Origin of the sequence: Candidatus Magnetaquiglobus chichijimensis, from assembly GCF_045865675.1 — a bacterium.
Lineage (GTDB): Bacteria > Pseudomonadota > Magnetococcia > Magnetococcales > Magnetaquicoccaceae > Magnetaquiglobus > Magnetaquiglobus chichijimensis.
Map to the genome: position 1 here is coordinate 403,701 of NZ_BAAFGK010000002.1, position 57,671 is coordinate 461,371.

45 protein-coding genes and 1 riboswitch (2 of these 46 cut by a window edge) are annotated in these 57,671 nt (G+C 61.9%); of the genes, 18 read left to right on the forward strand and 27 right to left on the reverse strand.

The annotated features are described in order from the left end of the window. Window positions 1-2,093: the end of a DEAD/DEAH box helicase gene (locus tag ACOY6C_RS03695; protein ID WP_420904124.1), read on the forward strand. Its footprint begins 2,173 nt before the window's first position; only the last 2,093 of its 4,266 coding nucleotides appear in the window; the start codon falls outside the window, past its left edge; it ends in the stop codon at window positions 2,091-2,093. A 24-nt stretch (window positions 2,094-2,117) separates the two neighbouring features. On the opposite strand, the gene ACOY6C_RS03700 is transcribed toward ACOY6C_RS03695, so the two are convergent. The 3 genes from ACOY6C_RS03700 to ACOY6C_RS03710 are packed head-to-tail and all read right to left on the reverse strand — an operon-like array spanning window position 2,118 to window position 7,962. Beyond that, window positions 2,118-5,792: an AAA family ATPase gene (locus tag ACOY6C_RS03700; protein ID WP_420904125.1), complete on the reverse strand. Its 3,675-nt coding sequence runs from the start codon at window positions 5,790-5,792 to the stop codon at window positions 2,118-2,120. 7 nt (window positions 5,793-5,799) lie between these two features. Further along, entirely contained in the window at window positions 5,800-7,038 is a 1,239-nt protein-coding gene (locus tag ACOY6C_RS03705; protein WP_420904126.1) for an exonuclease SbcCD subunit D C-terminal domain-containing protein, read from the reverse strand. Between the two features lie 18 nt (window positions 7,039-7,056). Continuing rightward, complete coding sequence (locus tag ACOY6C_RS03710; RefSeq protein WP_420904127.1) at window positions 7,057-7,962, reverse strand: 5'-nucleotidase; 906 nt, start codon at window positions 7,960-7,962, stop codon at window positions 7,057-7,059. A gap of 343 nt (window positions 7,963-8,305) precedes the next feature. Between ACOY6C_RS03710 and ACOY6C_RS03715 the strand changes: the two genes are divergently transcribed. Further along, window positions 8,306-9,010: a glutamine amidotransferase gene (locus ACOY6C_RS03715; RefSeq protein ID WP_420904128.1), complete on the forward strand. Its 705-nt coding sequence runs from the start codon at window positions 8,306-8,308 to the stop codon at window positions 9,008-9,010. A gap of 649 nt (window positions 9,011-9,659) precedes the next feature. Continuing rightward, entirely contained in the window at window positions 9,660-10,298 is a 639-nt protein-coding gene (locus ACOY6C_RS03720; protein WP_420904129.1) for a response regulator, read from the forward strand. Between the two features lie 105 nt (window positions 10,299-10,403). On the opposite strand, the gene ACOY6C_RS03725 is transcribed toward ACOY6C_RS03720, so the two are convergent. The 6 genes from ACOY6C_RS03725 to ACOY6C_RS03750 all read right to left on the reverse strand — a co-directional run bounded on the left by ACOY6C_RS03725 (window position 10,404) and on the right by ACOY6C_RS03750 (window position 16,096). Further along, window positions 10,404-12,134: a sensor domain-containing protein gene (locus tag ACOY6C_RS03725; RefSeq protein WP_420904130.1), complete on the reverse strand. Its 1,731-nt coding sequence runs from the start codon at window positions 12,132-12,134 to the stop codon at window positions 10,404-10,406. 244 nt (window positions 12,135-12,378) lie between these two features. Further along, window positions 12,379-12,858, reverse strand: coding sequence for a hypothetical protein (locus tag ACOY6C_RS03730; protein ID WP_420904131.1), 480 nt, complete (start codon window positions 12,856-12,858; stop codon window positions 12,379-12,381). A 34-nt stretch (window positions 12,859-12,892) separates the two neighbouring features. Continuing rightward, entirely contained in the window at window positions 12,893-13,543 is a 651-nt protein-coding gene (locus tag ACOY6C_RS03735) for an NUDIX hydrolase (protein ID WP_420904132.1), read from the reverse strand. Then, a complete protein-coding gene (locus ACOY6C_RS03740) occupies window positions 13,540-14,049 on the reverse strand; it encodes a DUF4381 domain-containing protein (protein WP_420904133.1) in 510 nt (169 codons plus the stop codon). Before ACOY6C_RS03740 ends, ACOY6C_RS03735 begins: the two co-directional genes overlap by 4 nt. Next, window positions 14,046-15,056 (reverse strand): DUF58 domain-containing protein, encoded by a 1,011-nt coding sequence (locus ACOY6C_RS03745; protein ID WP_420904134.1) that lies wholly within the window; start codon window positions 15,054-15,056, stop codon window positions 14,046-14,048. The genes ACOY6C_RS03740 and ACOY6C_RS03745 overlap by 4 nt, the downstream gene beginning before the upstream one ends. Continuing rightward, a complete protein-coding gene (locus ACOY6C_RS03750; RefSeq protein WP_420904135.1) occupies window positions 15,053-16,096 on the reverse strand; it encodes an AAA family ATPase in 1,044 nt (347 codons plus the stop codon). Before ACOY6C_RS03750 ends, ACOY6C_RS03745 begins: the two co-directional genes overlap by 4 nt. Before the next feature lie 204 nt (window positions 16,097-16,300). On the opposite strand from ACOY6C_RS03750, the gene ACOY6C_RS03755 reads away from it, so the two are divergent. Beyond that, window positions 16,301-17,137 (forward strand): hypothetical protein, encoded by an 837-nt coding sequence (locus ACOY6C_RS03755; RefSeq protein WP_420904136.1) that lies wholly within the window; start codon window positions 16,301-16,303, stop codon window positions 17,135-17,137. Window positions 17,138-17,281: 144 nt separating this feature from the next. On the opposite strand, the gene ACOY6C_RS03760 is transcribed toward ACOY6C_RS03755, so the two are convergent. From ACOY6C_RS03760 to ACOY6C_RS03770, 3 genes are all read right to left on the reverse strand, one after another. Next, window positions 17,282-18,916: a dipeptidyl-peptidase 3 family protein gene (locus ACOY6C_RS03760; RefSeq protein WP_420904137.1), complete on the reverse strand. Its 1,635-nt coding sequence runs from the start codon at window positions 18,914-18,916 to the stop codon at window positions 17,282-17,284. Between the two features lie 38 nt (window positions 18,917-18,954). After that, on the reverse strand, window positions 18,955-19,683 hold the full coding sequence (locus ACOY6C_RS03765) for an adenosylcobinamide-GDP ribazoletransferase (protein ID WP_420904138.1): 729 nt from the start codon (window positions 19,681-19,683) through the stop codon (window positions 18,955-18,957). 71 nt (window positions 19,684-19,754) lie between these two features. Further along, window positions 19,755-20,975 (reverse strand): aldo/keto reductase, encoded by a 1,221-nt coding sequence (locus ACOY6C_RS03770; protein WP_420904139.1) that lies wholly within the window; start codon window positions 20,973-20,975, stop codon window positions 19,755-19,757. A gap of 201 nt (window positions 20,976-21,176) precedes the next feature. Between ACOY6C_RS03770 and ACOY6C_RS03775 the strand changes: the two genes are divergently transcribed. Together ACOY6C_RS03775 and ACOY6C_RS03780 are read left to right on the forward strand one after the other, a co-directional pair. Further along, complete coding sequence (locus ACOY6C_RS03775; protein WP_420904140.1) at window positions 21,177-22,103, forward strand: response regulator; 927 nt, start codon at window positions 21,177-21,179, stop codon at window positions 22,101-22,103. A gap of 233 nt (window positions 22,104-22,336) precedes the next feature. Beyond that, window positions 22,337-22,843, forward strand: coding sequence for a hypothetical protein (locus ACOY6C_RS03780; protein WP_420904141.1), 507 nt, complete (start codon window positions 22,337-22,339; stop codon window positions 22,841-22,843). Window positions 22,844-23,197: 354 nt separating this feature from the next. Here the strand turns inward: ACOY6C_RS03780 and mtaB are convergent, their stop codons facing one another. Next, on the reverse strand, window positions 23,198-24,559 hold the full coding sequence (mtaB, locus tag ACOY6C_RS03785) for a tRNA (N(6)-L-threonylcarbamoyladenosine(37)-C(2))-methylthiotransferase MtaB (protein ID WP_420904142.1): 1,362 nt from the start codon (window positions 24,557-24,559) through the stop codon (window positions 23,198-23,200). A 73-nt stretch (window positions 24,560-24,632) separates the two neighbouring features. On the opposite strand from mtaB, the gene ACOY6C_RS03790 reads away from it, so the two are divergent. Next, entirely contained in the window at window positions 24,633-26,000 is a 1,368-nt protein-coding gene (locus ACOY6C_RS03790) for a tRNA nucleotidyltransferase/poly(A) polymerase family protein (RefSeq protein ID WP_420904143.1), read from the forward strand. Here the strand turns inward: ACOY6C_RS03790 and dcd are convergent. The 5 genes from dcd to cobU all read right to left on the reverse strand — a co-directional run bounded on the left by dcd (window position 25,997) and on the right by cobU (window position 29,871). Continuing rightward, window positions 25,997-26,578, reverse strand: a complete 582-nt coding sequence (gene dcd / locus ACOY6C_RS03795; RefSeq protein ID WP_420904144.1) for a dCTP deaminase — start codon at window positions 26,576-26,578, stop codon at window positions 25,997-25,999. The two genes, ACOY6C_RS03790 and dcd, sit on opposite strands and share 4 nt — an antisense overlap. A gap of 33 nt (window positions 26,579-26,611) precedes the next feature. Beyond that, window positions 26,612-27,256 carry a hypothetical protein gene (locus ACOY6C_RS03800; protein ID WP_420904145.1) on the reverse strand — a complete coding sequence of 215 codons (645 nt, stop codon included), beginning with the start codon at window positions 27,254-27,256 and terminating at the stop codon, window positions 26,612-26,614. A gap of 47 nt (window positions 27,257-27,303) precedes the next feature. Further along, the gene (locus tag ACOY6C_RS03805; protein ID WP_420904146.1) at window positions 27,304-27,981 is read right to left on the reverse strand and encodes an HAD family hydrolase; all 678 of its coding nucleotides are present in this window, start codon (window positions 27,979-27,981) and stop codon (window positions 27,304-27,306) included. A gap of 322 nt (window positions 27,982-28,303) precedes the next feature. Continuing rightward, window positions 28,304-29,356 carry a nicotinate-nucleotide--dimethylbenzimidazole phosphoribosyltransferase gene (cobT, locus tag ACOY6C_RS03810; RefSeq protein WP_420904147.1) on the reverse strand — a complete coding sequence of 351 codons (1,053 nt, stop codon included), beginning with the start codon at window positions 29,354-29,356 and terminating at the stop codon, window positions 28,304-28,306. Next, entirely contained in the window at window positions 29,353-29,871 is a 519-nt protein-coding gene (gene cobU / locus ACOY6C_RS03815; RefSeq protein WP_420904148.1) for a bifunctional adenosylcobinamide kinase/adenosylcobinamide-phosphate guanylyltransferase, read from the reverse strand. The genes cobT and cobU overlap by 4 nt, the downstream gene beginning before the upstream one ends. Window positions 29,872-30,104: 233 nt before the next feature. Here cobU and ACOY6C_RS03820 point away from each other — a divergent pair, with 233 nt between their 5' ends. After that, window positions 30,105-32,261 carry an ATP-binding protein gene (locus ACOY6C_RS03820; protein ID WP_420904149.1) on the forward strand — a complete coding sequence of 719 codons (2,157 nt, stop codon included), beginning with the start codon at window positions 30,105-30,107 and terminating at the stop codon, window positions 32,259-32,261. Beyond that, entirely contained in the window at window positions 32,248-33,120 is an 873-nt protein-coding gene (locus tag ACOY6C_RS03825) for a cobalamin-binding protein (protein ID WP_420904150.1), read from the forward strand. The genes ACOY6C_RS03820 and ACOY6C_RS03825 overlap by 14 nt, the downstream gene beginning before the upstream one ends. Before the next feature lie 4 nt (window positions 33,121-33,124). Here ACOY6C_RS03825 and ACOY6C_RS03830 read toward each other — a convergent pair whose 3' ends face one another. From ACOY6C_RS03830 to ACOY6C_RS03845, 4 genes are all read right to left on the reverse strand, one after another. Next, window positions 33,125-35,041 (reverse strand): TonB-dependent receptor, encoded by a 1,917-nt coding sequence (locus ACOY6C_RS03830; protein WP_420904151.1) that lies wholly within the window; start codon window positions 35,039-35,041, stop codon window positions 33,125-33,127. Between the two features lie 178 nt (window positions 35,042-35,219). Beyond that, a riboswitch (cobalamin riboswitch) is annotated at window positions 35,220-35,449 on the reverse strand. A gap of 247 nt (window positions 35,450-35,696) precedes the next feature. Then, entirely contained in the window at window positions 35,697-37,313 is a 1,617-nt protein-coding gene (locus ACOY6C_RS03835; protein WP_420904152.1) for an AMP-binding protein, read from the reverse strand. Between the two features lie 105 nt (window positions 37,314-37,418). Further along, a complete protein-coding gene (locus tag ACOY6C_RS03840; RefSeq protein ID WP_420904153.1) occupies window positions 37,419-38,741 on the reverse strand; it encodes a hypothetical protein in 1,323 nt (440 codons plus the stop codon). A 113-nt stretch (window positions 38,742-38,854) separates the two neighbouring features. Further along, window positions 38,855-39,109, reverse strand: a complete 255-nt coding sequence (locus tag ACOY6C_RS03845) for an acyl carrier protein (RefSeq protein WP_420904154.1) — start codon at window positions 39,107-39,109, stop codon at window positions 38,855-38,857. 233 nt (window positions 39,110-39,342) lie between these two features. On the opposite strand from ACOY6C_RS03845, the gene ACOY6C_RS03850 reads away from it, so the two are divergent. Then, complete coding sequence (locus ACOY6C_RS03850) at window positions 39,343-39,693, forward strand: hypothetical protein (protein ID WP_420904155.1); 351 nt, start codon at window positions 39,343-39,345, stop codon at window positions 39,691-39,693. On the opposite strand, the gene ACOY6C_RS03855 is transcribed toward ACOY6C_RS03850, so the two are convergent. Then, the gene (locus ACOY6C_RS03855; protein WP_420904156.1) at window positions 39,654-40,244 is read right to left on the reverse strand and encodes an arylesterase; all 591 of its coding nucleotides are present in this window, start codon (window positions 40,242-40,244) and stop codon (window positions 39,654-39,656) included. The two genes, ACOY6C_RS03850 and ACOY6C_RS03855, sit on opposite strands and share 40 nt — an antisense overlap. Before the next feature lie 52 nt (window positions 40,245-40,296). On the opposite strand from ACOY6C_RS03855, the gene ACOY6C_RS03860 reads away from it, so the two are divergent. Both ACOY6C_RS03860 and ACOY6C_RS03865 read left to right on the forward strand, forming a co-directional pair. Further along, a complete protein-coding gene (locus ACOY6C_RS03860) occupies window positions 40,297-40,977 on the forward strand; it encodes an ABC transporter ATP-binding protein (RefSeq protein ID WP_420904157.1) in 681 nt (226 codons plus the stop codon). 165 nt (window positions 40,978-41,142) lie between these two features. Continuing rightward, the gene (locus ACOY6C_RS03865; protein WP_420904158.1) at window positions 41,143-42,708 is read left to right on the forward strand and encodes a methyl-accepting chemotaxis protein; all 1,566 of its coding nucleotides are present in this window, start codon (window positions 41,143-41,145) and stop codon (window positions 42,706-42,708) included. A 116-nt stretch (window positions 42,709-42,824) separates the two neighbouring features. On the opposite strand, the gene ACOY6C_RS03870 is transcribed toward ACOY6C_RS03865, so the two are convergent. Then, complete coding sequence (locus ACOY6C_RS03870) at window positions 42,825-45,632, reverse strand: bacteriohemerythrin (protein ID WP_420904159.1); 2,808 nt, start codon at window positions 45,630-45,632, stop codon at window positions 42,825-42,827. Window positions 45,633-45,670: 38 nt separating this feature from the next. Here ACOY6C_RS03870 and ACOY6C_RS03875 point away from each other — a divergent pair, with 38 nt between their 5' ends. The 5 genes from ACOY6C_RS03875 to ACOY6C_RS03895 all read left to right on the forward strand — a co-directional run bounded on the left by ACOY6C_RS03875 (window position 45,671) and on the right by ACOY6C_RS03895 (window position 51,199). Then, window positions 45,671-45,871, forward strand: a complete 201-nt coding sequence (locus tag ACOY6C_RS03875; RefSeq protein WP_420904160.1) for a hypothetical protein — start codon at window positions 45,671-45,673, stop codon at window positions 45,869-45,871. 11 nt (window positions 45,872-45,882) lie between these two features. Continuing rightward, window positions 45,883-47,358, forward strand: coding sequence for a DUF4346 domain-containing protein (locus tag ACOY6C_RS03880; protein ID WP_420904161.1), 1,476 nt, complete (start codon window positions 45,883-45,885; stop codon window positions 47,356-47,358). Window positions 47,359-47,644: 286 nt separating this feature from the next. After that, complete coding sequence (locus ACOY6C_RS03885; RefSeq protein ID WP_420904162.1) at window positions 47,645-48,658, forward strand: DUF6599 family protein; 1,014 nt, start codon at window positions 47,645-47,647, stop codon at window positions 48,656-48,658. Window position 48,659: 1 nt separating this feature from the next. Further along, on the forward strand, window positions 48,660-49,673 hold the full coding sequence (locus ACOY6C_RS03890; RefSeq protein WP_420904163.1) for a DUF362 domain-containing protein: 1,014 nt from the start codon (window positions 48,660-48,662) through the stop codon (window positions 49,671-49,673). Between the two features lie 11 nt (window positions 49,674-49,684). After that, entirely contained in the window at window positions 49,685-51,199 is a 1,515-nt protein-coding gene (locus ACOY6C_RS03895; protein WP_420904164.1) for a 4Fe-4S binding protein, read from the forward strand. A gap of 108 nt (window positions 51,200-51,307) precedes the next feature. Here the strand turns inward: ACOY6C_RS03895 and ACOY6C_RS03900 are convergent, their stop codons facing one another. Next, window positions 51,308-51,715 (reverse strand): hypothetical protein, encoded by a 408-nt coding sequence (locus ACOY6C_RS03900; protein ID WP_420904165.1) that lies wholly within the window; start codon window positions 51,713-51,715, stop codon window positions 51,308-51,310. A 231-nt stretch (window positions 51,716-51,946) separates the two neighbouring features. On the opposite strand from ACOY6C_RS03900, the gene htpG reads away from it, so the two are divergent. Then, window positions 51,947-53,872, forward strand: a complete 1,926-nt coding sequence (htpG, locus tag ACOY6C_RS03905; RefSeq protein WP_420904166.1) for a molecular chaperone HtpG — start codon at window positions 51,947-51,949, stop codon at window positions 53,870-53,872. A 344-nt stretch (window positions 53,873-54,216) separates the two neighbouring features. Here htpG and ACOY6C_RS03910 read toward each other — a convergent pair whose 3' ends face one another. Together ACOY6C_RS03910 and ACOY6C_RS03915 are read right to left on the reverse strand one after the other, a co-directional pair. Continuing rightward, the gene (locus ACOY6C_RS03910; protein ID WP_420904167.1) at window positions 54,217-55,440 is read right to left on the reverse strand and encodes a hypothetical protein; all 1,224 of its coding nucleotides are present in this window, start codon (window positions 55,438-55,440) and stop codon (window positions 54,217-54,219) included. A gap of 522 nt (window positions 55,441-55,962) precedes the next feature. Beyond that, on the reverse strand, window positions 55,963-57,671 hold the 3' end of the coding sequence (locus ACOY6C_RS03915; protein ID WP_420904168.1) for an SDR family NAD(P)-dependent oxidoreductase. Its footprint extends 4,846 nt past the window's final position; 1,709 of the gene's 6,555 nt are visible here — the last part of the coding sequence; the start codon falls outside the window, past its right edge; it ends in the stop codon at window positions 55,963-55,965.

Sequence of the window (57,671 nt, forward strand, 5' to 3'; positions counted from 1 at the left end):
TGCCCTATAATCAAGGGTTGCGGATCAAGATCATGACCCGTCCGTTTGGCGATGACGGCCCGTGGTTGCCGCCCGGAGAGGGGGCGTCCACCCTGATCGCCGAGGTGGGGGGACGTCGTGCCCAGACCCATCGGGATCTCAAGGAGGAACGCAAGCGCGCCGAACGGGTGCTCAAGACCTCGCCGATCCTGAATGCCAGTCGCAATCGGGAATGGGAGTGGAGTTTCGACGAGCCGGAGTCCTGCTTGCAGTTGTTGTCCGAGCTGCACGATCTGGAGGACGGCGTGGAGCCGGAGTGGCCCGAGGGCGAACGGTTGCGGGTGAGTCGTCCGTTGTCGTTCGGGGCGATGCGCCTCTCCTTCGAGCGGCAGAAGGATTGGTTCGCGGTGGATGGGGGGTTGCGGGTCGATGAGACGCGGGTCATCGGTCTGCAAGAGTTGTTGAAACTCATGGAGGGGAACGAGGGTCGTTTCGTGCCGTTGGGCGAGGGACGCTATCTGGCTCTGACCGAGGAGTTCCGCAAGCGGCTGGCCCAGCTCGAGGCCTTTTCCCAGAGCGCGGGGGCCAAACGCCAGGTCCATCCGTTGGCCATCGCCGCCTTGGAGCCGATGATGCGCGAGGCCGGGGAAGGGTGGATCGATCCGGCCTGGGCCGAACAGATCGAACGGTTGCGGCGGGTCAACGACTGGGTGCCGGAGATCCCCTCCACCTTCACCGCCGAGCTGCGCGAATACCAGAAGGAGGGGGTGCGATGGTTGCTGCGGCTGGCCTCCTGGGGAGCCGGGGCCTGTCTGGCCGACGACATGGGATTGGGCAAGACCTTGCAGGCGCTGGCGCTCCTGGTGGCGCGGGCGCCGGGCGGTCCGGCGCTGGTGGTGGCGCCGACCTCGGTGTGCATGAACTGGCTGGATGAGTCCCGACGCTGGGCACCCACCCTGAACCTGCGGATGTTCGGAGGCTCGGACCGGCAGGAGCAGTTGGAGGGGTTGGGACCGTTCGACGTTCTGGTGTGCAGCTATGGCCTGATGCAGAACGAGTCGGAGCGGTTCGCGGCCATCCAATGGAACTCCCTGGTGCTCGACGAGGCCCAGGCGATCAAGAACCGCATGACCAAACGCTCCAAGGCGGTGATGGAGTTGACCGCCGCCTTCCGCATGGTGACCACCGGCACGCCGGTGGAGAACCATCTGGGCGAGCTGTGGAACATTTTTCGTTTCCTCAATCCCGGCCTGTTGGGCTCCCTGGAGCGCTTCAACAAGCGTTTCGCCGGGCCGATCGAGCGGGATGGCAACGACGAGGCGCGTCTGCGTTTGAAGAGCCTGATCCGTCCGTTCGTGCTGCGGCGTTTGAAGAGTCAGGTGCTCGAGGAGTTGCCGCCACGCACCGAGATCACCCTGCGGGTGGAGCTGGACGATCAGGAGCGGGCCTTTTACGAGGCGTTGCGCCGCAACGCGGTGGAGCGTTTGAGCGCCATCCAGGGGCCGGAGGAGGATCGGCGCTTCCAGATCCTCGCCGAGATCACCCGGTTGCGGCGCGCCTGTTGTCATCCGGCGCTGGTGGCGCCCGAGTGCGGTCTGCCGGGCGCCAAGGTGGCGTTGTTCGCGGAGGTGCTCGAGGAGTTGTTGGCCAATGGTCACAAGGTGCTGGTGTTCAGTCAGTTCACCAGCTATCTGGCCATCATCCGGGAGTTGCTGGATCGGGAGAAGCTGGTCTATCAGTATCTCGATGGCGCCACCCCGCCCGCCGCGCGGCGCGAGGCGGTGGAGGCGTTCCAGTCCGGGGTGGGGGATCTGTTTCTGATCAGCCTGAAGGCGGGCGGATTGGGATTGAACCTGACCGCCGCGGACTACGTGATCCACATGGATCCCTGGTGGAATCCGGCGGTGGAGGATCAGGCCTCGGACCGTGCCCACCGTTTCGGGCAACAGCGTCCGGTGACGGTCTATCGCCTGGTGATCCGCGACTCCATCGAGGAGAAGATCGTCGATCTGCACCGCCACAAGCGCGATCTGGCCGACGGGTTGCTCGGTGGCGGACAGACCGCGTCCAGCATCTCCCCCGAGGAGTTGATGCGGTTGTTGGCCGAGGGGTAGGGGGTATGCGCGCGCTCCACGCGCTCACCCTTCCAGCCGGGTGCATCCCGGCCCCTCGATCACGCTCCGCCCCCCCGCGCGCGGCACCACCCGGATGCGGGCGCGGATCCGCTCTTGCAATGCCGGAACGTGGGAGATCACCCCGATTACCTTGCCCTCGCGCCGCAACCCGGCCAAGGTCTCCAGGGCGATCCCCAACGACTCCTCGTCCAAGGTGCCGAACCCCTCGTCCAGAAACAACGAATCCACCCGCGCGTTCTGACTGGAGAGACTCGACAATCCGAGCGCCAGAGCCAGACTGACCAGAAAACTCTCGCCACCCGACAGATTGCGCGCCGACCGGATCTCGCCGGCCTGATAGAGATCCTGAATGCGCATCGCCAACGGTTGTTCCAGATCCTGAATCAACGCATACCGGTCGCTCATGCCGCGCAACTGCCGGTTGGCGCTCGTCAACACCCGCTCCAGGGTCAACCCCTGCACGAAATCCCGATAGCGTTTGCCATCCTCCGAGCCGATCAAGCCGTGCAACAGCTCCCAACGTCGCGACAGCCCCTCTTGACGTGTCAGCGCCTGTCGCCGCCTCTCCAGCTCCTCCTTTTTGGCGGCATTTTCGAGCCAGATCCGCTCCAGACCGCCCAACGCACCCCGGATCAGCCGTCGCCGCTCTTCTTGCCGCTGTCTGGCTGTCTGGAGTTGGAGGGCGGAAAGATCGGTGACCCGAAGCGCCCGTTCGACCTCGAGACGCCGCCGTTTCTCGGCGGTCAACGACTCGATCTCGGCCTGGAGCCGTTGCAGCGTCTCGAACCGCTCCCGCCATGCCGCCCGCTCCGCCTCGGAAGCCGAGGCGCGCCGGAACTCTCCCTCATCCGCGAAACCCAGACGCTCCAGTTCGGCGAGAAAGGCGGCCTCCTCGCCGGCAAGCGTCGTCGCCCGTTCGCCCAGCGATTCCACCAGGGCGGCCTGGCGTTGCAGCCGTTCGGTCAGCTGGCTCCGTGCCTGTTCCAGCGTGCCGTCATGGGCACGCAGATCCGCCTCGGCCTCCTCGACGGACGCGGCCAGGGAACGCGCCTCCTCGTCCGGGTTCCGCTCCCCCAGAAGCTCCCGACGGGTGACGCGCAACCCCTCCAGGGTCGTCTGCAAGTCCTGGCGCCGCCTCTCCCGTTCGAGGATGGCCAGCCGTGACCGTTCGATCTCCAGAACATGCCGTTCGCGGGCGCCGATCAGCTCCAGGCGTTGGGTCTCGTTGGCCTCGCGTCGCGCCACGCATCCCAGCCAGGCCGCCTTGCGGTCGCTCAACGCGCGCCGCAGCGCCACGGGATCCCTGTCGTCGGGTACCACGATTCCCAATCCGGCCAAGGTGCGCGCCAGCTCCTCGCGCGCCGCGCCGACCGTGGCCGCGAGCGCGGCCAACTCCGCCTGGCACCGCTCCAGGGACTCCCGCGCGCCGGTGTGATCGGTGCTCGCCCGCCACTGCTCCCGCTCGCGCCCGGCAACCCTCTCCCGTGCCGTCTCCAGTTCGGCCCGCAGCCCGTGCAACACCCCCTCGAGGGTGTCGAGGGCTTCGAGCCGTGCGTTCAGCCGCTTCAGTCGGTTCCGGGTCTCCTCCAGCAGCCGACGCCCATCGTGGGCCGATAAGGGCGCGGAGGGATCCCACTCCAGCATCCCCGCCAGACGCCGAACGTCGGATTCGAGATCCTCGAGCCCCCTGGCGTCGATCGCCAGCCGCGTTTCCAGCTCCTCCAGGGCGCTCTCTTCGCGCAGCAGGGCGCGCTGGCTCTCCAGAATTTCGCCCTGCAACGTCCGCAGGGTGGCGCGAAGCGTGGATGAATCGTGCGTGGGCCCCCCTTCCGGGTGGGGTGCGTGGGTGAAGGGGTGTTCCGTGGCTCCGCACAGCGGACAGGGGTGACCGGCGATCAACTGCTTCCGCGCTTCGACGAAGCTGAGCATCGCCTGCCTGGCGAGCCGCTCGGCCTCCAGACGGTCGCGCTCGGCTTCCAGATCCCGCAAACGGGTTTGCTGATCGACCAGTCGCGTCGCGAGGAGGGGTTTGTTGCGCTGCATCGACGCCCGACGTTCCAGCTGGGTCTGGTGATCGGCGCGGGAGGTCTCCAGATTGCGCAGCGTGGTGACGAGCGTTTCAAGATGGAAAAGATGCTCGCGACAGCGGATCTGCTCTTCGCGCCAGAGCGGGATGGCGCGTCCTTCCAGCAGATCGTCGCGATGGATCTGCCGTTCGTTCTGACGGGCCGCGAGCGCCTCGAGATGCGCGCGGGCCTCACCCAGGGCCGCATCCGCCTGGTTGGTGGCCGCGCTGGCGATTTCCAGCCGCTCTCGCGCCTCTTCGCAGGCCTTGAGCCACGTCCGGTGCTGATGTTGTCGTCCCTCCCACAGCTCGATCCGCGTCAGGATTCCGCTCAGATGTTCCACCAGGTTGCCATCGGCGCGGTTGGCATCCGATTCGGCGCGCAGGGTGGCCGCGTCCCGTTCCACCTGCTCCAGCGCGGTTTGGGATTGCCGCAGTGCGGCGTTCTCCCGCGCTTGATCCGTGGCGAGACGGGCCAGTTCGTCGTCGAGCGCGCGGATCGGTCCGGCCTGCTCGGTCAGGCGGATGTCGAGCGACCGAACTTCATGGAGCCGTGGGAGTGCCTCCTTTTGCGCCGTCCGCCGCGCCTCCAGACGGGAAAGCGCCCGTGCGCGGCCTGCTTCGGCCTCGGCAAGCGTCGTCTGCATGATGGGAAGCTCCAGGCGCAGTTCCTGCAGAGCGGTCTGCTCGTGGGTTTGGGCCGCGCGCAGCAGTTCGAGCCGGGCATGGGCGGGGGCGAGGTTGAGCGCCCGTTCGGCGGCATGCAGGCGCGCCAGGTCGGGCGCGAATTGCCGCCAGGCCTCTTCCCGGTCGGCATGGCGTTGCGCCAGTTCCGACAGCGACCCTTCGAGCGCCACCAGCCCGGCCCGCCAGCCGATGGCGCGATCGATCTCCGTCAGCCGGTTGCCGAGCGCCTCTTCGGCGAGCAATCCGACCGCCCGTTCGAGGGCCAGCCCCGCCTCCTCCTCCTCCGAGAGCATGGGCAACGCCTCGACCTCGCGCGCCAGCCGCTCCCGTTCGCGACGCTCCTCGGCGCGCCGTTCGTGAACCCGTCGGGAGATGTCGCTGTAGATCGCGGTGCCGGTGATCTGTTCGAGAATCTCCGCCCGGTCGCTCTGCTCGGCCTGCAGGAAGGCCGCGAATCGACCCTGGGCCAGCAGCATGGCGCGGGTGAAGCGGTCGAAATCCAGGCCGGTCAGCTCTTCCACCCGTTTGGGGACCGTGGTGCGTTTTTCGGCCAGGATCTTCCCGGTGTCGGCCTCGACGAGTTCATGAGCCGGGGGCTGCAACGCGCCGTCGGGTTTGCCGCGCGCGCGGCGCTGGCGCCAGTGGCAACGGTAGACGCCGCCCCGAGCCGCGAAGGTCACTTCGGCGAAACACTCCCCGCGCCGCCGGCTGAGAATTTCGTTGTCCGAGTCGGTGATCCGTCCCAACCGGGGGGTGGCGCCGTAGAGGGCCAGACAGATGGCGTCGAACAGGGTGCTTTTGCCCGCTCCGGTCGGACCGGTGACCACGAAGAGGCCATCTTGCGTGAAGGCCGGATGGGTGAGATCGATGCGCCAGGCGTCGGTCAGGGAGTTGAGATTCTTCAGACGGATCTCGAGAATGCGCATGGCCACCTCAACCCCGGGAGGATGGATCGTCGTGGAGGAGCGCGGCCAGGATCTCGTCGTGGGCCGCGATCAGGGAAGGCCGCTCCTCATCCGGGATGCGGCGCAGCTCCAGACAGCGCAGGAACACTTCGTCGGGTGTCAACGCCTCCAGATGGGTTCCTTCCTCGTCGGCGCCCAGGGCCAGGGAAGCGGTGAGGCGTGCGTCGCGCAGGGCCAGGATCACCGCCTGGGAACGCTCCGCCCGCTGGTTGAGCTGGTCGCGCAGATCGCCGATCGGCTCGGATCCGGTGTACAGGAGTTCGATCCAGATGCTTTCGTTCGTGGAGATGTGTGCCTGGAGTTGATCCAGGAGCGATGTGCGATCCCCCTGGAGGCGCGCCATCTTCTGGAAGGTCGGCACGGGCACGAGCTGGACGCGCGGGCGCTGACCGGGTGCGAGATCGACCAGACAGAGGCTTTTGGTCACCCCGGCCTCGCTGAAGCCCAACGGCAGCGGCGCGCCGCTGTAGCGGCGGCTCTCCGACGGGCCGACCTTTTGCGCCTGATGCAGATGGCCCAGGGCCACGTAGTCCACATCTTCGGGAAAGAGATCCACCGGAACCCGCGCCAGCGACCCCACGTAAAGCTCCCGCACTCCGTCGCCCTCGCGGACCCGTCCGCCGGCCACGAACAGATGGCCCATCGCCACCACGGGCGTCGTTCCGCCCAGGTCGTCACGCCGCGCGCGCGCCAGATCGATCACCGCCGCGTAATGGGCGAAGATCCCTTCGAGCCACTTGCGATCCTTGTCCGCACCGCTCTCCCCGGCCTCGGCGAGGCGGATGTCCCGATCTCTCAGATAGGGCACGGCGCAGACGATCATCTCGGGGCGGCCAGTCGGATCCTTCAGCACCACCACCTCATCCGCCGGGTCGTCGCCGCTGGCGCCGATCACCCGCACGTTCAGCGCCGCCAGCAGGGTTTTCGGCGCTTCGAGCAGGGATGGGGAGTCGTGGTTGCCGCCGATCGCCACCACATGGCGACAGCCGGTGCCGGAGACCTGGGCCAGAAACCGGTAATAAAGCTCCTGGGCGCGATGGGATGGGGTGGTGCCATCGAAGAGATCGCCGGCGATCAGCAGCGCCTCGACCCGTTCCTGGCGCAGCGTGGCGATCAGCCAGTCGAGAAAGGCGGCGAACTCGGCATCGCGTTTCTGCCCGCGCAGCAGGTGGCCCAGGTGCCAGTCCGAGGTGTGGCAGATGCGCATGGACACTCCCCTGTCTGGTCAACCCTTGGCGCGCGGCACATGGCCGGCGGGCACGAAGCGGCGCGCCGATTCGCAATGGCCGGTGTGGTCGTCGAAGAAGATGTCGGCCCCGAAGGCCACCAGGAACTCCGCCTTGTCCAGTCCGCCCAGAAAGAGCAGTTCATCCACGCGGATGTTCCAGGCGCGCAGGGTGCGGATCACCCGTTCGTGGGCCGGGGCTCCGCGCGAGGTGACCAGCGCGGTGCGGATCGGGCAGAGATCCGGCGCATGGCGCTGCTGGATCCGTTGCAGAGCCTCGAGCAGCGGGCGGAACGGGCCATCCGGGAGCGGTTCGTGGGCGCTCAAGCTTTCGTGTTCGTGGAAGGCGGCCAGGCCGCGCTCTTCGTAGATCCGCTCCGAGGCGTCGGAGAAGAGCACCGCGTCGCCGTCGAAGGCCAGTCGCAGCGGACCGCGAGCCGTCTCCGGCGACGGTGTGGTGTCGCCGGGCGGCAGGATCACCGCGGCGGCCAGTCCGGCTTGCAGGGCCAGGCGGGCATCCTCGGGGTCGAGCGAGAGGAACAGATGGGCCTGGAACGCCGCCGCGTAGGGCCACAGGTTCCCCCCGGAGGTGAAGACCGCGCGGCTGATGTCGAGTCCGTGGTGGCGAATGGCGTTGAAGACCCGCAATCCGGTATCCGCGCTGTTGCGCGACAACAGGATCACCTCCACCGTGGGCGCGGAGGGATCGGCCTGGTTCAAGGCGAGCAGTTTTTTCACCAGGGGGAAGGCCGGACCGGCTTGCAACGGTTGATCCTCGCGGGCGATCTGCCAGAGGGCATAGGCCTCGACCCCCTGTTGTTCGAAGACGGCGTGGCTCTCTTCGAGATCGAACAGGGCGCGGGAAGAGATTGCCACGATCAGCGGAGAGACGGAAAGGTGGGGCATGTGCGGGTATCCGTTTTCCGGCAAGGGTTGTCGGTTCGGTATGCGCGGTTGTACCGGGCGTTGATGTGGGTCAGGGACTCTCCCGGTCTTCTTGCGGATCCAAGTTTACACGTTGCGCGTGGTGACGCCAGTGTTTCATGGCGTCGGGGGTGAATCCTCTCTTCATTGCAGAGCCGAATTGACACGTTGCGCGTGGTGACGCCAGTGTTTCATGGTGTCGGGGGTGAATCCCCGGAGGGATGATGCGGACGATTGCCGAGCGGGTTGGGTGCTGATAAGATGAAGCGTTCATTGACATGACTTTGCATGGTGTCGGCAAACCGGCGGACAAGGGAGCGGGTGCATGAAAACATTGTTGGCCATTCGGCATGTGGCATTCGAGGATCTGGGGAGCCTGGAGTCCCTGGCGCTGGAGCGGGGATTCGCGATTCGCTATCTGGAGGCGGGCGTGGACGATCTGACCGGGGTCGCTCCCCTGGACGATGATCTGCTGGTGGTGTTGGGCGGACCGATCAGCGTCTACGAGGCGGATGTTTATCCGTTCATCGACGACGAATTGGCTTTGCTGCGGGTGCGTCTGGCGGCGGACCGGCCCACCCTGGGGATCTGTCTGGGAGCGCAGATGATGGCCTCCGCCCTGGGGGCGCGGGTCTATTCGGGCGGCAAGAAGGAGATCGGCTGGACCCCCTTGACCCTCACCGGGGCGGGGGAGCGTTCGCCGTTGCGGCATCTGGTCGGGGAGGGGCGTTCCATGCTGCACTGGCACGGGGACACCTTCGAGCTTCCCGATGGCGCGGAGTTGCTCGCCTCCACCCCGCTCTATCCCCATCAGGCGTTTCGCTGGGGGGCGCGGGGATTGGCTTTTCAGTGTCACCCCGAGGTGCGCGCCGGGCGCATCGAGACATGGCTGATCGGCCATGCCGCCGAATTGGGGCAGAGCCGCATCTCTGTGCCCGCCTTGCGCGAAGCGTCGCGTCGGCTCGGTCCGGCCATGGAAGATGCCGGACGGGCTTGTTTGGCCGAGTGGCTGGATGGGGTGGTGGGGTGAATTGCACAAGATCCACCATGGCAGGGGACGGGGGACCGAAGCTCCCCGGCGGATAACGCCATTCTACCGAACCGAGGTGGTGGTTACCCGTCCCAAAATTTACCGTGGAACTCCCGAAGGGAGGTCCACGGTAAGGGGGGTGAGGGGGTTCTCCCCCCATCAGGCAAGTTCCCGTGGAATTCCCGAAGGGAGGTCCACGGTAAGGGGGGTGAGGGGGTTCTCCCCCCATCAGGCAAGTTCCCGTGGAATTCCCGAAGGGAGGTCCACGGTAAGGGGGGTGAGGGGGTTCTCCCCCCATCAGGCAAGTTCCCGTGGAATTCCCGAAGGGAGGTCCACGGTAAGGGGGGTGAGGGGGTTCTCCCCCCATCAGGCAAGTTCCCGCATTTACGGACTCAATCGAGTTCGACGGTAAAGCCGGAAGTGAATGTGTAAAACAGGAATATCAATCCAAACATCCTATTTTTGTTTGGTTTCTATTGGGAATTTCGGCTCTGCTTCAAGAGTTTTGGGGTTGTTGAGGGTGTTATTGTCTGTTTGTCTGGTAAGGGATTGCAAAATTTTCATATTTGTAGTTTGAAATTCCGTGCACGATCAGACTTGATATGTTATCATTCCTTTGCGTTTGGAATAGAATGGGGGAATGGTTTCTATGATCAGAATAATCATTATCGATGACCATGGGTTGTTCCGGGATGGCCTCAGCTCTCTGATCGCGAAGAATGGCGATCTGTCTATCACCGGTGAGGCTGGCAATGCCGTCGATGCCCTCACCCTCATGGCGGGGGATGGTTGGGATCTGGCGTTGCTGGATGTCAGACTGCCGGACATGAGCGGTTTGGAGGTGTTGCGTCGGGTCCGCGCCAGCGGGTGCCTGCGACCGGTGCTGGTCGTCACCCAGATCCAGGATTTCCATCTGGCCCGTCGGCTGTTGCAGAGCGGGGCCAACGGCTTCATCGACAAGACCTGTCTGGGCGATGAGTTGTTGCGGGCGATCCGGCTTGTCTCCCAGGGGGGGCTCTATTTGACCGACGAACTGCGGGATCGCCTGGCGACAAACACCGGCCAACCCGAGGTCAAGGAGCATCCGCACGATCGGCTCTCTGCCCAGGAGTATACCATTCTGATCCGGATCGCCCGTGGCATGACCGTCTCGCGCATCGCCGATGATCTGCGGGTGAGTCCCAGCACGGTCACCACCTACCGCCGGCGCATCAAGGACAAACTCGGCATCCAGGGTTCCACCGCGGATCTGGTGCGCTATGCCATGGAGCACGCCCTGCTGATGTAGTCGCGGGTGGTGGCGTGGTGGTCATGGGGTGGCGTGGACGAAAAAATATTTATAGATGGCGGGCGGCTGGCAAGGCGGATCAGGGCGTGAACCGTCGATGAAGGGTCAGTTCAACGGATAAACCGTGCCGAGCAGGGCGGTGAAGATCTCTGCCGGGACCGGCTTGTGGAACAGATATCCCTGCCCCATGTCACAGCCGCGCGAGCGCAGGAAGTCGGCCTGTTGGAGCGATTCGATCCCTTCGCCGATCACCTTGCGGTTCAGGGCCTTGGCCAGGGAGAGGATCGCCTGGACCAGAATCCCGGATTCGGAGTCGGCGGTGATGTCCGGGATGAAGGTGCGGTCGATCTTGATGCCGTTGACCGGCAGCCGTTTGAGCACGCTCAACGACGAATAGCCGGTGCCGAAGTCGTCGAGCCAGAGGTTGACCCCCAGGCGGCTCAGGTGTTGCAGCATGTTCATGGCCTTGGACTCATCCTCGGAGAGGATGTTTTCGGTGATCTCCAGGATCAGGGCCGAGGGGGGCAGACCGGTGATTTGCAGGATCTCGGGGATGCGGTCGTCGGTGGAGAGTTCCCGGCAGCGGGTGCAGGAGATGTTGACCGAGATGATGAAATCCGCGCTGTCCGGACGCTGGCGCCAGGCCTGGGCCTGGGCGCAGGCGGTCTGGATGGTCCAGGCGGTGATCCGGGCGATCAGGCCGGTCTCCTCGGCCAATCGCACGAAGGTGCCCGGCGAGACGCTGCCGCGGGTGGGATGCTCCCAGCGCAGAAAACTCTCCGCGCCCACCAGGCGTCCGGTCGCCAGATCGACGATCGGTTGGTAGTGGATCACCAGTTCGTTTCGTTCCAGGGCGTGGTGGAGGTCTTTTTCCAGGGCGACCCGCTCCTCGGCCTCGGCGTGCATGTCCGGGGTGTAGAAGCGATAGGCGTTGCGGCCATCGCTTTTGGCGCGGTACATGGCGGTATCGGCGTTCTTGAGCAGACTGTCCAGGTCATTGGCGTCGTCCGGATAGACGGTCACCCCCACCGAGCCGGAGATGAAGGCCTCCTGTCCCATCAGGGAGTAGGGGAGAACGAGCCGGGAGAGGATCTCCGCGGCCACCCGTTCGGCATAGGGACCGCGCGCCATGTCCGGCAGGATCACGGTGAATTCGTCGCCCCCGAGGCGGGCCACGGTATCGGACTTGCGCACGCACGCGAGCAGACGCTTGGAGGTTTCGCGCAACAGTTCGTCGCCGGCGGCATGGCCCAGGGTGTCGTTGACCCACTTGAAACGGTCCAGATCGATGAACATCAGCGCCACGCGGCTGTTGGCGCGTCGGGCACGGATCAGTTCGCGATGCAGACGGTCGAGGAACAGCGAACGGTTCGGCAGCCCGGTCAGGGTGTCGTAGTTGGCCTGACGCCGCATCTCCTCTTCGCCGCGCTTGAGTTGGGTGATGTCGCGCAGGGTGGTGACCAGCACCGGTTCGTCGTGGAACAGACTCCAGCCGGTGGCGGTGTCGATGGTGGCGGCGCGGTCGTCGTGCCGCGTCAGTTCCAGCTCGGCGCTCCAGAATTGCGGGGTCATGCTGGGCTGATCGGCGATGGTTTGCAGCAGCCGTTTCCAGGCGTCGTTGTTGAAAAAGGTCAGAATCGAGGCGCCGGTCAGCTCTTCGGAACGTTTCAGGCTCAGGATTTGCGCCGCGACGCGGTTGGCCAGCAGGATCACGCCATCGCGATGGACAAGCACCCCTTCCGGGAGATTTTCGAGCAGTCTCCGGCAATCTTCGATGGTGGCCGCTCCCGAGGGATCCTCGAGCAGAGGATGATCTGAAGTCTCTGAGATCGTCATGGGTGCACCGGAAAAGTGTGACGCGCGAGGTTCGTGCGCGGACAGGCCGGGCGAACAGGGCCGTGCGACCTGGGAATGCGCATCGAGAATGGTGATGAATACGGGATTTGGCGCATAAAGTCAAGAAGGGTACTCGGTCGCCAGCACACTACACGCATGAATGACCGCAGATGCCGTGCGTCGGGGGCGGGCGCGGTGGGGCTGGTTGTTGCACGGTGCGATGCGGGTGGTGCGCGGCGGCAGGTCATGAGCCGGCGCGATGGCTGGCCAGCAGGCGACTCCAACGATCGGTCTCCACGCTGACCTTCTCTTCCACCTGATCGATGTAGAGGCGGGTCCGTTCCGATTCGTCGGCTTCGGCTTGCCAATCGAATGAATAACCGTTCCCCTCGATCAACCGGGCCAGCTCCAGAAGGGCGACGAGCATGTTTTCCTTCATCTGCCCGGCCTCCCGCTCGTAGATGTGACGCAACCAGTCGTCCGCCTCCTCGTGCGCCAGCCGCTCCCAGATCCAGGTGACCGGCGCGTCGTAGAGGGTGCCTTCCCACTGTTTGTCGTGACTCTCCAGATCGATGAACGCCTCTTCCGGCTTGCCGATGATCAGGGAGATGTCGGCCTCCGGATCCTCGGTGCTCAGGTGAATTTCGCCGAAGGCAAAGGGGTTTTCATCCTTGTGACGCATGAACCACTGGCCGAGTGCCCGGCACAGTTCCTCGATTTTCATGAGATACTCTCCTGATTGGTTTGGATGCAGGCGATTACCGCAACAGATGGTAATAGCGCTGCATGAAGATACGTGCTCCATCGGCGTATTTCCAGGGCGAGGCCAACAGATCGTCCATCAGATCAGCGCGGGTGATCAGGTCGTGGTTGATCGCCTCGCCGTCGGCGAACACGAAGGCCCCGTCGTACACCCCGATGTAGACGCAGACGTTGTGTCGTTTCACCCACGGTTCCCCCTCCCGCGACCGGCAGAAGGAGCCCTGCCAGGGGTCGTGATCCACCATCCGGATGATTGCCCGGGTGGTTGGATCGTGATCTTCGGCTTGCAGCAGGCGATGATAATGCAGCGCATCGTCGGCGATCGCCACGTTTTCGATGCCCACCTCCTCGCCCATTTCCTTGATGGCATTGGCATCGAAGGCGGCGCGACCGAGCGAGCGATCCTCGGTAACCACATGGCCGCCGACCGCTTTGTCCCACATGAAGGGGTTTTCCGGGCGGTTGCCGCGTTGCACCATGCGGATCTGCCCGTTGCTGGTCAACAGGATGATGTGGACCACCGGCACCGCCAGATGGGCATCCCCATGGGCGCGGGCGTGGGCGCGGATTTCGGCCAGCAGGGCAACCCGCTCCTCGGTCTTGACGAACCGGCCATGCCGGTCCGTGGCATGCAGCCATTCGCTCATTTCATGTTCTCCATTCTTGGTGTCTTTCTGGAAGGCGGAACCGGTGGAAGCGCCAGGATCCACCCTTGACAGGCGCTCAACAACGCCTCGGGATCGAAGATCGGGTCGGGCTCGAACGGCGCGTTGATCAGGGGCGCTCCCCCGGCATTGGAAAAAGAGAAGTGGGGCGTGGTGCGCTCCAGAAGCTCCAGCCAGGCCGGTCCGGTGAGGCTTGCGACCTGGTGGGGCGGATGGAGGCGCAGGCAGACGCGACGCAGCAGTGCGGAGAGGTCGGCGGCCAGCAGAGCCGGATCGGCATGCCGGGCGTGTCGAGCGCGGATCCGGGCGATCTCCGCCAGGGCCGCGTCACGGATGCGAAAGCGTGCCCGCCACATCCGCCAGGCCTGGATGGCGATCCCGATCCCCAGCAGCGTCCCGGCCAGCAACCACCATCCCAGGGCCGGCGGCCACCAGGAGATCGGTTCCGGGAGGTGGATGTCGCGTAGCGGCAGGGGGGTGGCGTTCATGCCGCCCTTCCGTGGAGGCGCGCCATCAACCCGGAGGTGGCCTCCTCTTCGGTGGAAACGGAGAGGAATCCGGCGCCGATGCGTTGGCAGAGGTCACGCAGGCCGTCGTGGCGGGCGGCGAAGCGGGCCGCGTGGGCCTGGCGGATTTCCGGATCATCGACCATGAGAAAACGCTGGCTGGCGTGGCCTGGCGCGGCGATCGGATAGCGACCGCCGGCGGGGGGAAGGGTCCGCTCCAGGGGGGCGTGGGGAAAGAAGAGGGTCACGTCGTGACGTCGGGCCAGTTGCGCGAGCCGGGCGTGATCCGAATCGCGCAGACCGCGAAAATCGCTGCACAACAGCACCAGACTCCCCGGCAACGCCACCCGCTCCAGCCGTGCCAGGGGCAAGGCCAGGGCGCTGGTGTCGGGCGGGGGGGTGGTTTCCGGTTGGCCGAAGCGGTGCGGTGCGTTCGTGTCGCAGGGGGTGGTTTCCGGTTGGCCGAAGCGGTGCGGTGCGTTCGTGTCGCAGGGGGTGGTTTCCGGTTGGCCGAAGCGGTGCAGGGCACGGATCAGCCCGATCACCGCCCGGTCGCCGCGCGCGGGACGCAGCTCGGCGTGGTTTTGTTCGGAGAAGAGCAGGGCGCCGATCCGATCGCCGCGGCCCACGGCGCTCCAGGCGGCATACGTGGCGGCGCGCGCGGCCTGAACGATCTTTTCGCGTCCGCGCGTGGCGTGGAACATCGGTCGGCGACAGTCGATCCAGAGCAGCAGCGCCCGTTCGCGCTCCTCGCGAAAGAGTTTGACATGCGGTTTGCCGGTACGCGCCGTGACCCGCCACTCCATGTGACGCACCTCGTCACCGGCCTGATAAAGGCGGGTTTCGGCGAACTCCATGCCGCGTCCCTTGAACGGGGCGCGATGCTCCCCCGTGGCGGATGCAGCGTGCCGTCGGGCGGCGGACGGGACAGCGTGGGCGGCGTGGCGCAGGGCGAGGAGTTCGTCGATGTCGATGACCGGTGGCGTCATGGCACGGGCACCCGGTCGAGAAGCATGCCGATCAGACGATCCGGAGTGGCGCCGCGCGCCTCGGCCTCGAAGGTCAGTCCGATCCGGTGGCGCAGGATCTCCGGGGCCAGCGCACGCACATCCTCGGGAATCACGAACGTCCGGCCAGCCAGCCAGGCATGGGCGCGCGCGCAGCGATCCAGGGCGATCGTCGCCCGAGGACTGGCCCCGTAGTGGATCCAGCCGGTCCAGGCGGGGTCGTATCGCTCCGGTTGGCGCGTCGCCAACACCAGGTGCAGCAGATACGCCTCCACCGCCTCGGCCATGTGCATCCCGAGCACCTCGCGCCGCGCGGTCAGGATGGTTCCGGCGGGGATTTTGACCGTGGAACTCCCGAAGGGGGATCCATGGGCGGGAGACGCGGGCGGTTCGCCCTCGGCAGGCGCGTTCGTCCGTGCCGGTCCGTCCTGGTTCTGCCGTTGTTCCTGGAGCGACTCGGCGCGCACCAGGCGGAGGATATCCCGTTCGGTCTCTGGGGTGGGATATCCAAGGCGCACCAGCATCAGAAAACGGTCCAGTTGCGCCTCGGGCAGGGGATGGGTTCCCTCGTGTTCGATGGGGTTCTGGGTGGCCATCACCAGAAAAAGTTCCGGCAGGAGATGGCTTTTCGGTCCCACGGTGATCTGCCGTTCGCCCATGGCTTCGAGCAGCGCGGATTGTACCTTGGCCGGCGCGCGGTTGATCTCGTCGGCCAGGATCAGGTTGTGGAACAGCGGACCGGGTTGGAACTGGAAGCTCCCCTCCTGGGGTCGAAAGATCTCGGTGCCGGTCAAATCGGCGGGCAGCAGATCCGGGGTGAACTGGATGCGTTGGAACGCCCCTTCCAGATGTTCGGCCAGGCATTTGATCGCCCGTGTCTTGGCCAGTCCTGGCGCGCCCTCGACCAACAGATGGCCATCGGCCAGCAGCGCGATCAACATCCGGTTGACCAGGGTCTCCTGACCGAGAATCTTGCGGCTGACGGACTCTTCGAGCTGCTTGAAAACGGCTTGGGTGGACATGGCGGCCCGCACGACGGCAACAGGGGGTGGATTGGATGCAGCATGAACGAAACTCAGGCTCCCTTATATACGACTCTTTGCGTGGCCGAGGCAATTGTTTTCAACGCTCTCTTCCGGGTGGCGCTCTTGTTTTGCATGAATAGGATCGTTAAAATGCATGAATGTTTGCAACGATCTTCGGGTGATCACGGGAGAGGCGACGCCATGATGAGAATCGCTGGATTGCTGCTGGTGGCCGCGATGTTTGTTCTTGCCAGTCCGGGGCATGCCCTGGGGCGGCAGAGCCTGGACGAGGTGGAGGCGGTCAACACGCGCAAGCTGGGGGTCGAATGGGTGGTGGTGCGACCCGGTGACCAGGAGAGCTCCGGCTTCGCTCTTTCCAAGGATGGTCAACTGTCGCGCGCGGGCCAGCCGTTCACGCCGAAAGTGGAGGTCACCGACGAACAGGGAGCCACCCGTTCGGATGTAGACGAGGTGCGTATCGCGCCGCCGAGTCCCTCGGGACGGTGGTCCTTCATGACCGCCTGCGAACCGGTGACCTCCGGCGAGCCGTTGTGCTGGTTTCAGTATCTGCTCGATCTCGACAAAAAGCGGCTCTTTGATCTGGCCTGGGCCAAATATCCGCAACCGGTGCCGCTTTACTGGCACGCCGGCGAGCGATACGTGGTGATTCCGACCAGCGGCGAGGGGGAGTTGTGGCTGGTGGCGGTGGATATCGAGAAGCACACTGCCGTGGATATCCATTTTGAGTTGCTGGTGCTTGAGGCGGCCCGCTCTGCGGGGTGTCGTGGCGAGGAGATCCCTTTTGCGCTCGATCTGGAGAGTCTGGCCTGGAGTTCGGACGGCCAGGTTGACGTGGTGGTCTATTTCGACTGTTCCCAAGAAGGGAAGCCCCGGCGTCTGATCGCCAGGCTCGATCCGGCCACGGGCAAACTCAAGATCGTGGCGGATCGGGTCGGCAAGATCGGGGTGGCAACCGGGGATGAGACGGCGTGCGCCGCGTCCTTTTTCGCAAAGAACGCCAAAAAGGGCGGATCGTGAACAACGCGCGAAAGTCAACGTCACAACGTCAAAAACCAAGCCTCAGGGCTTCGCCACGCACCCCACCAGGGGCCATGGGCCCTTGGACCCCGCCCGTTTCTCCAGCGTTCTGTCGCTCCCGCCTCTCCCAGGGAGCCCCCTGTTTCACAACGCGGACTTGAACACCACGTCGATCGGGATCGAGGCGGCCTCGACACGCTGCAAATCGGCGATCAACGTGGCCGACAAGGTGCCGTGGCGCTTCTCGAGCGTGCGCACCCCCTCCAGATCGCCATCCCCCTGCAAACGCAGAATCAATCCGGCCAACTCGCGGGAGGCGGCGCGCATCCGTTCGGTATCGACCCGATACCGCCCTTCGTCGCTGCGCGTGAAGGCGCCATGCTCGGCCAGAAAGTTGAAACGAATCAGATTGGCCCGGGCATGGGCGCTGGCCGGTCCGAAACGGATCGACCGGAACAGCGAGGCGAATTCGGTCACGCAACGGGTTCCAACGGACACCGCGTTGTCATCCTCCCGACCCGACTCGGCCCGCGCCAGCTCCGCATCCAGATCCCCGAGCCACAACGCCAAGGCGTCGGCCTTGCCCTCCTCCATCATCCAGGCATCCTCGCGCAGGGCGTCGTTGACCGTCTCCCCACTGCCGTTCACCAGCTTTTTCACCCCCAGTCCATGGGCGATTTCGTGGAACAAGGTGTTGGCGAACAGGGCCTCGAAGGTCACCTGGGGAAGATGTTCGGGTTCCAGGAGGATCCTGGCCATGGGCAGAAGGATCTTGTCGAACTTGGCCTGCATGGCATTGCGCAACTGAAGGCGGCGTGACCCCTTCTCCAGCTGGACCTGCTCGTCGTTGGGGAGATTGAGGGCTATGGGGCGGGTGGCGGCGGCATCGCCGGTCATCATGAGCGCGTCGTAAACCCCAAGATCCGACTCGGCGCCCGGTTTTTCGGCCCGATAGGGATCAGGGACCGGCAAACGGGTCTGATAGAGCGGCAACCGCTTGTTTTGTTTGTCCAGACGCCGGGCGGCCTGCTCGTCGCGGATCAGGATCAACGCTTCGTGGGCGGTCTTGAGCCCCATCAGGCCATCCTCGTAGGTCTCGATGGGACCGATGATGATGTCCAGACGGTTCTCTTTCATCGCCATCCAGGCCATGTCGCTCTCGCGGTAGCGATCGGTCAGCAGAGCCTCGGCACGGGCGTTGAGATAGCGCTTCTGCGTTTCGTCGGTGGTCAGGTCGGCGGCCTGGCGCAACCGGTCGGCGGCCAGGGCGTGGAATCCGTCGAACGCCTGATGGTAGGGCACGGCCACCAGTTGGCCATCGGCTCGAGCGCGCACCAGGGCAAACGGATCCTTCAACTCCGGTTGCTCCCTGGCGGCTGTCTCGAACGCCTCGCGGGTCAGATTGGGGGGATAGAAACGCGCGCCATCGGGTTTCGGGGCGATGCCGGGAATCAGGGGGCGATGGTTCTCCATGCGGTCCCACGGGCCGTAGTGGATCGTCAGCAGTTCGCGCAGCGTGGCGTTCCACGGCACGGCCAAGAGCGACTCCGGATCCCCGACCGACTGACGCCAGAAAACCGCGTCCATGGCGCGCGCCGCATCGGCCAGAAGCGGGAGCATCTTCTTTTCGGTCTCGTCGAGCGCGGAGAGATCGACCGGCAACGGAACCGTGACGTAACGCCGCAGGTTGGTCTCCGCGTCGGTAAATTCGGCGTGCGCCGGACAGGTTCCGCCGATCAGCCACAGGCCGATCAGGCCGGTCAAAACCATCGCGCGCATCCTGACAACTCCCTTCCAGGACCGTTCTTGAATCGTCATCACCACACCCAGGCCAGCATCACCGAGGTTTCCACCAGTTCGCAGGTCGCACCGGACAGATCGCCGGTCACCCCGCCGAAACGACGCATCCAGGCCCGTCGCACGGTCAACCACACCGCGCCGGCCACCAACACCACCCAACCCGACCCGAACCCTCCCGCCCCGAGCAGTATCCCGACGGCGAGCACGAAGGCCCACCCGCGCGGCATCTCCCTGGCGGCGGTCTCGCCCATGCCGCCGGCGCGGACATACGGGGTGGTGGCGAACAGCAGCACGATCCCCAGGCGTCCCAGGGTCGGGGCGATCAGCCAGATGGCCGGATCTCCGGATGCGATCGCCACCCGCGCCAGATTCCACTTGAGCAGCACGAGCAAGGTCACGGCCATGAGAGCTGCCGGTCCGCTGCGCGGATCGCGCATGATCTCCAGGCCGCGCGACGCATCCCCCAGACCGCCCACCCAGCCATCGGCGCTATCCGCCAACCCCTCCAGATGCAACCCGCCGGTCAACCACACCCAGACGATCCCCACGAGGGCGGCCTTTATCCCGGCATCGAGTCCGGTTGGCAACAGGATGACGAACAACGTCAACAGCGCCCCGATGAGCGCGCCCACCAGAGGATAGAAAAGAACCGAATGCCCGAGTTCACGCGGCGTGGCCAACGCTCCGCGCCAGGGGGCCGGGATGCGGGTCAGAAGCCCCAGGGCGATCAGGAAGGGACGCCACATGGTTGGGAACTCACGGCGTGGCGCGGGAAGGCGGCGTTTGACCGCGCCTGGCCACGCGCACGACCATGGTGTCAGGCCACGAACGACAGGCTTAAGGAACGATGGGCCGCCTCGAGCCTGGAGCGCACCGGCAGACGATGGGGACAGGCCCGTTCGCAGGCGGCATCCGTGCATCCGGCGCAGGCATCCACGTTTTTGTCGAGGGCGGCATAGGATTGCATGGCCCGTTTTTCATCGCCGTAATCTGCGAAATACATCTGATAGCGCAGGATCGAGGCCACATCCACACCCCGTTCGCAGGCCCCCAGACAATCCCCACAGCCGGTGCGACAGTATTCGGTGTCGTACAGGGCGGCATAGTGATCGAGCACCCGCTGGTCGGCGGCGGTCAGGGGTTGGCCCGAGGCGGGCAGATAGAGATCCAGATCCTGGGCCGACTGGATGGTGATCACCAGTCCGTTCACCTCCGGATGGGAGAGGGCCCATTTGAAGGCGGCCTGCTCGAACTGGCCGGCATCGAACTTCATGTTGCCATCCTTGGCCCCGGCCAGCACCTTCATGGCCACCACCCCGACGCCGCGGCTCTTGGCCTCCTTGAGCACTTCGGGCACCTTGGGGAACTTCATGAAGTTGAAGGCGGGCATGATATAGTCGAAGTGACCGGAACGGACCGCTTCGGTCATCAGGGCTTCCATGTGGTTCGGACCGTGGGAGGAGGCGGCCAGGAAGCGGATTTTCCCGGCTTTTTTCAGATCCTCGGTGGCGGCGAGCATTTCCGGATCGAGCAGGCGGGCTTTTTCCTTTTCGAAATCCGGGGTCTCGCCGAGGGCATGCACGAAGACCGAATCCAGATGATCGGTCTTGAGTCGCTTGAGACTGTTCTCCACGGCGGCGATGTATTCGGCCTTGGTGGTGCCGACCTGGAGATGGCTTTTGCCGGCGGTGTAGGCCATGGGTTGGCAGTATTTGGAGGCGATGTGAATCTTGTCGCGCCCCTTGGCCTTGGCCAGCGCCTCGCCGATGTAATCCTCGCTCTGGCCGTAGTCCGGGGCGGTGTCGAAGTAGTTCATGCCGCGATCGATGGCGCGCAACACCAGGGCGCTCGATGTGAGTCGTCCCGCGCCAAAGGAGATGTCGCTCATGCGGATGCCGGTTTTGCCCAATTCGCCGTAACGCTTGACGCGCGCCTTCTCCTTGCCGGGCTCCCCTTCACCGGTCGCGGCCAGGGCCGCGCCCGAAAGGCCGCTGGCCGTCAGCAACGCGGCGGACTGCATGAATGCCCTGCGTTTCATCGCGATTCTCCTCCTCAAAGATTCAGCCGCATGGTCCATCCCATACCTTATATCGCACAGTTTCCACCATTCATGGTGAGTTTGTCCACAACGGATTCATGCTCCTGGCAATATCCTCCGGGATGTGGTATAAGGTTGCCAGATTTGCGATATTCGTCTGGAACTCTTTAAGCCCCAAGCTCAGGCATGGCAGGAACCCGCATGTCCGTTCAACCGACCATCCTCGTGGTGGATGATGATTTCATCAATCGCCAGATCCTCGTTTCCAATCTTCAGGATGCGGGCTACGATACCCTGACCGCCACCGACGGCGTGGATGCCTGGAACAAGCTGCGGCAGCAACCCGAACGCTTCTCCGCGATCCTTCTGGACCGCATCATGCCCAACATGGATGGCATGGAGGTGTTGAAACGGATCATGGAGCACCCCACCTTGCAGGGGGTTCCGGTGATCATGCAGACCTCGATGTCCACGGAGGATGACATCTTCGCCGGCACCCAGGCCGGTGCGTTCTACTATCTGACCAAACCGTTCGACCGTCGCACGCTGATTTCGATCATGCACGCGGCGGTGGCCGATTTCGTGCGTCATCAGGCGTTGCGCGTGGCGGTGCGTCAAACGCAAGGTGTTCTGGGGATGATCTGGGAGGGGGAGTTCCATTTTCGCACCCTGAACGAAGCCAAGGATCTGGCCGCCGCGCTGGCCAACATCTGTCTGGATCCCAATCAGGTGGTGATGGGGTTGTCGGAACTTCTGATCAATGCCGTGGAACACGGCAACCTCGGGATCACCTACGAGGACAAGTCCCGCGCCATGACCACCCTGGACGGGTGGGATCTGTTGATCGAGGAGCGTCTGGAGTTGCCGGAGAACGCTCCCAAATTCGTGCGGGTGCGCATCGAAAGGAACCCGGAGGAGATTCGTTTCCGCATCATCGACCAGGGACACGGCTTTGACTGGCAGGATTATCTCACCCTGAAGCCGGAACGGGCCTTTGACAACCATGGTCGCGGCATTGCCATGGCGATGATGTTCAGTTTTCACGCTGTGGAGTTCAAGGGGTGCGGCAACGAGGTGATCGGCGTGGTCCGCCTGGGCGGTGAGAAGTTGCCGTTCGATTTCTCCTGACCCCTGTCCAGTCAACCCGGTCTCCCGCCCGCGCGACTGGTTTTTCCGCCTTCCCGTCTGATCTGGATCGCTCTGGGCGCCATTTGCGCTCCCCGGAGAACGCCTTCCGAAGACCTTCCCGCGCGCGTCATACGTATCTTCCTGACCAAGAATCGCTCATGTGTTCGACTCCTGCGGACGAAAAGGCTACATGCACCCGATGTTCCCAACCGTGCCGAGGAGCCTTGAAAACCATGAAGAGAGACGATGATCTGGATGCCTGGATCCCGCTTGAGGATTACATCATCGGCGGGGTGCGACAGACGAGGAACCGCGAGGTCCATGAACTGGACAAGAATCCAGCCGAAATCCCGGAGCGGTGGGTGGCCCTGGAGGATCACGCACTGAATGGGGTGCGCAAGGTGCGCGAGGTGGCCAACGACGAGGCTTACATCGACCGGTTGAAACCCGCGCCGCCGTCGCCGGACGTGCCCCGCGAAGCCTATTGGACCATTTTCGACGCGCTGCACGAGGTGTGGTCCATGCCGGGCTCGAAAAGCGCGGTCTTCATGCGGTTGAGCGTGATGACCCTGGCGGATCGGGCCGATCGGGCCTCGGGTCGCATCTCCGAGACGGAATTCTTGCGCCGTCAGGCGGTCATTGAGGATATCCGCCTGCAATACGCCGCCCGCGCCGAGGAGGTGAACAACTGGTTTCTGGAAAACCGCTTCCGGCTGTTCGAGACCCTGCCGAATGCGTGAGTATGCAACCTGCCAAGGGAGCGATCGACTTTCATGCAGGGTTCCAGGTTGATGGTCTCGGGTTCGCCTTCTGTCCGTCCTCCCCTCACGACAAGCGAGGGGAGGACGCGCAAACAGCTTTCGACATCGACCATGATTGTTGAGCATGGTGCATGTCGATACCGAAAGCCCATTCCAGGCACCATGCGTCTGACGATCGTTTCTGGCCTGGTATTCTTGGAACGAACCAAACCCATGCGCACGCTTCTTTAAGCCTTGGGGTCAGGGTATCCACAAGCCTGTTCAACCCTTCATTAATCCACACATCCTGTGGATAACCCTGTTGATAACCGGTGGACGAAGCCTTGAAACCGGCTACGCCGTCACCCGACCGATCAGGCATCCGCTTCCTTCATCCACCCCTTCGACCAGCACGGGCAGCAGAGAAGCGCGCCAGGCCTCCTGTGCATCTGGCACCCGCATGGATAAAAACCCCCCGCTTTTGCCGGTGGCGGTTCCGTTCTCCAGATTTTCGACCAGCATCACCTCGCGGGCATCGATCCGACCGTGGAGGAGTTGGGTCAGCCGCGCTTCGCCGGCCTGGCGCAGCCGTTTGGCGCGGGACTGGATCTGCTCGCCGGGTACCAGCAGCGCGGCGGGGAGGGCGGCTGCCGGGGTGTCCGGGCGGGACGAGTAGGGGAAGACGTGCAACAGGGTCAGATCGGCCTCATGTACCAGGGCCAGCGTCTGTTCGAACGCCTCCTCCGATTCGCCGGGAAAGCCGACGATGAAGTCCGCGCCCAGAACCAGGTCGGGTCGGGCGACGCGCACCCTGGCGATGCGGGCCAAAACCTCGTCGCGTCCGCGTCCGCGTCCCATGCGCCGGCGGATCTGATCGTCCCCGGACTGGATCGACAGGTGCAGATGGCCGCACAACCGCATCTCGCGCGCCAGCAGGTCACACAGACCGGCATCGATGTCCAACGGATCGATGGAGGAGATGCGCAGCCGCCAGGCGCCGGGATCACCGGGGCGCGACGCACGGGACTTCCCCGATCTCGCCTCGTCCGGCAGGTCGGCCAGCAGCAGGCCGGCCAGCTCCGCCAAAGTGGGGCGTCCTTCCAGATCGCGGCCATAGGCGCCGAGATTCACGCCGGTCAACACCAGCTCCCGATAGCCGGAGGCCAGGAAGCGTCGCGCCTGCTCGAGTACCTGGCGTGGCGCGATCGAGCGGCTCGGGCCGCGCAGTCGCGGGATCACGCAGTAGGCGCAGGCGCGATCGCATCCATCCTGCACCTGCAAAAAAGCCCTGGCCCGCTCGCCGAACCGTTCCACCGTCTCCCGTTCCGGCACGCGGGTCAGCTCGGCCACATCGCCAACCTGGATCTTTTCTTGCGGTTCCGCTGGCCCGGAGCGGTCGAAAATCTCCCAGAAGCGCTCCTTCTCCCCATTGCCGAGCACCAGATCCACTCCGTCCAGTTCCGCCACCCGCTCCGGGGCGTTCTGGGCATAGCAGCCGGTCACCACGATGCGCGCCCCCGGATGGTCGCGATGGGCCCGCCGGATCAGCTGTCGCGCCTGCCGGTCGCTCTCCGCGGTGACCGAACAGGTGTTGATCACCACCAGTTCGGCCCGTTCCCCCGCGCACGCCGGACGAAATCCCCGCGCGGTTCCACCCTGTTCCAACAGGGCGCTTTCGAACTGATTCACCCGGCATCCCATGGTCAACACCGTCATCGGTCGTCCTGGCCCCGGTTCGCCATTGACGTGGACGGTGAGAGGGTCTAATGTATCTTTCGGAACAATCACCATGGACGCCATGATCCCATCCTTTCCCAACGCTTTCGCACCCTTCATCCGCTCCATCCTGGACGACATCCAGCGCCTGATCGGACCGATTTACCTTGTCGGCGACGCACCGCTGTGCGGCATTCTCGGCAAACCGCTCCCGAACACCCTGGAACTCCTGGTGGCGCGCCCCTTGACCGAATGCCGCAAGCGTCTGCATCGCGGTGACCACCACGAGGCGGTCATGGGACACAAACACAACAGCCTGATCGTGCCCCTCAAGGACTGGTCCCACCCGAAACTGATCGACATCGCCTGCTTCCGCAGCCGTCCCGGCCATCCCGCCACCCTTGAGGAGGATTTGCTGCACCGGGATGTGTCGGTCAACGCCATGGCCTACACCTGGCCGAACGGACCTCTGGTCGATCCGTTCGGAGGACGCAAGGATTTGCTCAACGGTCCGATCCATCTGGTCAACGGTCAGGATACCCTGCGCGAGAATCCGTTGCGAGCCCTGATCTTCTTCCGGTTCGCCATGATGCTTGGCCAACCGATGGATGCGCGCGATCTGACCCTTGCCACCCAGACCACCCTGGAGGCGATCATCCCGGAGTTCATCCGCGAGGAGATGGATCGCATCCTCTCCCTGCCGCTCGCCGATGAGGAGAGCCAGAACCAATTGCGCCTGCTGTTCGCCTCGCCCCTCGGCGATCAGGTTCTGCCTCATCTGGCCTCGCTTAAACATCAGGAGAACCATGCGGTCGGAGACACCCCCTGGAGACAGGTGATCGATGCCACCCTGGCCATCTCCGCGCCGGCGGACGGCGAAGAGATCTCGCTCCTGGATCTGCGTTGGGCGATCCTGTTGGGTGGATATGGTCTCTCCCGGCTCACCTCCCACGACCACATGGAACACAGTCTGGCCCAGATCAACCGCCGTCTCGAGTCCCTGGAGTTCTCCAAGCGTCGTTCGCGACGGATCCTCGGATTGCTGCGCAACCTCAACACCAGCACCAATCCCACGGACCGGCAGCTCAAGCGTTATCTCACCAGCCACATCCCGCTTGAGGGGGTTTATCGATTGATGCAGGCCCTCACCGCGGCCAATCCGGCCATTCCGGAGAGTCAGCGCATCGACGAGGAGCTTCATTTTCAGGAGATTCGCGACCGTTGTCACGCCGTGCGGCGTGCCGAACAACGCCTCCGCCCCGAGGATCTCCCGCTTTCCGGCGGCGAAATCCTCGACATGGTGCGCCTTCCGCCGGGTCGCTGGCTGCGGGATTTGCAGGCCGATCTCGTGGAACTGGTCAGCCGTGAACCCCATCGCAACAACAAGGCCGAGCTGCGCGCCCACGTCACCCGGTGGATCATCCACCAGAGGGAGTTCTAGACCTCATCCAGTCCCAACCGGCTCGACAACGGTCCCTGCTGACCGTGATACTTGGCCCCATGTTTTTTTCCATACGGACGGGTGGTGGGCGAAGAGAGGGTCTCGAATGAGATCGCACCGATCCGCAAACCCGGATGCAGGGCCAAAGGCAGACGTCCGGCGTTGAAGAATTCGAAGGTGATGTGGCCATCCCAGCCCGGATCGATGGAGTGGGCGGTGATGTGGACCATCAACCCGAGTCGGGCCAGACTGCTGCGTCCATCCAGCCAGCCGACCAGATCCTCGCCGATGCCGACCCGCTCACGGGTCATGCCCAGGGCGAACTCTCCCGGATGCAGAAAGAATCGCTCCTGATCGCCGAGAACGATCTCCTCCATGCAGGCATCGGAGACCGAATGGATGCTTTTCGAATCGGCCAGATCCAGGTAGGGCATGCGGACGTGCCGGAAGGTGCGAAACCGGTTTCCCAGACTGACATCGATGGAAAAAGATCCAAAGCAGGATTCAGGCGGCAAGGGGTCGATGACGATCCGTCCGCTTTCGAGGGCTTTTTGGATGTCCTGGTCCGACAGGCGCATGGGAGGTCTCCAATTCCAGGATAACGATGGGGGTCAGGCGCGCAACGAGGCCGGATTGGTCTGTTTGCGCTGCTTCTGGATGCCTTCGAACACCGCGTTGAAGTCGCGGAACAGGGCCTTGTACTGCTCTGGATCCCGATAGCTCTTCTTGACGAAGTTTTCCGGCAATTCCTCGAGTTCCACCACATCCTTCCAGCCGTTCTCCAGCGCGAAGGCATAATAAGGGTATTCGCGCGGCACGTCATGCGCCAGGACGATGTTGATCGGCACCCCCAGGCGCATGGCGGTATAGACCCGATGCATGCCGTCGTTGATCAGGGGCAGCACCCGTCCGTCCGGTTCGTGGGAGAGTTCCACCACCGGCGGCATCAGGGGGATCGGTCCCTCCTCGCCCTGGGGCGCTTCGGGATCGGCGAGCCAGAAGAAGAGTCCGCCATCGAGGTTGAAGATGTCGATGCCGCGCATCCTGAAAAGGTGGTAGAGGTCGTGCAGCCGCTGGTGATCCTGCTTGAGCACGTAGCGTTGCGCGGGGTAGAGCGTGGACGGATCGACCCCGCGCACCAGTTCCAGGCGGGCGTTGCCATAGATCAGCGGTTGGCCGTGTCCTTTGAGGCGGGTGGTGGCGAAACGGGCCAACAGTTCGCCTTCGTCGATCGTTTCAATGCGGGTGATCTTCAAGATGAGTCCTCCATATGTGAGCCGGTTTATATAAACCGGTTTATTTATCAGTCCAACAAGGCGCGCAAATGCGCCACGCGCAGCGCGTCGATTCCGGCCAGGGTCAGATCCGGTCGCGCCTTCTCCCCATTGAGCACCGCCACCAGATCCTCCCGCTCCTTGTCGGGTCGGTGCAGCAGCCAGACGGTTTTGATGCCCAGTCGTTGTGCCGGTTCGATATCCATGGCCAAGGTGTCGCCGATCATCACCGCCTCCTCGGGCCGGACGCCGGCGGCATTGAGGGCGTGCTGATAGATCGCCTCGTTGGGCTTGGAGATTCCCAACCGACAGGATGCATAAACCGGCACACGTTCGTACGCCTCGGGGAACACCCGAGCGAAACCGAGCAGAAACGGGGTCCAGATGTTGGTGATGAAGGCGTGGGGAATGCGTTCCGCCTCCAGGCGGGAAAGCAGGGCGCGGGCGCCGGGGAGTTCGTGGGCATCCTGGATCTGTTGTTCCCAGAAGCCGGCCACCACCGTGCGGGTCATCGTCGGATCCCGATCGAAGGTCTGGCTCAACCGATCGGCCAGGGTGTCGGGTCCGGTCAGGGGGGTGTGGAACAGCCACCCCTTCAGGGGCTCCCTGGCCTCTGGCGGCAAGCCGAGTTCGCGCATCAACCAGCCGGCGGGCCCGACCGCCGGGCCACCGATCAGCGTGAAACCGATATCCAGAAAGACGAACATGGGTTGAATGCGCCTTGATCAAAGATTTCGTAACGATTCAGGCCCCCCCCATTTGGCGGAGATGGCTTGCAACGATTTCGCAGATGCCACCGGGCTCACTATACTATCATGGTCGGGTTGGATTTGGCAAAGTGATCTCTTGAGAGGCCGTTCGGCACAGGCCAAACAGCCGACGCATTCATGGCCGGCCAGATTGCGCGGCAATTTGAGAAGCGCGACGCGCTTGATTCCGCTTCGCGCTGGTTTGGTGATTCCAGGGAGGCCATCGCCAAACCGCCTCTGATTGGCGCGTGGCGCGAACGCCTTTGCAATGGATCCGGGATCATGCGCCTCCCGACACGCCGGCCTCGGCAAAGGTCGCCATCTCCCGGTGCAGGGCGCAGGCGCAGCGCAACAACGGCACGGCCAGAGCCGCCCCGCTCGCCTCGCCCAGACGCATCCCCAACCGCAACAGGGGTTCGGCCTCAAGGGCTGTCAACACGGCTTGATGACCCGGTTCGGCGGATTCGTGGGCGAAGAGGAGCCAGGGTCGCGTCTCGGGTCGCAGACGCACCGCCAGCAGCGCGGCCACCGACACGATGAAGCCATCCACCAGCACGGGCAGGCCACTTCGGGCTGCCGCGAGCATGGATCCGGTCAGGGCGGCGATCTCGAAACCGCCCAGATGACGCAGCGTCTCCCACGGGTCATGTGAGGTCCGGGCATATTCCGTCAACGCCTGTTCAATCACGGTCACCTTGCGTGCCACCCCGGCTGAATCCAGACCGGTGCCCGGACCGGCCAGACGTCGCGGCGTCTCGGAGAGCAGGGCGCAGGCCAGGGCGGTGGCGGCGGTGGTGTTGCCGATGCCCATCTCCCCGCCGATGAAGAGGTCACATCCTGTCGCCCGTGCCCGCTCCACCGCCTCGGCTCCGGCCTCGAAGGCGATGCGCAGAGACTGCCCGGTCATGGCCGGTTGGGTGCGGAAATCCGCCGTTCCATCCCCCGCGCGACGGGAAATCACACCGGGAAGCGGTCCCGGGTCCGCGACGACCCCCACATCCACCACCTCAAGAAAGGCGCCGATCTGGCGGGCGAGAACGTTGATCGCGGCTCCACCTCGGGAAAAATTACGTACCATCTCCCGTGTCACCTCCTGGGGATAGGCGGAGACGCCGGCCTTCGCCACGCCGTGATCCCCGGCGAACACCACGATGCGTACCCGGTCGAGGCTGGGGGAATCCCGGCCTTGCAGGGCGCAGATCCGGATGGCGATCGTTTCCAGCCCTCCCAGGGAGCCGGGGGGCTTGGTCAATTGATTCTGTCGTGCCTTGGCGCGGGTTTCGTGTTCCAGGGAGGGGCAGGGGAAGGGCTCGTTGAGCCAGAGGGGTTTCATGGGGTGTTTCCTTTCAGGGTTATGGGCAGTCCGGCCACCATCAGGGTCACCCGATCGGCCAGGCGGGCCAGCTCCTGGTGGAGCCAGCCGCTCTCATCGACGAATTGACGGCTGAGCGCGCCCATAGGCACCACGCCGAGCCCGGTTTCATTGCTCACCAGCACCAGCTCACCGGATAGCTGGTTCAACGCCGCCGACAACGCCTGGCGCTCCCGCTGGTAACGGGTCGGGTTCGCATCCAGTAACAGATTGGTCAACCAGAGGGTCAGGCAATCCACCACCAGGAACCGGTCCGCTCCGTCATGGCGCAGCAGCGTCTCTCCAAGGGCCAACGGCTCCTCGATCACCTGCCAGCCGGTCGGGCGACTCGCCCGGTGTCGTTCGATGCGCGTGGCCATCTCCGCATCCTCGGCCCGCGCCGTCACGATCAACGTCACCTGCCGTCCGCTCGCCTCGGCCAACCGGGTGGCAAGCGTGCTCTTCCCCGATCGGGCCCCGCCCAGAATCAGATGCATGGCCATTTCTTCATCCCCATCACGACAGCCCCCCGGTACCATGAAACTCCCGAAGGTGAGGTCCATGGTACGGGGGGGAGGGGGTTCTTCCCCCCCCATCAGGCTAAGTTGGTCGATACTGGCGGCAGTTTTACTTGAAATTGGAACGCTTGTCCAAGCGTTGACAGAGTGGGAAGAGCGGAATTATCATGCAATTTCGGCAATGCGCCATTTCTGGATACAAGTCGTCGGATATGTTTCATCCCGCCCTTTTCGTCGCGCTTCGCATCCTGACCCTGGCTTTGGGCGTTTGGCTTGCCTTTCCCATTCCGGTCGGCGCCTACGACCCGGACGGGGATTTCGATGCATCCACCCTCCCGCATGCCCATGATCTGTCCGTCTCGGAGGCGTTGGTCAACCTGCGTGGCAAGACCCTTCGGTTGGGCATCGATCCAGCCTGGCCGCCGATCGAGTTTCTCGATGCCCAGGGCCAATACGCCGGCATTGCCTCTGCCTTCATCGGCCATCTGGCCCAGAGCCTCGGATTCACGGCGCAACCCGTTCAGGGGCTTGCCTGGCCCCAGGTGTTGGCGCAGATCCGCACCGGAGAGATCGATCTGATCCCGGCCATCACCCCCACCGAACAGCGTGCCCATTACATCCGTTTCACCAAGCCCTACATCCAGTTTCCGGCGGTGATCATCTCCCGCAAGGAGGATGGGCGTTTCATCGGGGGGATCGGCGACCTGATCGGGTTGAAATTCGGCGTGTTGCAGGGGTACGTGATCCACGAACATCTGCAACAGGACCATCCGGAGCTGACCCCCATCCTCTATTCGAGCCTCGCAAAGGGGTTGATGGATCTCTCCTCCGGAGATCTGGACGCCTTTATCGACAATCTCGGCTCGATCACCTACACCATCGATCAGATGGGCCTGACGAATCTGAAGATCGTCGCCCCCACACCCTACAGCTTCACACTGGCCATCGGGGTGAGCAAACATCTGCCGTCCGAGGTGGTCACCGCCCTCGACAGGGCGCTCGACGCCATGACCCATGAGGACAAGGCGGCCATCAAGAACCGTTGGCTGGCGATCCGCTACGAGTTCGGCATCGACTGGCGCGAGGTGTGGTATTGGATCCTGGTCAGTGTGATTCTGATCGCTTTGGTTCTGGGGGCGATCCTCCATTGGAACCGTCGTCTGCGTCAGGCCAGGGAGCTGGCCGAGACGGCCAATCAAGCCAAAAGCGAATTCCTCTCCAACATGAGCCACGAGATTCGCACCCCGTTGAACGCCATCCTCGGCATGGCGGACATCCTTTGGGAGAGCGAGTTGAACGACGTGCAACGCGGCTACGTGCGCATCTTTCGTTCCGCGGGGGAGAATCTGCTCGGCGTGATCAACGACATTCTGGATATTTCCAAGATCGAATCCGGGCGTTTCTGCATCGATCACGTCCCATTCCTGCTCCCGGAACTGCTCGAGGTGTGTCGCGAAATTCAATCCGCCCGCGCGCGCCAAAAGGGACTGACGCTCCATCTGGGCATCGAGCCCTCGGTTCCCGAGGCCATGCGGGGCGATCCGATGCGCTTGCGACAGATTCTGTTGAATCTGCTCGGCAACGCCATCAAGTTCACCGAGACCGGTTCCATCTACCTGACGGTCCGGCCCGTCGATTCGCCTGGGGGACCGTCTCCGGTCAAGGGGCAGATCTGGATCAGCTTCGCGGTGCGGGATACCGGCATCGGCATTCCGCCGGATCGTCTTGAGGGGATTTTCAACAGCTTTGCCCAGGCCGACACCTCGATTACCCGACGCTTCGGCGGCACGGGTCTGGGATTGGCCATCGTCAAGCAGTTGGTCATCAAGATGGGGGGAACGATCGAGGTCGAAAGTCAACCGAACGCGGGTTCCACCTTTCGTGTCGTGCTGCCCCTGATGCTCTCCTCCCGGGCCGAATACGAACAGGCGGAACAGGAGCGACGCTCCGCCGAATCCATGCCCAAGGCGCTGCGTCTATCCCATCGCCCCCGCATTCTGCTGGCCGATGATACCGAGGAGAACCGCCTGCTCTTTGGGGCTTACCTGGAAAAAACGCCCTATGAGGTGGTCATGGTCGAGAATGGCGCCGAGGCCCTGGCCTGCCTGCGGAATGAACCGTTCGATCTGGTGCTCATGGATGTGCAGATGCCGGTCATGGATGGTTTGACCGTTACGCGCATCTGGCGTGCCGAAGAGCCCCACGACCGGCATCTGCCGATCGTGGCCCTCACCGCCTATGCCTTGACCGAAAACATCGCCCAAAGTCTCGACGCCGGTTGCGATACCCACCTCTCCAAGCCGGTGCGCAAGCGGGTTCTGCTGGCCACCATCGAACGGTATGTGGGAACCGGTCATGTGGAGGGGTGATGCCGGTCGGTTGGCGCGTCTGCTCCTGATCTTGTGGTTGGGCTGGTGTGGGGCGGTCGTCGCCGCACCGACCGATCCGCCATTTCCCAGGCGCATCGTCGCCCTTGCCCCAAACCTCACCGAGCTGCTTTTTGCTGTCGGTGCCGGCGGGCAACTGGTGGCGGTGGCCGATTACAGCGACCACCCCCCGGATGCCCGTGCCATTCCCCGCATCGGCGGCTACGATCGTTTCGATCCCGAGGCGGTGATCGCCGCCCGTCCGGATCTGGTGATCGGCTGGCCGGGAGGCAATCCGGAACACCTGCTGGAGAGCCTCAAGCGGTTCGGATTGACCGTTTGGCTGTTGGATCCGCGCCGTCTGGATGACATCCCGGCGGCACTCGAAACGCTGGCCTCCCTGACCGGTCACAAGGATCAGGGAGACCAGCAGGCCGCCGCGTTTCGGGAGCGGCTGGAGCGGTTGCGTTCGCGTCCGCGTCAGGGTGAACCGGTTCGCGTTTTCTACCAGGTTTGGCACGAGCCGCTCATGACCGTCAACGGCGACCATCTGATCAGCGACGTGATCCGCCTGTGCGGCGGTGAAAACATCTTCGCCGACCTGCCCGGACTGGCTCCGGTGATCGATCTGGAGGCGGTGTTGGCCCGCGATCCGGAGGCGATCGTGGCCAGCGGCATGGATGCCTCGCGACCCGAGTGGCTCGATCGCTGGCAGCGCTGGAGCCCGCTTCTGGCCGTGCGCCGGGGGAACCTTTTCTTCGTTCCCCCGGACCTGCTCCAGCGCCACACCCCGCGCATCCTGGATGGCGCGGAGCTGCTTTGCGATCAGATGGCGCAGGCGCGCCAGCGTCGCGGGCGGTGACCGCTCAGAAGTGCGACGTGACCCCCACCAGGAAGGTCCGTCCCGGCGAGGCGAACCAGCCCCGCTCGGGCGGAAAACCGAAGCTCAAGCCGCCGAACTCCGCATACTCGCGTCCGGTCAGGTTGTTCACCTTCAACCAGCCCGTCGTGTTGGACCATTGATGACGCACGCTCGCATCCAGCAGCCAATATCCAGCCTGTTCGCCGTAGCCATTGGCGAAGTCGCTGATGTAAGGGCGTGATCCGATGTAGCGACCATCCAGCTCCCAGGTCTGTTGTTCCCACGGGAAATAGCGGAGCGTGCCGCCTCCCTTGAAGCCGGCAACACCGGGCATCCGTTTGCCGGCATAGGTGCCGGAGTCGATTTCCGCTTTTGTCCAGGTCGTGTAACCGGTCAGGGACCAGGATTCGAACTGCTTTTCCATTTGCAGCTCCAAACCGTCGCGGGTCACCGTGCCATTCAGGTTGGTATTCACCCCAGCCATGAGATCGTAGTAGATCTCGTCCCGTGTCACGACACGAAACAGATTGATCTCCCCCTTGAGCGTGGGGTTCCAGGTGTGCCGCCAACCGGTCTGCCACTCTTGAGCCTGTTGCGGTCGAATCGCCGTATTGACGTTGACCATGAAGGTCGTGGTGTCGAACACGAAGAACTCATCGAGCAACGGGAAGCGGAAGCTCCGGGAAAAATTGACGTGCAGTCGATTGCTGGCATCGGGTTCATAGGCGATGCCCGTGGAGTAGGACTGCTCGTTCCGATGTACCCGATCCGGTTGATAGGCGGCGAATTGAAATTCCGCCCGATCGTGGCGGAACGCCTGCGTCCATGTCCATTGAGGCGACAACCGGAGTTCATTATGCGCATAGATTCCCAGGGACTCTTTGCCCAGATCGTCGCTGCCGATGCGTGCCTCGACATCCTGATAATCCAGCCCCACGGTCACCTGATCGTTGATTCCGCCCCAGGCGCGGTCGATCCGCAGCCTGGGTGCCAGCATCCAACTGTCTATTTCTGAACGAAAGTTGAAGGGATTGAACAGTTGATCCCGATTGCGTTTGGAAAGATCCATGGTGAATTGCGCGTGTTCGGAAAGACGCAACTCCGGGGTTATCTGGATATGATAGTCGGTCACCTCGGCGGACTGGTTGGGCGTGGTGGTGGCTTTTCTGTTGATTCCCTTGGCCAGATCGCTCTCCTTGATCGCGGAGGGAAGGCGTGACGTGTCGGTCTGATAGCCGGCGCTCAAGTTCAGCGCCAGGGCGTCATGGGCCTGATAGCGGAGTTTCAGGCCGGTATCGCGGGCTTCCAGATCGCTGTTGTCGCGAAATCCGTCCAGATTCTTGAACCCGGCACTCAAGGCGTAGGAGAGATCGTTGTGAGTTTCGTCCAGGTGCATGCGTGTGGTGGCCAGGCCGTGACTCCCGGCTTCGAACTGGATCTCACGCCCCGACTCTTGACCTCCCGAACGGGTGATGATGTTCACGACCCCTCCCGTGGCATTATCCCCGTAGAGTGCGCCAGCCGATCCGCCACGGATGATTTCGATTTTTTCAACGCGTGCCAGAGGGATTTGCAACCAGTCCACGCCGCTCAGGTCAGCCTGATTGATGCGTCGTCCATCGACCAGCACCAGGGTATTGTACCCCGAGGTTTCGCCGAAGCCGCGCAGATCCACGTTGAAATAGCGGCTGTTGCCGGTGATATCGACGACATGGAGTCCGGCCTGTCCGCGCAACAGGTCCGGGATCGAGGTGGCGTGGCTTTCGGCGATCTCTTCGCGGCTGATGGTGGTGATTTGGGTTGGAATGGTCGAGCGTTTGGCCGGGAAGCGGGTTGCGGTGACCACCATCTCATCGAGGGTGGTGGTTTCGGCGGTTTGGCCGTCAGTGGGGGGGATGAAACCAAGGCATAACAAGGACAAACAGGAAATCCGACGCATGGGGCGTTCCTCCGGATCTGTTTCTCGAGCTCTCCCGCATCGAGAACAAGGGGGGGTGTGCGTCCACGCGGATCAGGGGAGAAAGAACGGAAACTGCTGGAAAAACCGTCGGAAAGCCAGGCGCAAGGGTTTTCCAAGCCGCCGCCCCGCGCGACGCGACTTAAAAAATCACCTCAAGGCCGGTCTCCGGGCTGACGAGCGACATGGGGGGGCATTCCCAGGTCAGCGAAAATCGCCTTCCCACCCTTTTTGGGCAGTGGCATCCATCCATTTTCGCCTTGACTCGATCACCGTTGCGGGGGCAGCGCCGGATTTGAAGAGGGATCTTCCACCGGACTTCCCGTTTCACCCCTCCCTTGCGGGTGGGGAACCTTGCGGCATGGGGGGAGACGATAGAGAGGTGGGGTGTGGGGTGTCAAGGGGGAAAAATGGGCGGGGAGGATGTAGAGGATGTGGAGGGGGCGGGTGGAATGGTTGTGATGATTAATTATTAAAGTTATTAAAAGGGTTCAAAGTCAAATCGGAGAGCCGTGTACGGAAAAACCGTAAGCACGGTTCGATCAGGGGGGGGAACGGGTCGCAGGACACCGCGCCCATGCTTTTTTTACGCCCCGGACCCTGCCGGTTTGTGCGCGCGTCATCCCCCCGTCATCCCCTCCACCAACTCGACCAGCCTGGGCAAATCCACCTTGTTGTTGGCATTGAGCGGCAATTGGGATAACCTTTGTAACTGTTTGGGCACCATGTACGGTGGCAAACGCCGCGCCATCTCGGCCAGAATCTCTTCGTCCGCGACCTTCGAACCACTCACAAATCCCACCACACTCGTGACATTCCCCCCGCGTGGCGGCCAGCCGATCACCGCGACCTGCTCGCTTCCGGCAACCTGACGCAACACATGCTCGATCTCAGACAACTCCACCCGATAACCTCGGATCTTCAACTGCCGGTCCACACGATCCAAATAGTGGTAACCCACCCCGTCACGCCACTCCACCAGATCCCCGGTCCGGTACCAACGCCGCACCATCCCGTCCGGTCCCGACATCTCCCGATAGCTCTTTTCGGTCTCGACGGGATTGCGCCAATACCCCGGCGTCACCTGCGAACCCGCCAGACACAACTCCCCACGCGCACCATCCTCGTTGGCGATCAGTCGATCATCGACCAACAACGCCGCCATCTGACCCGGATAGGGGAGACCGATCGGCACGATGTCGTTGAGACACTCCCCATCCGAAACATCGCCACGCCAGAGGTAGCCGGTGACGCAGATTGTCCCCTCGGTGGGACCGTAACTGTTGTCGATCACGGCGTTGGGAGCGGCAACCTGCCAGCGCCGCGCCGCTTCGCGTCCGAGTCGCTCACCACCAAACACCGTCCAACGCAACGATGGAAACGCACCAGGACGCAACAGATGCATGCGCCGCATGAAATCGATCACCGCCGGAACCGACTCCCAAAAGGTGATCCCATGCTCCTGAATGAACTTCGCCGGGGCCATGCGCTGCTCTTCAGGCACCGGATAAAGCGTCGCACCCGCAGCCCAGCAGACGAACTGGTCATACACCGAAGCATCAAACGTCATGTCGCTGTGCTGCGAAAACCGATCCTCCGGAGTGGGACGATACCGCTCGATCATCCCCTCCACGAACGCCTGAACATTCTCCTGGGAAACCATCACCCCCTTGGGAATCCCGGTGCTGCCCGAAGTGAAGAGCAGATAGGCGATGCCGTGGTTGGGAGATTTGGGTTCGCGGATGGTTCTGGGAACCACGGCCAACTCGGACTGGCTGATGAAACGATGTCTCGACTGGTTCGCGGTCCACTCGGGCAGAACGGCGTGATCCGGCATGAGCACGGTCAATGGACGCGGCATCTGCTCCAGAAGTTCTTGCGCACCCTCCGCGCACCGGCCATCCAGAATCAACATCCCGATTCCGGACAGATCGGCGATGCGCAGGTTGCGCGCCACCGGGAAGTGCGGGTTGAGCGGTACATATCCCTTGCCGGCATACAGAATCGCCAACACGGCGGCATAGGCGGTCGCACTGCGATAGCCGAACATCCCCACCGTCGGTTGTTCCGGGTCAGGGTCGTGCGCTTCGATGGCCGAGGCGAGCGCCAATACCCGCTCCAGGATCGCGGCGTAACGGAACGTCGTGCCCCCCACGCACAGGGCGAGATGGTCGCCCCGACGCAGGGCGCTTTGATGGAATCCAATGGCGATGTTGATCGGGCTGGGGCTGTTCATCCGCATTCGGGGGCGTTCAATGCAAGAGGGTGGATCACCATGGAACTCCCGCCAGGGAGGTCCATGGTACGGGGGGTGTGGGGGTTATCCCCCCATCCTGTCAAATTACAAACGGATGCCGAAAATGGCAAAAAAGAAGGTGGTATCGGTCATGAACGAGGAGTTGCCGTGGTCCCAGATACGCAGAATGGTGAAAAAAAGCCATACGCCAGCAATCTTGCGCACCGTCGTCCAGGTGGACGAAGTGGCGGCATGCTCCTTTCCGCGTTGGTTCTGTTCTTTCAGGATGCTCAGGAAGATCGCCAGTCCGAGCACGGCCGTGTAGAACAGGTAGGAGGAGAATTTGGCGAAGTTGAGGGGCTCGCCGCTGATCATCAGTCTGTCGAAATGTTGCAGAAAATGATAATAAAAGTTTCCAAAACAGGCCGAGGCCATGGTGGCCGCGAAGATGCGCAGCTTGGGATGGCTGCGGAAAAAGGAGAGATAGATCGGAAAGAAGAAGAAATCGACCAGAAGCTCCTTGAAATAAAAATAATACCGGTTCCAGAAGTCGATCAGGCTCTTGGCCAGCAAGGGCTTGTAGGTGTTGCGGAAGACATGGAAACCGAACAGACGCAGACAGCCGACGATCATGTGTCCGTAGATGGCCAGCTGGGTGGTTTCGTACACCATGTCGATGACCAGACTGCTCCAGACCACGGCCAGATGCGGCATCGTGGTGGCGCTGATGGCGATCAGTTCGGTGATGTGGTAGAGCCTGAACAGTGGTGGGAGGTTGGGATCATGACTGAAAAAAAGCCAGTCGAGCACATCCAGGCTCTGATCCCAGATGAAAGCGAGCACAAGCAGCTTGAGACCGGCCATCTGGGCCTTGGCCAGATCCAGGCGCCCGTCGGCCATTTTGGAGTTGAGGTACTCCAACCCCTTGCCGAACGGCACCTGGCTCGAGCCCAGGTAGGGGAGGCAGTAGGTGAGATGTTCGAGGAAGTTGGTTTTCTTGATCGATCCCCGTTTGCCCGAATAGAGCATGAAGCCGAGACGCCAGACCAGAAAGGAAAAGAAGATCAGACAGACGTTCAGGTTGGCGGTGAAAACCCAGGCTGGATTCTGACGGAAATCGTCCGGCAGATAGAAGATCACGATGATGGCCAGCCACAACAGAAGGTGCAGGGCGACCTGGGGATTGCTCTTGACGATTTTCGGCAGTCTGGAAAACGACAGGGAGACCCGGTAGAGCAGATAGATCAGACCGATGATGATCGCGGCATCGAAAGCGAACCAGAAGGTCTGGAACACCTGGAGCTGATTGAGTTTTTTAAGCAGGAACAGTCCGCCGCCGCCGATGCCCATGATCCAGAGTCGCTTGGCGGGGAAGAGTTGCGCCACCACCATCACCGGAACCAGAAAAAGGTATTCGGTGGCGCTCAACAACAAAACAACCAAGACCCAAAGAGTTATGTTTCCGTGAAGGGTAACGGAAAAATCCCAAAGACGTTGGTCCTCGTGGAGTTGGGTGATTTTCTGGTAAAGATCTCTGGAAATCATTTCGCTTGTCTGTCAATGAGATCCAGGATTTTGTGAATCGATTCGAGTTCCACGGGATCGACACCGGTTTCGGAGAAGTCGATGCCGAATTCGGATTCCAGAAAGGCGATGATCTCCAGCATGGCCAGGGAGTCGATGAGTCCGGATTTGATCAGGCCGTCGTCATCGTGGATCCGATCCATGCGCGAGTCGGGGCGTTTGATGGTGTTGAGGAACCGAAGGAGTTTTTCCCGGTTTGCCTGGTTGGCCATGGCAGTGCATCCTGGTTGGAAGAAGGCGTCGGGGCTGGTTGGCTCGGGCGCGCGGTCCATGAGACAAGTCTCCCTAAGATTGCGCCATTTGGCTCGCGATTTCAAGGCTTGGCCCTTTCCAAAGCAGGGTTTTTCGTGATTTCCCTCGCTCGCTGCCCAGGAATGGCCTATATTCGGGTTTATCAGGTGGGGGATATAGGGCTTGATCTCATTCGGGAGGGTGATCGGTGGGCATGCTCGGATATGTGATTCTGGGGTTGTCGGTGTTGCTGGTGTTCGTGCCCCTGGTGGGCGGTTATGGAACCCTGGTGCCTGGCGTGTTGGCGTTTCTGGCTCGGGGAACCGGGTTGATGCCTGCCTTGGCCGGAGTGGGGATTAATGGGATCCATCTGCTGTTTTTTTCCGATTTTCTCCGTTTCAACGCCGCCTCCGGAATGCGGGACGGGGTTTGGACGCCGGTGGTGATCTATGTCCTGCTGATCCTGGTGCAGTTGGGCGCGGGGATCCTGTTGGGGATGCGGCGTTTTCTGCCTGTCGCTTCCGATCAACGATCGGGGGCGGGTCCCAGTCGTGGGAGCACATGACGCCACACCGTCTCGAGAATCACCCGATACCCGGCGCTGGTGGGATGGATGCCATCGGGTTGGTTCGTGACCGGATTGCCGGCTACGCCCTCCAGGAAAAAGGGGATCAGGTCGGCACCGCTCTCCTCGGCCACCTCCGGGTAGATCGCCGCGAACCGTTCCTCGTAGCCGCCGCCGTAATTGGGCGGCAGACGCATGCCACCGAGCAGGATCCCTACCCCGGTTCTTTTCAACATAGCGTTGATCTGCAACAGGTTCTCCTTCATGATATCCAGATCCAGACCACGCAGGCCGTCGTTGGCGCCCAGCACCACGATGGCCAGGGTCGGCTTGGCGCGCAGCGACCACTCCAGACGCCGCAACGCTCCCGCCGTGGTGTCTCCCGACAGGCCGGCATTGATCACGCGGTGCGGATAGCCGTGTTGCGCCAGACGCTGTTGCAGCATGGAGGGGTAATCGGTTCCGGGCATCACCCCCCATCCGGCGGTCAGGCTGTCGCCCAGACAGAGGATCACCGGCCTTTCGTCGGCGTGCGCGGGAGTGGAAAACATGAGCATGACTCCAAGAAAAAACAGATAAATAGATCGATTACGAGGCTTGAACATGATCCGTCTGGAATCCGTGGCGTATGCGGTGGAACATGCCGGGAGGTATCTGGAGATCCTCTCCGGTGTGGATCTGGAGGTGGCGCCGGGCGAAATCGTCGCCTTGACCGGCCCTTCGGGAAGCGGCAAGAGCACCCTTCTGGCGCTGGTCGCCGGGCTGGAACGGCCCACGGCAGGCCGGATCCGGGTGGATGGCGTGGCCCTGGCCGGACTCTCCGACGAGGAGTTGGCACGGCTGCGACGCGAACGGATGGGGATCGTGTTTCAGGATTTTCATCTCATCACCACCTTGACCGCCCTGGAAAACGTCGCCTTGCCCCTGGAGTTGGCCCGTACCGCCAACGCCCGTGAACGGGCGCGACGTCTGCTCGAACAGGTGGGACTCGGCGAACGGCTGCATCATCGCCCCCTGGAGATGTCCGGCGGCGAGCAGCAGCGCGTGGCCATCGCCCGTGCTTTCGTGGCCCATCCGGCGTTGATCCTGGCCGATGAACCCACCGGCAACCTCGACCTGGAGACAGGCAGCCGGGTCATGGAGCTGTTGTTCCAACTCACCAGAAGCTGGCATGCGGCGATGCTGTTGGTGACCCACAATCCAGAGTTGGCCGCCCGTGCCCACCGTCATTATCGTCTGCATGGCGGCGCCCCGCAAGAACTCCCGATGTCCGCGCCGGCCTGATGGGGGTGCAAGGATTAAAAAACTGCTAAATTTTCTTGAATTGCGTGAATCAGCCTTGACCCTGATCAAGGTTGATGCTAATGATTTGTCCGGATGGGTGGTGGCTTTTTATTTGATTTATATATGTTTATCAATTCCAATCGGGCGCGTTGGCAAGGAGGGAACATGATCCGGTTTGCGGCGGTGAGAGACTCCATTGGCCTGCGTCTGCTCCTGGTGGCCGGAGTGGCCGGATCCCTGAGCCTGCTCGGCATGGGTGGAATCGCCCTGTATCGCATGCAGGCCGGCATGGTGGAGCAGTCGGATCAGAACATCCGGCAATTGACCGAGACCGCGGTACGGGGGATCGAGGCGATCATGCTGGGCGGCAATTCGGATGTGGCCCGCAAGTACGCCGAAAGTCTCAAGGGGGTCGCCGGGGTGGAACGGTTCCAGGTGCTCCGGCTCGACGGGAAGGAGGCCTTTCGCGACGAGAATGGCGGCACGCCGGGTGAGAACGGTTTCGTGGGCTTTTCTCAATTCGACGCGGGCAAGGTGGGTCCGGAGATGGGACAGGCCGTGCAGGGCGGTCAGTCGGTCTCCATGGTGAGCCAGGGGGGCGATGGCTTCTCCAGGGTGAGCTACTGGGTGCCGCTCCTGAACAAACCGGAGTGCCACGCTTGCCACGGGGGGGACCACAAGGTTCGTGGGGTGCTGCATCTGACCCTCTCCCTCGGGGAGGCCGAGTCCCGCATCCAACGTGTGGGGTGGGAGTTGGCTGGTGCCCTGATCGTGTTTCTGACCCTTTTTCTGTATGCCTTGTGGGAGATCTTCCGTCGCCAGGTGACCCGTCCCCTGTCGCGCATGAGCGCGGTTCTGGAAGTGATCGCCAGTGGAGATCTGCGCACGCGGCTGGAGGTGGATGCCGAGGCCCGCGATGAGGTGTCGAGCATCGGACGCCATGTCAACACCATGGCCGACAGCCTGGAGGGGACCATTCTCGCGGTGCGCGGGCAGTCGCGAACCTTGGCCGAGGGGATAGGCTCGTTTTCGCGGGTGCGCGAGCAGTTGGAAAACGGAACCGGTCAAACCACCTCGGTCTCCGAGGAGGTCGCCCGCTTCATGCGGGTGATCATCGGGGGAATCTGGGAGAGCGTCGAGCGTTCCCAGGGGGCCGAGAAGGTGGCCCGTCAGGCGGCGGAACGGGCGGTCGAGGGAGGCAAAACGGTGCGCGAGGCGATCGCGGCCATGACCGAGGTGGCCGACAAGACCGGGATCATCCAGGAGATCGCCCGGCAGACCAATCTGTTGGCGTTGAACGCCGCCATCGAGGCGGCCCGCGCCGGTGACGTGGGACGCGGCTTCGCGGTGGTGGCCGGCGAGGTGCGCAAGCTGGCCGAACGCAGCCGCGCCGCCTCCGAGGAGATCGGACGGATCACCGGCAGCACCCTGTCGGTGGCGCGCCGGGTCGGGGAGGTGCTGGATCAACTGGTGCCGGCGATCATCCGCACCGCCGAGGAGGTCCAGCGCATCGATCAGCTCTCCGGCCATCAGAACGATGGCGCGGCCCACATCTCCGAGGCGGTGAGCCGGCTGGATCAGGTGGTGCGGGACAGTGTGCTCACCTCGGGTCGGGTGAGCGACATTGCCGGCGAGTTGCTGACCGCCTCCGCGGAGCTGGAACAGGCCATCGCAGTGTTCAAGCTGCAGGCGGATGGGATGGATGAGAGCGGAGAGGGAATTCCGAGATGATGCGGTGGTTGCCGGCCCGCCAAGCCTGATGCCGGAAACGCCCGCCAGGCCTGACGCCGGAAACGCCCGCCAGGCCTGACACGGGGAGTGCCCGCGCTGGTCGTTCGATGAAGGAATCAGGCCGTCTTGCCCTTCTTGACCCGCGCCTCGGAATGGCGCCGATAGGCCATGTCCGACCCCTGGATGTGTTGGGTCAACCAGGAGCGCAGATACTGCAACACATCGCTGGAGAGGGCGAACGGATCCTCCTCCAGTTTCTTCTGATAGGCGGTCGCCTTTTCGGCGAACAGGCGATGCTCTTCCTGGTGCATGGCCAGATCCGGGAAGCCGATCTCCTGCATGTGCCGCTCTTCGCGGGCGAAGTGGGTGCGCGTGTAGGTCAGAAGCTCATCGACGATCTTGGTCAACAGTTTCTGCCCCTGACCCGACTGCACGGCAGCGTACAACTCATTGATGAGGCGGATCAGATTGCGATGGTCCGCGTCCAACGTCGGTACGTTGACCTCCATCTTGCCGGTCCAGAGGATCAACGGTTGATCCGTGGCAAGCGTGTCGTGGCCGAGATAGAGCTTGTCCAGATGCTCGAACAGGGAGCGTTGCAGGGCCCGGAAATAGAGCAGGGCGTCCGTGGCGGCGGACTCCTGATGTTCGCCGAGACGAGCCACGATTTCGGCGCCGGTGAGATGCATCTGTTGATGGACCTCGCGCAGACGGGTGAAGATCGGATTTCCCTCGTAGACCGGGGTTTTCTCCTTCTCCCAGGAACAGATGATGCACATCCGGTTGAGTTCGTCCAGGGTCAGGGCGGCGTTGCCGTGCGCGGCCAGCTCGAGTCGTCCCAGGACATTCAGGATGGCCTCCTTCAGCTTGCGCACGTCAAACGGTTCGGGTCCGATATCCAGGCTGGACTGGGCGGCGTAGAGGGCATCGGAGATGTTGCTGGCCACGTCGCCCAGGGCATGGAAGTGGTTCACCGTGCCGTGCAGCCGCGCAACGGCCTTGAGGGAGTCCTGAATCCGGTTGCGCACGGTTTCCGAGGCCCGCTCCGTGGTGACGAACGAGGAGAGCACCTTGTGCACGAACTGGAGGGCGGCGTCGGACTGCTCGGCCATGCGTCCCGCCGAGCCGGCCACCGTGGAGCTGGTGGCGGCGATTTCGCTTGTGCCGCGCGCGGCCTCGGCGGCGGATAGAGATACCCGCTCGGCGGCATGATGAAGCGTGTCGGCGTTGAGGGTCACCGTGGCGGTGGCGGCGTTGACCTCGGACATGGCTTCGGAGATCCCTCGAACCATCAGGTGCTGCCCATCCACGTCCTCGAGGATCTCGCTGTTCAACGAGCTGATCTGCTCGACGATTACCGTGATCTCCTTGACCCGTTCCACCACGTTGGCCGTGCCGGACTGGATCTCCTCGATCTTGAGCGAGATCTGCTGGGTGGCCCGACCGGTTTGCAGGGCCAGGGCCTTCACCTCGTTGGCCACCACGGCAAACCCCTTGCCTGCCTCCCCGGCGCCGGCGGCCTCGATGGCGGCGTTCAAGGCGAGCATGTTGGTCTGTTCGGCGATCGCCTGGATGATCCCGACCACGGTGCCGATCTCGTTGGCGGAGTTGGAGAGTTCATCCACGGCGGAAAAGGTTTGCTGGGCATGCTCATGGGCGGTGCGGGAGGATTCGTTGGCGATCTCGCAGCGTTGTCCGACCGTGGCCAACGAGTGGGTCATCTCCGCGATGGAGCGCGCCACCCGTGCCACCGAATGGCTCACCTGATCGAGGCTGTTGTTCACCTCGTCGAGGTTGGCGGTCATCTCTTCGGCGGCTTCGGCCATGGTGGTGACATTTCGGCTGGCATCATCCGCGTTCCGGGCGGTGACGCGGATGTCGTCGGCCACTTTTCCGGCGGCCTCGGCCATGGCGGTGATGTTTTCCAGCGACTGATTCAGCAGTTGCGTCATGTGGTGGATTTCGGAGGCCAGACGATCGTTCTCCTCAGAGACCTCTCCGGAGAGCTGCCGGATCCCGGAGGTGTCGGCGCCGATGGCGGAACGGAGTTTCAAGACCTCACGGATGAAGGCGGTGATGCCACCGGTCTGGAGGTTGATCATGCGGATGGTATCGACCAGCTTCCCCTTGAGCTGGTTGACGTGATGGGCGATGGCGGCGATTTCGTCGCGGCCCGAGGCATCGATGCGGTTGATCAGATTGCCGCCGGCCACCTCCTCGATGGCGGTGCTAACGTTCTGCAACGGGGTGCGCAGCGAGCGGGCCAGATACCAGCCGAGAAACGCCAGAAACAGTCCCACCGCGACGATGGTGCCGAGGATGGCCTGATTGCGCGCCGCCGAGATCTCCCGATCCATCTCCGCCAGGGAGACGGTGAGTTGAAACACGCCGCGCACTTCGTGATCAGACCCGTGACAGGCGTGACAGGGTTCGGCGTTGAGGAGCGGCATCATCAGGGTGCGTTGTTCGCCTTCCGGGACGGATTCGGTGAAGGATGCCGGTTTTTTATCGTGGATGGCCTGCTTGAAGGCGGATAGAATCGCGCCGTCGGCCTCGTAGGCGGCCTCTCCTTCGGGACGGAAGGCTTCGCGGCCATGCCGGTTGAGAATGCGAAAGACCAGCAACCCCGGCACCTTGCGCAGGTTGTCCGAGTAGTTGCGGGCGATGTCGGCATAACCGGCCAGCATGATGGTTTGCAGACCTTGGCCGGCGTGTTCGGCCAGGGTGAGAATGGTATTTTCGTATTGTCTGAAAAGGTTTTTCTCCATGTCGCGGATCATCAGCGCCCCGAGGGAGGCCAGGGCCAGGGTGCCGATGATGCTGACCACCGCGAGGATGCGAAAACTGATGGAGTGCAAGGCCAGGCGCTGGACCATGCGGTGCCATTTGAGCGAGAATCCGGAGGGGGTCGTGCTGGAATTCATGTTGGATGAGAACCATCCCGATGTTATAAGTTTGTTTGATGCCAGTATTGATTTTAATCAATAATGAGCATAACCCAATTCTGGATTTCCGGCAAGTGGAATTTGCAAATTTTACAACGGCTCGGATGAAAAAAAAGGGTGTTCCAATCATGATTTGTCATCAAATAATCGACATGCTGACCGGCTGGCGTGAGGGTTCGACGGGCATCTGCGCGGCATTTGTCGGGTTTTTGCGATGAGGTCCGGATCGATGGCGTTCATTCCCCTGCATTATCGCGATCGCCTGACGATCATCAATCCTTGCGGGGATGTCGGGATCGTCACCCTGTGGTCGCCGGTGCGGGTGGTGCGCGATCATCTGGCGCGTCTGGCGGTGGATCTGGAGGGGGAGTCTGCGCGGATCGCGGTGATGGGTACGCTGTATGGCGAGGGGTTGCCGGAGTTGCTGCGCAATCTGCTTCACAACCCCCAGATCCGTTTTCTCGCCATGCTGGGGGTGGATCTGGGAGGGTCTCGGGAGAGTCTGACGGGATTCTTTCAACGCGGACTGGAGGAGACTCTGCTGTTGGGCCGGGTGGTCCACCGAATCGTTGGCACCAACCACAAACTCGACGATGGGGTGACCCCCGAGGATTTTCTGGGTCGGTTGCGTCTGGTGGATTTGGGCAAGCCGGGCGAGGTGGGCAGCGATGGAGCCGTTCGGGATTTCTTCGCCTCTCTTCCTCCCGTGGAGCCGGTGAGCCTGCCGCGTCGCGAGGTGGCGATGCCGACCTTCGAGGTGACGCGCTTTCCCTCGGATCCGCGTGGTCATCAGATTCTGGCGAACACCCCTCTGGCGGCCTGGAAGGAGGTGATTCACCGTCTCTATCGTTTTGGTCATCGGGTGACCCTGCCTGGCAAGGGTGATCGGTTGGAATTGCAGAATTTCAAGGTGGTCATTCGTGAGCCGGTTTTTGAATCGGATGCGGTGTTGCGTGAACATGGTTTTGATCCCGAGGCGTTTATGCGTTACCGGGCGGCGATTCTGGATCCGCGTCTGCCTCCGGACCAGCACTATGGATATGGAAACCGGTTACGGGGTTATTTTGGCATCGAGGAGCGCGATACCCTGGCCAGGGTTGGGGAGATGTTGCGTCGGGATCCGGACACGCGGCATGCCTTTGTCGCGTTGTGGGACACGGGGCGGGATTTGATGTCCGAGGCGTTGGGTCATCCGTGTCTGGTATCGTTGTTCGTGCGTCGTTTCGAGGGGGTGTTGACCTTGACGGCGCAGTTTCGCACCCACAATGCCTTGCAGGCGTGGTTGATGAATGTGCATGGGTTGATGGCGATTCAGGAATTTCTGGGTGTGGAGAGTGGTTTGCAGCCGGGTGCGTTGACGGTGATCAGCCATTCGATCAGCATCGATCCGGGCGGGGGCGGTTTGGAGCGTGCGCGGGCGGTGCATGATTTTCGCAATCGGGAGCGGGATGAAGGGGATGGGTTCAGTCAGGATCCGCATGGGGATTTTGTGATTTCGGTGGATCCCGAGAGGGGTGAGATTGTGGTTGAGCATCGTTTCGAGGGGCAGAGGTTGCATCGATATACCGGCACGACAGCCGAGGTGTTGGAGCGGCAATTGGTGCGTGATTGTGCGTTGTCGGAGATTGGTCATGCGTTGTATTTGGGGCGGGAACTCGGGCGGGCCGAGGCGAGTCTGAAGAAGGGGAGGCGTGCCAACGGGTGATGGGGGACAAACAGGCTCCAACTGTCACAGGGGACGGGGGACCGAAGGTCCCCGGCGGAGGTTCGGAGGCAGCGCCTCCGAGGTTCTGCTTTTGAATTTTCGTCTTTTCTTTCTTCTCTATTTTAATTTTAATTTTAATTTTTTTCATTAAAATTTAAAATTAATAGAAACAAAAAAAATAAAAAAAATGTAAACCACTAAAGATTGGCAACGAACCCCACCAGAGGGCCCTGGCCCCTGGACCCCGTGAACTTTTGGGTCATGAATCGTCACTGGATCGCGCCGGATGTCCAACTCCCGAATGACCGCCGACTTCTCCTCTCCCGCCGTGCGCCGGGCACGCATCCTGCTGCTCGCCATTCTCCCCCTGATCGCACTCCTGATCTATCTGGACGGTCAACGCTACGACTCCGGCCTGCTCGATTTCAAGAAGGCCGGAGCGCGCCTCTCCCCGTTGATGGGACTTTTTCCGGATCAATCGGCGGGCCTGGCGCGTCAGGGCGAGTTTCAGCGTTTTTTGAAAGAGAATCTCCACGAATACGTCAACGGCCATGCCGAGTACTACCTTTCGGCAGGGTTCAAGGAGCTTCTGGTTGGTGAATACGGCGATGCGGGGGCTGCGGACAAACCCCGCGTGGTGGTGGACCTGTTCGACATGGGCAAGCCGCTCTTCGCCTTCGGGGTGCTCACCGGCGAGGGGAACAACGATGGCCCGGAGGCCGGCATCGGGGAGATGGGATTCCGCGATCCCCGTGGCCTGCGCTTCATCATGGGCCCCTATTACGTGAAGATGACCGCCTTTGATGATGCCGTCCCCCTGGAGGAGATCGGCAAAAGCCTGGTCGCGGCAGCCGGAAAATCGCCGGGTGCCATGATGACCGGATTCCGCTTTCCTGAGTTCGGGACAGCGGGTGCCACCCGTTTCATCAAGGAGAAGTATCGGGGTCTGGATTTTTTTAATCAGGTAGTCGAACGGAGTTTCGTCTGGCAGGGGGCAGGGGTGCAGGCGTTCCAGGCCGGAGGATCCAAGGTCGAGAGCCGGGAGATCGAGGAACGTTTGACGGCCTTTCTGCAATCCGAGGAGATCCCGGTCGAAACGGTCGAAAAGGGTGGGTTGACGGTCCATCGGGTACGCGACCCGTATGAAGGGGAGTGGTTCTTTCTGCGTGCCGGCGAACGCCTCATCGGAGCCTTCGGTCTTCCGCTCGAAGATGCCTGGAGCCCGTTGCAGAGGTTCGTCGGGTCACAACCGGGCGGGGAATCGCCGCCCGTGGAACCGGTGCGGGGAGGCGTGCAATAACATGGCCGAGCGAAAACGGGGATCCGAGATCATCGAGAAGATCGAGCCGCCCATGGACAGGCGGGCTTTTCTGCGCCGGGTGGCCGGGCTTTCCGGGGTGGCGGTGGGGCTCGCCTCGGGCGGCTATCTGGCCTTCAGCGATCGCCCGGTGCGCGAACCGGAGGTGAAACCGCTGCGGTTCAAGGATTTTCGCGTCCCGCCCGATGCGCTCCATCCGGTGATGGCGGTGGCGCGCGGTCAGCGGGTCGAGGCCATGGCACGGGCCGCCATCGATAAACTGGGTGGCGTAAACCGGTTTATCCAGAAAGGGGATCGGGTGCTCCTGAAACCCAATGTCGGCTGGGATCGCCAGCCGGAACAGGCGGCCAACACCGGTCCGGAGTTGGTCGAGGCGATGGTGCGTATCTGCCGGGAGGCCGGGGCCAAATCGGTGTGGGTGACCGATGTCTCTCTCAACGATCCCAAACGCTGTTTCGCCCGCTCCGGCATCGAGGCGGCCACGCTCAACGCCGGCGGCAACGTGCGCCTGCCGGGCCGGGAGGATTTTCTGGCCACGGACATGGGTGGCAAGGTGTTGAAGGTGTGGCCGGTGGCGCGCTTTTTCCACGAAGTGGACAAGGTGATCAACCTGCCGATCGTCAAGCACCACTCCCTTTCCGGCTGCACCCTGGCGATGAAGAACTGGTATGGGGTGATCGGCGGACAACGCAACCGGCTCCATCAGGCGATCCATGACTCCATCGTCGATCTGGCCGCCGCCGTGCGACCGACCCTCACGGTGATGGACGCCACCCGCGTGCTCAAACGCAACGGTCCCACCGGAGGCAATCCGGCGGACGTGGTGCGCGAGGAGACCCTGATCGCGTCGTTGGACGAGGTGGCGCTCGACAGTTTCTGCCTCGGTTTTCTGGATTTGACCCCCGAGGCCGTACCCTTCCTGGCCATGGCCCAGGCGCGGGGACTCGGGCAGGTGTCCTGGCGCGAACTGAACGTCGCGCAGTTTCAGGTGGGGTGAGGGGTCTGACGATGGGTGGGTTGCGCGGGGTGCGGCGGGTCTACGCGGGATTTTCGCTGGCGCTTTTTGCCTTTTTTCTGTGGAGCGCCGAGTTCGAGCGGCTCAAGGGGTACGCGGTCGGCCTGTTCTTGCAGATCGATCCCTTGACCGCCCTTTCCGGTTTTCTCACCAGTCAGACGTTGTACAAAGGATTGGCCTTCGCGTTGCTGATCCTGATTCCCACGCTGTTTCTGGGGCGCTTTTTCTGTTCGTGGGTCTGCCCCCTGGGGATCCTCAATCAGGGGTTGAGCCACCTTTTCAACCGTCGCCGCGCGGTGGAGAACTGGGAAGAGAACCGCTACCGCCCGCTCTACCGGCTGAAATACTACCTGCTCGTCGCCCTGCTGATCTTCGCCATCCTTGGCGCGTTGCAGATCGGTCTGCTCGACCCCATCGCCCTGATCTACCGATCCTTTGCGCTCTCGGTGCTGCCGGCGCTGGATCGGGTGACCGGGGGAGGGATCTTCGCCCAATCCACCGTGTTCCACGGCGGTGTGTTGATCGCTGTGATCCTGCTGGCCATCCTGCTGGCCAACCGCTTCATCACCCGTTTCTGGTGTCGCGCCCTCTGTCCTCTCGGCGCGCTGCTCGGGGTACTCTCCCAATGGTCGATCCTGAGAATCCGCCGCGACGTGGAACGCTGCAACCATTGCAAACAGTGCCTGCGCGCCTGTCAGGGCGCCGCCGATCCGGATGGACAGGTGCGCGTCACCGAATGCCACCTCTGCATGAACTGCATCGAGGCGTGCGGAACCCAGGCGTTGCACTACGGCCTGGCCGGAGAAAAAAGCTCCATCGGCAAACCGCTCGATCTCAACCGCCGCCGGGTGGTCGAGATCGCCCTGGCCTCGGTGGTGGCCGTGCCGATGACCAAGGGGTCGCTCTCGGCCCGCTCCGCCCCACTGCCCGAGGTGATCCGTCCGCCCGGTTCACTCACCGAGGTGCAATTTCTCGCCCGTTGTATCAAATGCGGCCTCTGCATGCGCGTCTGCCCCACCAACGTGCTGCAACCGGCCCTGCTCGAGGCCGGTTTTGAGGGGCTCTGGACCCCGATCCTGATGAATTCGGTCGGCTACTGCGAACACCATTGCGTGCTGTGCGGCCATGTCTGCCCCACGGCGGCGATCCGTCCGCTTTCGGTCGCGGAAAAGGTTGGCGCGCCACCCTTCACCCAACCGGTCCGGCTTGGAACCGCCTTCTTCGACCGGGGACGCTGCCTTCCCTGGGCCATGGATGTGCCGTGCATCGTCTGCGAGGAGACCTGTCCCACCTCGCCGAAGGCGATCTGGTACGAATCGGTCACCGTCAGCGGACGCGACGGTCGCAAGGTCGCCCTGAAACGGCCCTTCGTGCAGCCGGAACTGTGCATCGGTTGCGGGGTGTGCGAAAACAAGTGTCCGGTGACCGATCTGGCCGCCATTCGTGTCTCCTCGGTGGGCGAAACCCGCTCCAGGGAGAATCGCATGCTGTTGAATCAACAGTCGTGAGGGATGCGTTGATTGGCCTGAAAAATTTGTATGCCGACCGGATTGCTGTTCTGAATCAGGATCAAGAATGACACCTGATGACGCTTCGGCGCGCTCTTTTCTGCCTTGTCACGATTTGCCGATATCCCGTCGGGCGGTGGAGATGGTCACGGTGAAGCCGGCCACCACGTCCAGGAGCGACATCAGGGTGATGGTCAGAAACAGCGTGGTTCCCGCTGGTTTGTAGATCAAAAATTCGATCAGAAAACAGACGAACACGATCATGGAGAGCAGATGATCGACGATGGACTCCGTGCCGGAGCGGGTGGCCTTGAAGATTTCGATGTAGAGCGACACCACGCCGAGCATGATCAGGATGTCGGCCACCGTGAAGGTGAGTTGGGCCCCGGAGGAGAGCATGAAGGCGATGACCGGCGATTGCGGGTTGAGTTCCGGATAGGTTTTCTGGCCGAACATGATGCCGTTGAGCAAGGCGAGCATCACGGTGAACAGCGGGATGGATTTGGCGAGCAGCATGGCGGAACCTCTTGTGGCGAAATTCGGAGCGAAACTGACTATTGATAAGCCATTTTGCGCCAAAACAAAACCGATTGCGTGGCGCACGCGGGAAAAAATCGCCTCCCCTCTTGCAACCAGACGCGACTGTTCCCATATCAAGACAAAATTTATGCCATGTGATCGCCATGCGCGCGATGCATAAGGCGGTGGGATGATTCGTGAACCCAGGATGAGGAGCCAGACAAGCCCATGAGCACGTTGGAAGGCAAACAGACCCGTGCGTTTCAGACCGAGGTGCGGCAGTTGTTGGATCTGATGATCCATTCGCTGTACAGCAACAAGGAGATCTTTCTGCGCGAATTGATCTCGAACGCCTCGGACGCGGCGGACAAGTTGCGGTTCGAGGCCATCGCCAACGATGGCCTGTACGAGGGGGATGCCGAGGTCGCCATTCGCATCACCTTCGACAAGGAGGCCAACACCCTGACCATCTCCGACAACGGCATCGGCATGAGCGCCGAGGAGGTCGAAGCCAACATCGGCACGATCGCCAGGTCGGGCACCCGGGAGTTCCTTCAGTCGTTGCAGGCCGACCAGGCCAAGGATGCCAATCTGATCGGGCAGTTTGGCGTGGGGTTCTATTCGGCCTTCATCGTCGCCGATCGGGTGACGCTGTTGACCCGGCGCGCCGGTCTGTCGTCCGGAGAGGCGGTGCGGTGGGAGTCGGCGGGAGATGGGGTCTACACCCTGGAGAACATCGACAAGCCGGCGCGCGGCACGGATGTGATCCTGCATCTGAAGGCCGAGGAGAAGGATTTTCTCGATGACTGGCGTTTGCGCTCCACGGTGCGCAAGTTCTCGGACCATGTGCCCTGGCCGATCCTGATGCTTCAGTCCAAGGGGTTTGAGCCCGAGGAGGAGGAGGCCGGAGAGGAGACGAAACCCGAATCCGACGACACCCCGCAATGGGATACGGTCAACAAGGCCTCCGCGCTCTGGACCCGCGCCAAGTCGGAGATAACCGAAGAGGAGTACAACGCGTTTTACAAACATGTTGGTCACGACTTCGAGGAGCCTCTGGCCCACATCCATGCCCGGCTCGAGGGCAAGTACGAATACACCGTGCTGTTGTATGTTCCCAAGCGCGCGCCTTATGATTTATGGGATCGGGATCGCAAGCACGGGGTGAAGCTCTACGTGCGTCGTGTCTTCATCATGGAAGGGGCCGAGGATCTGATGCCGCGTTACCTGCGCTTTGTGCGCGGCGTGGTGGACTCCACCGACCTGCCCCTCAACGTCTCCCGCGAGATCCTCCAGAAGAACCCGGCGGTGGATGCCATCAAGAAAGGGATGACCGGCAAGATCTTCTCGCTGCTGGAGGATCTGGCCAAGAACGATGCCGAGAAGTACCAGACCTTCTGGGATACCTTTGGCGTGGTGCTGAAAGAGGGGGTGATCGAGGATTTCGCCCACCGCGAGCGGGTGGCCAAGCTGCTGCGTTTCTCCAGCACCCATGCCGATTCCAAGGTGCAGGATGTCTCCCTGGAAGCCTACGTCTCCCGCATGCGCGAAAAGCAGAAGGCGATCTACTTCGTCAACGGCGAATCCTTCGAGGCGGCGCGCCACCATCCGCATCTGGAGGTGTTCCGCAAGAAGGGGATCGAGGTGTTGCTGCTCTCCGACCGGGTGGACGAGTGGCTGGTGACCCATCTGCACGAGTTCGACGGCAAGCCGTTGCAGTCCGTGGCCAAGGGCGGGTTGGACCTCGGCGAGCTGGAGGACGAGGCCGACAAGCAGGAGTTGGAGAAACAACAGGGTGAGTTCAAGGATCTTTTGGAGCGGGTCCAGAAAGGGTTGGGCGAGCAGGTGAAGGAGGTGCGCATCACCAACCGGTTGACCGACTCCCCCTCCTGTCTGGTGAGCGGCGAGCACGATCTGTCCGCCTCAATGGAGCGCATTCTGCGCGAAGCCGGTCAGAAGACCCCGGACACCAAACGCACCCTGGAACTCAACCCCTCCCATCCTCTGGTGGGGCGGTTGAAGGGGGAGACCAACGATCAGCGTTTCGACGATCTCTCCCATGTGTTGTTCGCCCAGGCGTTGTTGAGCGAAGGTGGACAGTTGGAGGATCCGGCGGAGTTCGTGCGCCGTTTGAACGGGTTGTTGTTGGGGTGATCAAGAGCCGATGCGGTTCGCCAGATCGTAACCGTTCAGACCCATGATCACGGGGGCCGGGGGCGATTATCGCCCCCGGTGGGATCCAAGGGCAAAGCCCTTGGGACGTTTTTTTTGACTTGTATTTTCGATCGTTTTTATAATAAGCATTTTGCGCATTTTTTTTGCGAAAAATGCGCAAGCGCGCGACGGCATTGCAAACCCTGCCAAGCAACTTTCATGATAAAAACCATCCAGACAACGGAATCGAGAAAGTATCAGACAGCCTGATGACTGATCTGAACGGTTACGGAATTTTCTCTCCAATTTGGTATTGTATCCCCGGAAGTATAATGGTTTTTTAATTATTTTGCATTCTTATTATTTTTTAGTGCTCGCGTTGCAGGCGTTAAAAAATAAGAATAAATGGATTGATGGTTGTCTTTGTCTTCTATTTTATTGAGGTCTAGGCTGTTATCGTTGATTGCTCTTATAATATTCCAAGCTGTTCTTTTATGATTGCCTGCTCCATCAATAATATCCACGCTCAAGAGTTCACCTGTAATCGGCATGTCCTTAATTGCCTTTGTATAATTGCCAGGAAAAGATCGTACCCAGGCTTCTGAAATCCAAACGAGACCAAAAGCTTTTAGCGTAATTATTCTATCTGCAATATATCTCGAAAATATAAATTTATCAGAATGATCTTCGAATTGTGTACCAATAAAATCTACAAGCTTCCAGTTTTCGTTAAATAAAAATAGTATTGAAATATGATGACCGTAATTATGAAATATCTTTTCGGCCGTCGTAACATGGAACTCAAAAATATTTTCCAAATTTGTCAATTGCAGTTTATTGCTATTGTGCGCATCAATAAAAACCTGGTTTGGCTTGAAATTACGACATAAACGAACTGATTCTGACTTCACAGAATATTGTTTTCTATTATTAAGTTTGAGATATTTTATGCGATTGTTATTTTCAAATAAGTTTTTTAACTCTAAAGGTTTTTTAATGCTTTTATCTAAATAAATTTTTAGATGATCCGCTAGACTTCTACAACAATCAAAAATTCGTGCATAAACATAAACAAGAGCTTCTAATAATTCTCTTTGTTTAAGAGATGATGTAACCCATTGTCTTTCAATTTTGATTACAGCAGATTTTGAAATTCCAGTAGGTAGATTCTTTTGGGTAAAGCGTACTAATTTTTTTAAGCCTGCATTTAATAGCTCTGATTTTTCAGTATTAATAATGATGTCTTTTTCTTCAAGATGAGAGAAAATGAGTGACAATTTGAGAGAACTATGTAAATCCAGGTCACCTTCTTTTTCTATAACATTTCGTGCGTCCTTGGCCCACGTCATTACTTCGTCTGACTCCCATGCATTTCTAACTTCGTTTGTATACCAAACATCAAAATTTGGGATTGACTCTTTGTTCTTTTGAATAATAAAAGTTACTGTCCGAGATGTTTGTAAAAAATTATTTGTATTTTTTCTAAACATGTCTGGTTCCATATAGTTCCGGAAACAATACTCAAGATCGATTGATAAATCCTTCAATCTTTTTTCCCAAGGTTTCATGTCGCATGGATCCAATTTTTTAGATGTTAGCAATACTGATCAAAAAAGCATTTAACAATTAACATCTTGGCATTATATTTATAATAATGTTTTGGAGTTAATTTTGCAATGAAAATTCATGTTGGTTCGGTTTCAGATCGGGGATGCATGGGGATGGGATCAAATACCTTTGGGGATGTTGAATTTTCTTGGAATGGAGCAGATAGGATGAGGCGGCCTGTGCCTATTTCAGATCGCCAAACTGTGGATGGGCCAAGGCACCACCCCGAGGTGACCGGTGGGGCGAGCGCGTCCGTTTTGATTAAGAGAAATGCGCTTTTGTAAAGCGCGTCAAAGGATAAAGGTTAAAGGCTGACACTAAGGTATGGAAACGAAAAAAAGTTAATAATAACAAATATAAAGTCTAAAGTCACAATCCTAAGGGCCTTGCCCTTGGATCCCACCAGGGGAAAAATCTATGAACCCCTGGTGGGCGTAATTACGGTGGCTGAACACCTGGGAATGGTGCGTAAGAAACCTGGATCAGGAGATCTGCGCCATGGTGCTCATCAACTCCTGCAACAACAACGCCTCGGCCTCGTCGTCGGAGAGCGCCGCCACCGCCTGATCCGGAGCGGGCGCGGCATCGGTCGGGACAGTCTGTTCGCCGGTGTCCGGGAAGAGGCTGGTCATGAGGAAGTTGGCCAGGGCGTCGATGGTGGGATAGTTGAACACCAGCGACGAGCCCAGGGAGAGTCCCACTTCGGCCTCGAGCTTGTTCTTGAGTTCGACCGCGGTCAGGGAGTCGATGCCCAGATCGAACAGCTGCACATGCGGGAGCACCCGCTCCAGATTCGGAATGCCCAAGACCTTGGCGACCAGGGCGCGGATGTGATCCACCAGCAGATCCCGGCGCGCCCCTTCCGGAGCGTCGTTCAGCTCTCCCCGGAGTTGGGAGCCTCCCTTGTGACCCGCCTGGGCATCGCTGGCGATCAGCGGCGAAAAACGTGGCACCCGCGTGGCGCCGGGATTCACCTGGGCAAAGCTCTCCCACTCGACGTGCAACACCCCCAACTGGGCCGGATTCCAGCGCAGCACCCGGGCAAAGGCGTTCAAGGCCTGGGCCATGGCGATGGGATGGATGCCGCCACGCCGCAGACGCTGCTCCACCTCCTTGTCGCGTGCGGCCATGCCCACCTCCCCCAATGCCCCCCAGTTGATGCTGGTGCCGGGCAGGCCCATGGCGCGGCGGGCGTGGGCCAGGCCGTCGAGGAAGGCGTTGGCGGCCACGTAGTTGGCCTGGCCGGCATTGCCGATCAGGGAAGAGACCGACGAGAACAGCACGAAGAAATCGAGCGGCAACGATTGGGTGGCCAGATGAAGATGCCAGGCGCCCAGAGCCTTGGGTTCGAGCACCCGGCGCATGCGGACCGGATCCAGATCCGGAATCAGGCCGTCGTCGAGGACGGCGGCGGCATGGATGACGCCGCGCAGCGGTGGCATGGCGTTGCCGATGCGCTGGATCAGCCGGTTCACCTCGTTGGCGTTGGTCACGTCCATGGCCACGGCCATCACCCGTACCCCCTGGGCCTCCAGACGGGCCACGGCCTGTCTGGCCTCCTCCGAGGCCGCTCCCTTGCGACCGGTCAAAACCAACTGTCGCACCCCCTGATTGCCCATCCAGAAGGCCAGTTCCAGGCCGAAACTGCCGAAACCGCCGGTGATCAGATAGCTCCCGTCGGCGTGGAACAGGGGTGGTTCCTGACGCGGCGGGAGGATGGTCATCGGTCCGGTGCCGCGCATGTCGAGCACCGCCTTGCCGAGCTGGCCGGATTGGACGTGCTCGAAGGCTTCGCCCGCCCGGTCCGCCGGGAAGACGTGGGTCTGGATCGGCTTGAAGGTGCCGTTGGCGAACTGCTCGGAGATCTCCTCGAGCAGTGCCGGCATGATATCCTTGCGCCGGGCCAGATGGTCCAGGTCCACGGACATGAAACTGGCGTTGCGCTCCACGCTGGCCAGGTTCCAGGTGGCATCCTTGCGGGCCGCGAACTCGCCCAATTCGACGAACCGTCCGAATGGCGCCAGGGCCTGCACGCTCTTCTGTCCAGCCTCGCCGCCCAGGGTGTTGAAGATCACATCCACGCCGTGGTCATCGGTCGCGGCCATGATTTGTTCGACATAGACCGGGAAACGGCTGTCGAAGACATGTTTGAGGCCGAGGGAGCGCAGATACTTGCGCTTTTCCGGCGAGT

Coding starts and splice junctions, on each gene's coding strand:
- ACOY6C_RS03700 (WP_420904125.1), bottom strand. CDS start 5,792: ATGCGCATTCTCGAGATCCGTCTGAAGAATCTCAACTCCCTGACCGAC.
- ACOY6C_RS03705 (WP_420904126.1), bottom strand. CDS start 7,038: ATGCGCATCTGCCACACCTCGGACTGGCACCTGGGCCACCTGCTGCGC.
- ACOY6C_RS03710 (WP_420904127.1), bottom strand. CDS start 7,962: ATGCCCCACCTTTCCGTCTCTCCGCTGATCGTGGCAATCTCTTCCCGC.
- ACOY6C_RS03715 (WP_420904128.1), top strand. CDS start 8,306: ATGAAAACATTGTTGGCCATTCGGCATGTGGCATTCGAGGATCTGGGG.
- ACOY6C_RS03720 (WP_420904129.1), top strand. CDS start 9,660: ATGATCAGAATAATCATTATCGATGACCATGGGTTGTTCCGGGATGGC.
- ACOY6C_RS03725 (WP_420904130.1), bottom strand. CDS start 12,134: ATGACGATCTCAGAGACTTCAGATCATCCTCTGCTCGAGGATCCCTCG.
- ACOY6C_RS03730 (WP_420904131.1), bottom strand. CDS start 12,858: ATGAAAATCGAGGAACTGTGCCGGGCACTCGGCCAGTGGTTCATGCGT.
- ACOY6C_RS03735 (WP_420904132.1), bottom strand. CDS start 13,543: ATGAGCGAATGGCTGCATGCCACGGACCGGCATGGCCGGTTCGTCAAG.
- ACOY6C_RS03740 (WP_420904133.1), bottom strand. CDS start 14,049: ATGAACGCCACCCCCCTGCCGCTACGCGACATCCACCTCCCGGAACCG.
- ACOY6C_RS03745 (WP_420904134.1), bottom strand. CDS start 15,056: ATGACGCCACCGGTCATCGACATCGACGAACTCCTCGCCCTGCGCCAC.
- ACOY6C_RS03750 (WP_420904135.1), bottom strand. CDS start 16,096: ATGTCCACCCAAGCCGTTTTCAAGCAGCTCGAAGAGTCCGTCAGCCGC.
- ACOY6C_RS03755 (WP_420904136.1), top strand. CDS start 16,301: ATGATGAGAATCGCTGGATTGCTGCTGGTGGCCGCGATGTTTGTTCTT.
- ACOY6C_RS03760 (WP_420904137.1), bottom strand. CDS start 18,916: ATGCGCGCGATGGTTTTGACCGGCCTGATCGGCCTGTGGCTGATCGGC.
- ACOY6C_RS03765 (WP_420904138.1), bottom strand. CDS start 19,683: ATGTGGCGTCCCTTCCTGATCGCCCTGGGGCTTCTGACCCGCATCCCG.
- ACOY6C_RS03770 (WP_420904139.1), bottom strand. CDS start 20,975: ATGAAACGCAGGGCATTCATGCAGTCCGCCGCGTTGCTGACGGCCAGC.
- ACOY6C_RS03775 (WP_420904140.1), top strand. CDS start 21,177: ATGTCCGTTCAACCGACCATCCTCGTGGTGGATGATGATTTCATCAAT.
- ACOY6C_RS03780 (WP_420904141.1), top strand. CDS start 22,337: ATGAAGAGAGACGATGATCTGGATGCCTGGATCCCGCTTGAGGATTAC.
- mtaB (WP_420904142.1), bottom strand. CDS start 24,559: ATGACGGTGTTGACCATGGGATGCCGGGTGAATCAGTTCGAAAGCGCC.
- ACOY6C_RS03790 (WP_420904143.1), top strand. CDS start 24,633: ATGGACGCCATGATCCCATCCTTTCCCAACGCTTTCGCACCCTTCATC.
- dcd (WP_420904144.1), bottom strand. CDS start 26,578: ATGCGCCTGTCGGACCAGGACATCCAAAAAGCCCTCGAAAGCGGACGG.
- ACOY6C_RS03805 (WP_420904146.1), bottom strand. CDS start 27,981: ATGTTCGTCTTTCTGGATATCGGTTTCACGCTGATCGGTGGCCCGGCG.
- cobT (WP_420904147.1), bottom strand. CDS start 29,356: ATGAAACCCCTCTGGCTCAACGAGCCCTTCCCCTGCCCCTCCCTGGAA.
- cobU (WP_420904148.1), bottom strand. CDS start 29,871: ATGCATCTGATTCTGGGCGGGGCCCGATCGGGGAAGAGCACGCTTGCC.
- ACOY6C_RS03820 (WP_420904149.1), top strand. CDS start 30,105: ATGTTTCATCCCGCCCTTTTCGTCGCGCTTCGCATCCTGACCCTGGCT.
- ACOY6C_RS03825 (WP_420904150.1), top strand. CDS start 32,248: ATGTGGAGGGGTGATGCCGGTCGGTTGGCGCGTCTGCTCCTGATCTTG.
- ACOY6C_RS03835 (WP_420904152.1), bottom strand. CDS start 37,313: ATGAACAGCCCCAGCCCGATCAACATCGCCATTGGATTCCATCAAAGC.
- ACOY6C_RS03845 (WP_420904154.1), bottom strand. CDS start 39,109: ATGGCCAACCAGGCAAACCGGGAAAAACTCCTTCGGTTCCTCAACACC.
- ACOY6C_RS03850 (WP_420904155.1), top strand. CDS start 39,343: ATGCTCGGATATGTGATTCTGGGGTTGTCGGTGTTGCTGGTGTTCGTG.
- ACOY6C_RS03855 (WP_420904156.1), bottom strand. CDS start 40,244: ATGTTTTCCACTCCCGCGCACGCCGACGAAAGGCCGGTGATCCTCTGT.
- ACOY6C_RS03860 (WP_420904157.1), top strand. CDS start 40,297: ATGATCCGTCTGGAATCCGTGGCGTATGCGGTGGAACATGCCGGGAGG.
- ACOY6C_RS03865 (WP_420904158.1), top strand. CDS start 41,143: ATGATCCGGTTTGCGGCGGTGAGAGACTCCATTGGCCTGCGTCTGCTC.
- ACOY6C_RS03870 (WP_420904159.1), bottom strand. CDS start 45,632: ATGAATTCCAGCACGACCCCCTCCGGATTCTCGCTCAAATGGCACCGC.
- ACOY6C_RS03875 (WP_420904160.1), top strand. CDS start 45,671: ATGCCAGTATTGATTTTAATCAATAATGAGCATAACCCAATTCTGGAT.
- ACOY6C_RS03880 (WP_420904161.1), top strand. CDS start 45,883: ATGGCGTTCATTCCCCTGCATTATCGCGATCGCCTGACGATCATCAAT.
- ACOY6C_RS03885 (WP_420904162.1), top strand. CDS start 47,645: ATGTCCAACTCCCGAATGACCGCCGACTTCTCCTCTCCCGCCGTGCGC.
- ACOY6C_RS03890 (WP_420904163.1), top strand. CDS start 48,660: ATGGCCGAGCGAAAACGGGGATCCGAGATCATCGAGAAGATCGAGCCG.
- ACOY6C_RS03895 (WP_420904164.1), top strand. CDS start 49,685: ATGGGTGGGTTGCGCGGGGTGCGGCGGGTCTACGCGGGATTTTCGCTG.
- ACOY6C_RS03900 (WP_420904165.1), bottom strand. CDS start 51,715: ATGCTGCTCGCCAAATCCATCCCGCTGTTCACCGTGATGCTCGCCTTG.
- htpG (WP_420904166.1), top strand. CDS start 51,947: ATGAGCACGTTGGAAGGCAAACAGACCCGTGCGTTTCAGACCGAGGTG.
- ACOY6C_RS03910 (WP_420904167.1), bottom strand. CDS start 55,440: ATGAAACCTTGGGAAAAAAGATTGAAGGATTTATCAATCGATCTTGAG.